This is a genomic window from Adonisia turfae CCMR0081 (assembly GCF_011009555.1).
In the GTDB taxonomy this organism is placed as follows: Bacteria; Cyanobacteriota; Cyanobacteriia; order Phormidesmidales; family Phormidesmidaceae; genus Leptothoe; species Leptothoe turfae.
Map to the genome: position 1 here is coordinate 4336508 of NZ_QXHD01000004.1, position 41894 is coordinate 4378401.

Genomic DNA, 41894 nt, shown 5'->3' on the forward strand with positions numbered 1-41894 from the left:
GTACAAAGAGGTATTAAGCATTATTTCAAATCGACTTTTTCTGTTTAGCTCAAAAAAGTGTTGGGCAATACTTAAAGCATCAGAATCATTATTCTAGCTAGGTTCTCTACCACCAGAATGTTAGAAAAACTCTTCACTGGGACCGCTGTAGGATTTATTGCACTGTTAGCACTGGTCAAATCAACCTATGCATCTCCTAGCGAGCCAGTGACTGTCGATGTCTACGGCTCATCCTACAGTGTTGAGTTAGATCATGAGGCTACAGACCAGGTACTTAGAAACCAACCATGGTGGGGCAACAAAGCCCTCGCCAGCGAACTATGTGAAGCTTTAGTGTATGAAGGCGAAGACATTGCCAGTGTCGGATTTAACACAATGGAAATCAGTGGTGAAGATTACATTGAAGCTTATCTGGTCATGCCCCTCACCACATGTAGTGGACCAGTTTTAATTTCCCAAGCCGATATTGGACAAATGACTGGCGGCACATTTTTTGTTGTCTCAGGTAATGTTTGCTTCACAAGCAATTCAGAAACTCTCAGTGCTCAAGTGCGTAAGAATCATCCCCTGAGTCAGAACCTATACATAACGCCTCAAAATGTAAGCGTGTTAAATTGTGGCTATTTCAATAACTCAATCTTGTATTACTAGAGTTATCGGCGGCCCATTTGGAAGCTATAGATTTAAGCAGTGCACAAAATAGGCATCAACGGGTTACCGTTGACGCTTGTGTTTTATCTCCCATAGTAAACTGCTGAATGTATTCAGCAGTTTACTGCACACATAGTCGCTGATATTCAGAGCTCTCAGCTATAACTGTTGTTGTGAACGATGTGCGCCAAGCTACAGTTATGATGCCTAACGACAGCATCATAAAGATCAGCAAGGCCGTACCGATTGCATATTGGTCAAATGCAAACAAACCTAAGCGTGAGAGTGCTCGTCGAATGAGTCAGAAGGCTGCTTGAAAGGTAATGAACCACTAATCGTCCAGCACAAAACCGGACAAAATACGATGCAATAGACTGTCAGTACGGTAATTAGCTCGGTAGCGGTTAAAGCGTTAGATGTCATGAGAATCGCCTCCTAAAAATACACATTGCAGAGGCGCGTTCCTTCAGGAGAATATCCCTACTTCCGTCCTTCAATATTCAAAGCTTTTTGAATCAAAGGATGAACGGTCTTTACATCTATATTCTATGTTACACATACCCTAAATGGTCAAGGAGTACAGTCAAAATGTCTACAATTCATAACAGAATCAACCTGAATTCATCTAGCCACTAGAATCATTTTTTTAGTATGAAAATCAGGTTACAAATCAAAACGATTGAGGTAAAGATTCTTGAATAGAGCTATTAGGGAATTGGAAGCTAATGACATTGACCAAATTATCCAATACTTTCTGAAAGCAGATTCTAAGTTCCTTAAAGGCATGGGAGTTGAACCTACCAAGTTACCCAGTGCTGATGAATGGAAAGCCCTTCTGAACAAAGACCTTAACCGCCCAATATCTGAAAGACACTTTTACTATATTCTCTGGGAATTGGATAACCATGCCATCGGTCATTCCAACATTAATAAGATTACATTTGGTCAAGAAGCCTACATGCATTTACATCTCTGGGAACCTCAAACGCGCCAGAGAAATCATGGAACTTATTTTATTGGGCAAAGCATTAGCAAATACTTTCAAACATTTGAACTTAAACGATTAGTTTGTGAGCCTTATGCTATGAATCCAGCCCCTAATAGAACCTTGGCTAAAGTGGGGTTTGAGCTCGTTAAAACCTATGAAACCACTCCAGGCTGGATTAACTTTCAGCAAACTGTTAACCGATGGATATTAAGTGAAGAAAAATGGTCACAGTCTGCGGCCATGTGAGACCTCACACATCTCACTGAGTATCTGGATTTAAGGGCACAATATATTGATTATTGGCTCGAACATAACAAGTATAAGCAACAGCAAAGTCATCCACCACCCTACGCTGCACATCCCTTAAGTCTGCGTTCACTTTGAGCCAAGGTTGACCGTTGACCAGGCTAATGGCATCATCGCCCTCAAAGACAGAGTCAACAACCGCACCATAGGCCAGTACAACGATGACATCTCCGTTGTCGCTGCGACAGTTAAGGCCCAGGTTATCCGTCTCTACAACAACCCATTGCCAGTGGGGATACATGCCTCGGTTGCCCTGCACACGCGCTGAGAAAAAATCTCCGTTAGTATCAAACCGGGGTACATCACTCATCTGAGCCTGTGCCGCAGTAGCTATGGAAACTATTCCGAGAAATGATGCTAGGAATCCACGAGTAATCATCAAACTATCCCTAATGTTAGCTAGGTCAGAATAGCACTTGCAAAAAACATCCCAATGACAAACCATGGGCCTACATAAGTAGGCCCATGGTTGCAGGCTATCTCCTATTGAGCATGACTTGCCTGGTTATGCAGCCATATCAAATAACAGAATCTCAGTATCATCTGTCTGACCTGCTATGGAGACTGCTTCAGAGGCCGAAATTGCGGCTCCATCACCGGCACTAAGGAGATTCTTATTCAAGTTAATCTGCCCGCGCACCACCTGAACCCAGGCAAGACGATTGCCTTGCAGCGTATAGTCAACTTGCTCGTTGAGCCCTAGTTGAGCTGCATAAAGATTCATATCCTGATGGATGGTGATGGATCCATCGCGACCGTCTTGGGAACCAACCAAGCGTAATCTGCCCTGTTTTTCTTCAGGGCTAAAGTACGTTTGTTCATAGCCAGGCTCAATGCCTTGCTTGTCAGGCAACACCCAAATTTGGAGAAAGTGTACAGGACTCTCTTTAGAAGCATTGTACTCACTGTGGCTAATACCACTACCTGCAGACATGCGCTGCACATCACCAGGGCGGATGATGGATCCATTGCCGATACTATCTTTATGCTCTAAAGCACCGTCCACAACGTAGGAAATAATCTCCATATCGCGATGGCTATGGGTAGGAAACCCGCGCCCTGGAGCCACCTTGTCTTCATTAATCACTCGCAGAGTACCAAACCCCATATGGGCTGGGTCATAATAGCTGCCAAAAGAGAAGGTATGACGGCTATCGAGCCAACCAAAATTAGCATTACCTCGTTCTGATGCAGGGCGAACAGTCATCATAGGTCTACCTCCCGTGTGGTGTATTGGGTGGAACTAATCCAATTATGAATTGCGTCTTTAAAAAAGACAATAATCAATTCAATTGACGCATTGTCCTTTTTTAGGCAACAATGAACCTACTTGAGATTCACGAAAAAAGCTATTCAAGATTGATTGAAAGGATAGGTCAGCATGGATAAGTTTGCGGCCATTCATGCCTTTGTACAGGTCGTGGAAGCTAAGGGTTTTGCCGCCGCGGCGCGGGACATGGGTATGTCGCGATCAGCAGTCAATAAATTAGTGATTAGCCTAGAAACAGAATTAGGGGCACAACTTTTGCAACGCAGTACCCGCAAGGTCACACCAACGGCGACGGGTACCGCCTTTTACGAACGCTGTTTGGGTATTCTGGCAAACCTAGAGGAAGCTGAACTGGCAGTTTCCCAAACCCAAGTTGAACCGGTCGGACCGCTGCGAATCAATGCTCCAATGACCTTTGGCACCATGCATTTAGGCCCCATTCTGGCAGATTTTATGGCGCAATATCCTGGAGTCCAAGTACAGCTGACGTTGGAAGATCGGTTTATAGATCCATTAGCAGAGGGATTCGACCTCACGGTACGCATTGCCCAACCCCAAACATCCCTGCAGTTGGTGGTGCATGAACTGGCTCAACTCAATTGTTTACTCTGCGCTGCCCCTGAATATTTATGGCATCGAGGAATTCCCCGATCAGCGCAGGATTTGGGTAACCATAATTGTTTGGCCTATGGTGAATTGTCAGGTCGCCATGAGTGGGTATTATCAAATGGCAATAAAGAAAATAGAGTCACTGTCACTGGGTCAATGTGCTCAAATAATGGTGAAGTGCTCAGGGACGCATCCATTCGCGGATTGGGGATTGTTTTATTGCCTCAGTTCATTGTTAAGCAAAGTTTAGCTTGCTGGGACCTGCAAGAAGTGGTGTTGGATTATCAACCTCAGGCATTATCGCTATGTGTGATTTACCCGATCAATCGACACTTATCCCCTAAAGTACAGCTGCTAACAGCATTTTTGCAGAAACGATTTGAACGATTGTTTACGCCATAGCTGAGCTAGCTTGTATGGGTCGTGTTACCTATCAACTAGCCCTTCGCTAATCGTTCACAAACAAACTCTTCCATCTCTTCATAGAGAAACTGTAGCTTGAGACCTGACTCGATATCAGCAGCTTGATCACTGAGTTCCATAAGCTCACCCACTCGATTGGCAATGATTTCGCTGGAATTGTAGAGAGTGTCAGGGGTTATGCCACCTCGACGTCCGGCTTCTAAAAAAGTGGCTTCCAGGTCTTCTCGCAAGTAAGCCGGGTCGATAATCCCGTTAGGAAAGCTCACCGCCAGATAAGCGCGGCACTCTAGCTCCATGCGATCAACGCTGTTATTCAGCATCACGGAGTAGCCATCCTGATTCACAGTACCTGCTACTTCAGGGGTATTTTCAGCAGGAATTACCTGGGCTATCGCCGGCGTTCCATAGAACGCTACGGAGCCAAGGACAGAAAGCAGAAACGATTTCATAGGGAAGCAGGGGTAGAGCATGCTGACATGTGGGCCTAACCAGATACTATATCTTTACACTGATGTAACCACGGGTTTTGCCCAGTTTTTAGAGTGTTTTTTAGCTTGTCTTAACGTATTACGCTGTTTATGCAAATCACTCAGCCCCAAAGTCCAGACACCCCTATTCACCCAATTTTTGACCGCCCCTGGTATCGCCGATTTGAAGCGTGGCTTGGCAACTCATCTCCCCTCGGCAATGCGTCTATTTTTCCACCGGAAACGTTCCCTTGGGCAACAACACTTGAGAACAACTGGACTGTCATTCGCCAAGAGCTGGATCAGGTGTTAACTGATGTGGATGCTCTGCCCAGTTTTCAGGATATTATGCCGCGCCAGAATCGGATTAGCCCAGATAATAAATGGAAAACCTATTATTTTTGTGCGTTTGGCTTTGTTGCTACTAAAAACTGTGAAAAATGCCCTCAAACCTGGGAGCTGCTCCAGGATATTCCTGGCTTAAAGGTGGCTTTCTTTTCTATTTTGGCCCCTGGGAAACACATCCCTGAACATCGCGGCAAACACAAAGGCCTACTTCGCTATCACCTGGGTCTCCGGGTGCCAGAACCGAAGGAAGCCTGTCGCATTCGGGTAGACACCACCATTACCCATTGGGAAGAGGGCAAAAGCTTGATCTTTGATGACACCTACTACCACCAGGTTTGGAACGACACCAATGGCTATCGTGTGGTGTTGTTTTTAGATATTGAGCGCCCCTTTAATTTTCCTCTGTCTTGGGTAAATGCGGCTGTATCCAAACTTTTAGCGCTATCACCTCAGGTGAAACAGGCTAAGGAAAATTACGAAAGCTTTAGCCGGTAGGAACGGTGTATAGAGGCGGATGTAGAGGCGTTCCCTGGAACGCCTCTACAGACCTACCACCATCTGACTGCCAGCATGGGTAGCTCTGGCAAATCGTCTTCCGTTGGCCACTCGACTGGCTTGTAAGTTCCAAAAATATGGTCCCACCAGTCAACGCCCAGGCCAAAGTTGTGGTTCCACATGCCGTACTTGTGGTGTATGTAGTGGACGGGCATCTTCATCCAGAAGCACTTGCGAGGGTTTTCATGCTGTAGCTGGTGGGCATAGGCAGAAAAGGCGGCATACACTAGCGCGCCGCTGGCCCAGCCTAAACCCACCAGCAGGGAAAAGATAAAGGGAATGGCCATTGCGATCGCACTTCCCACGACATAATCTCGAAACTCCCACACCACACCCTGGCCTTCATTGCGGCGATGGTGATCGCGATGACGCTGGCCAATTTGAGGGGAGGAATGCATTAGCCGATGCAGCCAATACTCAACAAAACTGGCAAACACAAAGGCCGCTACAAAGCTAATGACAAAAACTAGAGGCTGAGGCATTGATAACTCCATTAAGGACAAACACAGAGGCACGCCAATAAATCTACTGCTTCATCTTATTATTGTGAAGGATTTTTACGCAGACAAGACGGATTGTGAAGTTGCCCATGCCCCATGCCCCCATGCATTTATCCTTAACTGTGTTTGCGATGGCCGCCCAGTGGCAGCAACGAGCCTTTACCCGTCAGCTGCCCCAGGCCCAAGCCATCCAAGCTCGCTTTCTACAAAAATTACTGAAAGAACAGCAAGACACGGTCCTGGGAAAAGCATTAAAACTAGACCGCATCAGTAACCTTGAGGAATTTCGCCAGCGGGTGCCCTGTTGGCGCTATGACGGATATTCCCCTTATTTTGAACGGGCGGCAGCCGGCGAAACTAACGTGGTGTCGCCGTTTCCGGTGCAGGACTTTAACATGAGCAGCGGCTCCACCGGCAGCCGCAAGCTCATCCCCATCACTAAACGAGTCCAGCAAACTCGCTCCTATGCCAATCAGGTTGCCATGGGTTATGCCTTTGAGCAAGCTCAAGCCCAGGGTAGAGGTTTAGGGCAGCTATTGCTAACCACATTGATTACGCCCCTAGGGCAAACTGAGGGTGGCATTACCTATGGCCACGTCAGCGGCAATCAGATAAGAAGCACCCATCCTTGGGTCTTCAAACAGCTATTTCCCCAGCCCTACGATGCCATGCGGGTGAGCGACACAGCTGCCCGTAACTATGTCTGTCTGCTATTTGGACTCCGTCAGGAAAACCTCACTTCCATAGCTGCCAACTTTCCGCTCATTATGCTGCAGTTTTGCAGCTACTTAGAACGTTTTGGGCCAGCCTTGATCGATGATATTGGCCGCGGTGATATTTCCCAAGACATTCTTCTAGAGCCTGAACTGCGTCAGACTCTACAAAAACACCTATCGCCTCAGCCGCAACGGGCCAAACAGCTACAAACCTTACTCAAGCAACATGGGTGTTTATTACCCCGCTATGTCTGGCCAAATTTATCTTTTTTGGTCACCGCCCGTGGCGGCCCCTCAGATTTTTACTTCGAGCGTTTTGACAAATATTTTGGCAAAACACCGATTTTTGGGGGCACCTATGCCGCATCAGAAGCCACATTTGGTAGCTACTGTCGACTTGATGCAGATGGGGCTATTTTAGCTATCAAAACAAACTTCTTTGAATTTGTTCCTCCCGATCAATGGGAAAAGAGAAATCCCCAAACGTTACTGCCTCACCAGCTAGAAGTGGGTGAATATTATCGCGTGCTCGTCACCAACTACTCAGGTTTTTGTCGTTATGACATTGGCGATGTCCTACAGGTGGTGGATATGTACCAAGGTGTGCCAGTAATCGTCTTCCGTTATCGCCAGGGGGGAGTACTCTCAGCGATTTCAGAAAAAACCACTGAATATCATGTTACCCAGGCAATGGCAGCTTTGCAGGGCAATCTCCCCATCGAAGATTTTTGCGTCACTCTCTCAAAATCTCTCATTGATCCCTATTACGTTCTCAATATGGAATTGGCAGAAGCGACAAAACTCGCTGAGCCACAACAGTTTTTGCAGACATTTGACCGCCATATGCAACGGGCCAATGAGTCTTATGCATTGAAGCGTAAGAAGAATGATATTACCTCCCCTCAGCTCAATCTTTTAGCCGCCGGTAGCTTTAAACAACTACGACAGCAGCGTTTAAAGTCAGGGGTTTCTGATGATGCCCAGGTAAAACTATCGCACATTAGTAGCGATCGCACATTGCTGGATGGCATAACAATCATTCAGCAGATTCGTTAACCCAGAGGCCCTACCTTAGATTGGGAGCAACCTCAAAACGGCGTATATTGCACTGAGAAATAAATCCCACTGTCCTGTAGGCCTTCATCGTCCGTATCCAAATCAACTAAGGGAATGCCCCAGTCTATGCGGGCTGACACGTTGTTGCTCTGTTGCCAGAGTAGGCCAAAACCAATACCTGCTAGCGTATCGGGTCCCGGTGAACTCCCGTCATCATTCCAAACGGTGCCCACATCGACAAAGGGTGTCACTTGCAACAGGCCATCCAGCTCTGGCACCCTGGCGATGGGCCAGCGCAGCTCTGCCGTTAACAGCGCCCCGTTATCCCGTCGCAAAGCATCTTGCCGATAGCCCCGTACGCTTTGAGCACCGCCTAAACTGAACTCTTCCTGGGAGAGCAAATCGTCAGTGGTAACCTGAATGTCACCCCGTAGAAAAAAGAGCTGATCTGGTTTGCCCAACAGTTTCACCCATTGTCCCTGGCCTCGCCAGGAAAAGAAACGGCTGTCAGGTGCATCAGTATTGATGTTGGCACCGAGTAAATCAACACCGACATTGAACTGCGATCGCAATGCCAGTACATGACGCTGACTCCGCTGGGTCCATTCTTGAAAAAACCGCACAGTGCTAATGCGAGTGCGGCCATTCTCATCGGCCCCCGGAGACAGGGGAAATGGCCCAATATCATCAAGGCCTAAACGGGTCTGGCTGGTTTGGTGGGAGAGTGTGAGGCCCAAAGCCGCCGACTGGGTGGGGGTTTCAATCAAAGGACGACGATAGCCCAACTCATAATAGGCACTGTCAGAGGAAATATCGAGCACTGAGAAGGCAGAATTGATCACCTGGCTATCGGCATACCCAGCGGCCAGTCGCACCGTATCATCATTGGGGCTAACCGGCAGAGTATAGCTAAAGTCCACACCATCACTGCCATCAGTGTGCTTATAGCCCAGAGTAATGCGATCGCCAATACCCAATAGGTTACCTTCGTCTACACCGACACTTACCTGAGTCCCCCCAATATTGGGCGACCGGCTGTTGGCCAAGCCCGTATTCACCGCAAATGAATCAGCCTCAACAATATCGATAACCAGCAAACTAGTGCCCTGGCTCACACCTGCCTGCAAATCAGCAGAAACTGTCTCAATTAATGGATCTAGCTGTAACCGCTGCAAACCCGCTAAAAGGTTATCAACGTTAAGCGGTGGCTGGGCCACCAAACCCACACGGCTCCGCACATAGTCGGGCTGTAACCGCTGGGTGCCCCGAACAATAATTTCTTCTAACTCACCCTCAATCACTTGAACAATGACCGTATCATCGACCAGGGTTTGGGGTGGAATAAACGCCCCTGACGTTAAATATCCTGCATCTAAATATCGATCAGTAATGGCCGAACGCAGTTGTAACAGTTCATTAAAACTAACCTGGCGACCACGGTACTGGTCCAGCAGATCCGCAAAATCGTCTGCATCAAAAATCGTACTGCCAACAACTTCAATATCTGCCACATAGAAAGCAGCATCACCCTCACCTAAATCATCCTGCGGCGATAATGTATCTCCACCAGGCGATAGCAACTCATCGGGCGAAGGTAACGAAGGTGGCAAGGGTTCATCTGGCAACGGTATGTCGGGGGGGATATCAGGAGGGAGCGGTATTTCGGGGGGGGTATCAGGAGGGAGCGGCGATACCTGGGCTATGAGAGCGCCTTCAGGCCTTTGGCCAATAGCCGAATACAAGAGTAAACAGCCACATTGCCCTAACCCCAACAATACTTTAGCTAAGAATTTGTCTCTCAATGCCATAATCCGATTGATATGCCATCCGGCAAAGTTAGAAACTATAAGCTGCCTCCGGGTGTCCCGTTGGTGGCATAATTTTCAACGTTTCAGCAGTATGAGCGTTTGATAACGGGGTCTAGAATAACAGAGAAGCGATGTCAACGAACCTATTCCAATGGCATCAATATCGCCTACCAACAACGTTAATCTGCTTTCATTAGCTAAATTATTCCAGATTGGAGCGGCAACATCAGGGTAAAACACGTTCCCTGTCCTAAAGTAGATGTCACATCAATAGAGCCACCGTGCTTATCAACTACAATCTGCCACACGATAGCTAAGCCCAAACCTGTCCCCCGACCAACCTCTTTGGTTGTAAATAAATGATCAAAAATGCGTAGTTTGATCGCTTCATCCATACCTGCGCCGTTATCTTCAATTTTTATCACAATATTATTACTATTTACTGCCAAGCCAGTGCTGACAGTTATCAGATTTACTCGGGATTGACCCATGTCACAACTGGATGATTGATTAACATCATCCAACGTATCAATGGCATTGGCTAACAGATTCATAAACACCTGATTGAGTTGCCCCGCAAAACACTCAATTTCCGGAATATTCTGGTAATGTCTCTTAACTTCGATTTCTGGCCTAGTTTCATTGGCCTTGAGGCGATGCCTCAGAATTAGCAATGTGCTATCAAGACCTTCATGGACATTAAACAATACCTTATGTTCTTTGTCTGCCCGTGAAAAAGTTCGAAGACTATCGCTAATATTATGAATACGCTCCATGCCAGTGAACCATGAAGACAAAATCTTTTCTAAGTCCTGGCGTAAAAAGTCCCATTCAATTGTTTCAATCTGCTCTTGAATGGCCTGCCCTGGCTCTGGGAATGTCTTTTGGTACGCTTCAACTAAAGCTAACAGATCTTGAATATACTCTTGGAGGGGCCCTAAATTACCTTGCAAAAAACTAATGGGGTTATTGAGCTCATGGGCTATACCTGCCACCAAATTCCCCAATGCCGACATTTTTTCGCTTTGGACTAGCTGTAACTGAGCCTGCTGCAATTTGTCTAGGGAATCTGACAATTCAGCCGTACGTTGCTCAACCCTATGTTCAAGTTCTTGAGCTAATTGTTGCAGCCGAGATTCTGCCACAGTTTTTTCAGTAATCTCCTGGGTTAACAATTTATTTTTTTCTTCTAACTCTTGAGCCAGAAATTTCAAATGCAAATGAAGTTTGACGCGAGCGATGACTTCTTTTTGCTGAAAAGGTTTAGTGATATAATCTACAGCCCCCATCTCTAACCCGCGCACTTTATAGTCAGAATTCGAGAGGGCGGTCATAAAAATAATGGGTATTGCTTTCGTTTTAGCGTTAGTCTTTAGCCGCTGACAGGTCTCAAAACCATCAATACCTGGCATCATCACATCCAGTAAAATGAGACTAGGCTGAGCATATTGAGCCTGTTCAATGGCAGATACTCCATCAGTAGCAACCAGCATCGTCCAATCATTACCTTTTAGCGCATCGGACAGCATTTTTAAGTTTGTGGGTTTATCGTCCACAAGCAAGATCCGCACTGGTTTATCACAGGAGACACTCATAAAAATCTTCTCGATGACACGTGAACTTGCAATAGTTGTTTGATTTCTGAAATTTGAAAATTTTCAGCCAACTTTTGTAGGGTGTTAATTAACTGTTGTGATTGAGCGTCTGTCACCACTAGGGTCTTTAGCTTTTGTTCAATATCTTGAACATTCCCCATCATCGCCCAGTCATAGAGCTCATCTAAAACAGCATCGGGAATTAAAACAGGTATATGGACACCTATGTCAGCAGGCTGACGTGTGTCAAGGGTAAGATTATTACAATCGCTCTCATCATATATCCACTGTAGGTTGAGTAGTGTTTTTAGTGTTTCTGTTAAAGCATCTAAATCAATGGGTTTGGGTAAGAAAACATTAGCTCCAGCAGCTAAACTTCGTTGGCGGTCAGCTTCAAAAACACTAGCGCTGATGACAATAGTAGGTATGGTATTGAGTTCTTGTGTCTGGCGTAACTGCTGAAGAAATTCAATGCCATCTAAATTTGGCATGATCAAGTCAGTGATAATCAGATCAGGGGGTTGCTGTTTGACAAACTCTAAGCCTGAGAGACCATTATCAACACTATGGGCTTGGAATCCCATGTAATCAAGAAAATCTAACAACAGGTTAGAGTCTTCTGCACTGTCATCAACCACTAAAATACTGGGGACTTTCCCTTTAACACCAACAATGGTGTGATTTAAAGCTATAGGGTTATTACCATCGCCATAGTCCAATACAGGAATTTCCAAGTCCATCCAAAATAGACTGCCTTCTCCTGGAGTACTACGCACCTGAAGTTGGCTACCCATTAAATTGACAATTTGTTGACTAATCGCCAACCCTAAACCTGTGCCTTCTGACTTACGCTGGCTATTATCAACCTGTTCAAAGGGTCTAAAAATCTGTTCCAATTGATCCGCAATGATGCCAATTCCCGTATCTTCAACCGATATGCGTAACCGACAACTGTGAGGTAGCTCTGGTGAATGACCAGAATGGAGATTATCCAATTGTTCTACTCTGAAAGTAACGCTGCCTTGATCGGTGAATTTGATCGCATTGCCCATCAAATTGATTAAGACTTGGCGAAATCGTTTTTCATCAATCCGCACGATCTGAGGCAGGGGGTAATCAAAGTCAACGTTAAAAGCCAGCTGCTTGGCACTGGCCCGAATTTGACACATCTCAGCCACACCAGATAAAAGTGGTTCTAGATACACATCTTTGGGAAACAGTTCAAGCTTACGTGCCTCAATTTTTGCAAGGTCCAAAATATCGTTAATCAAAGTAAGCAAATGATTGCCACATTGATGAATAACTGAAATTTTATTGTGTTCTTCGTTCGTTAACGTCCGTGAGTTTTGCAAAATTTGGGCATATCCCAAAATGCCATTAAGGGGAGTACGCAACTCATGGCTCATGTTGGCTAGAAACTCACTTTTTGCTTGATTAGCACTATCAGCAGCCTGTTTAGCTTGAGCCAGTTCTTGGGTGCGCTCCTTTACTCTTGTTTCCAGGGTGAGCGAATAATCCAAAAGCTGTTGGTTAGAAAATTCTAATTGTTGATTTGTGAGCTGTAACCGATGCTTTTTAAAGCGACTAGTCGTTGCGATCGCGCTACCCACCAAAGCAGCCATCGGTGATACCACAGGGGCTACCCATCCCAGCAGAAAGCTGACATAACTTCCCCCCAGCAACAACATAGTACCCATTGCCGTGACAATGCTTGGCATTAAAAACCAGCGCTGCTGACGATTTTCTTGATGATTATAGGTTTCCAAAAACCAGTTGCCCACGGTTCCAAATAAGGACCATAGGATAATCCAGGCCCATTGATACTCCCATGTCCATCCCTTCAATAAAGGTCGCTGTCCCAGGGCAATGTTTAATAGATAACTGGTAATGTTGGCATGGACAAGCACACCAGCCATACGCTGATCCGTAGGCATGAAGCTATTACTGTAGGGAGTACCAAAAAAGTCCTTAGTACTGGCTGCCACTGAACCGATATAGACAATGCGATCGCGCATCAAATTCTCAGGAATCTTACCAGCCAGCACATCCATAATTGAAATTTGCTGATATCGCTGACTGGGACCATGCCAACCCATCAAAATTTGATAGCCCCCGAGTTCACTATGGGTATAGCCTGCCGTCCGTCGCACCATTGGCAAAAAATCAGCCTGCCCTAACCGAAAGTGCTGGCGCTCAGCATTTATAGCTTCAAGAAAAATATTATCCTTTTCTAAATAATTAAGGGCGACTTGAGTACCCAACCCAGTTTTAATAACAGACGTTCGTTTATCTTCAGCAACGATTAAAATACGTCGAATTGTTTGATCCTTGTCTACCACAAAATCGGCAACAGCCACCTGGCCAGAGTCTGCCAAGATCGGTGGAGGGGCTACCTGCGTACCAAACACCTTTTCAACACCGATGAGTTGAGGCGTTGTCTTAAAAACATCCAATAATTGTTGGTGCCCTGGTTCTTCTGGTAAATCTCGATAAAGATCTAACCCAATCACTCGAGGCTGTTGAGCTCGAATATTGTTCAACACCTGGGCCAAGGCTTCATCAGTAATCGGCCAGTGCCCCAACGCCTGGATATCTGGCTCATCTATGGTGACCACCACTACCCGCTCGTCAGTAGGCCCTAACCAACGACGACGATAGAACTCATCGCGTATAGTCCATTCCAGCAAATTTAATAGACCAAACCCATTAGCAAACATCACAATAGCTGCCACGCTGGGTGCCACAAGCCAAATGGGCTTAGCTTGTTGAATAAATTGTCTCAGGGCAATTAAAAACACGTACTGATTAATCTATCTGTCAAAATTACACTCCATGCAGACGTTATGAAGTATTCAAGATTTGCTGTCTAAATCAGTCAATGATGATCGACACACACCCTTCACCAGCAAAGTTTAGACTTCATTTTTAACAGATAATATACGCTGCGGGTTAATTAAAGAAAAGAATGCTCTAACAGTACATCTAAACCAACCGATCCAAGGAATTCAGTCCAATTAGTAGCCGTATCAGCCTGGGTTTGAGAGTTGATTTGTAGTGCAGCCAGTTGCTCAGCAGCATCGTACCAAATACCAGCCTGGGCTAATGCCTTAGCTTTAGCTAAACCATCTTGCGTAGGACAATCTGCCTGAGCCAGCACCAAGGCCATATCAACTCGCTTAATCCAAGCTGTCACGTAGGGACTACCTGGATTAATATATTTGCCCGTTTGCAACGTTACATACCATTGATAATATTCACCAATGGATAATTCTGGAGCCCCCTCTGGCAGAGTAATCCTTAAAATGCCATCAGCCTCATTCAGAGGAACAACCTGACGATAAATGACGGATTGCGTCTCATCTTTAAGACTAAAAATTGCAGTATGAGCCTCAGTTTCAGGCAAATAAGCCATGATTGTAGGTCGCGCTGAAACAGTAAGGCCATAAAGACTTGATGGGGTTACCGCCAACATAGCAGTCCCATTGTTGTTATGGGCGAATTCATCTACTGTCCCACCATTTGGCAAGAATAGTAGTGCAATATCTTCAGCATCCCCTACTCTAGACGCGCCACTCGCAGCTTGGTCAGGGGCAGAGTTTTCTGGCGGTGGAATAAAACCAATGCGCGTCGCACCGCCATCTGCACTTGCAGGCGCTGAATTATCTTGAGGCGGAATAAACCGAATACGACTACCGCGGGAAGCTCCCCCATCAGCTTGAGGGGGGGCGGTGTTATCACTTGGAGGAATAAAGGTCACGGCTAAGCCAGGCGCTAGGGTGACTAGCCAGACACCTAGAACCGTCCCAGCAAATCTGACCAAACGTATCGAAACGCCACACTTCATAGTCATCAGCCTCACTCAACCCCCAGTAAGATTTCTGAAGTAATGATCCATAGGAACACAAGCTTGCAGATACCCCTTATGAAAGCACCAAAAGCATGACTGACCTCTGGCACACCGCATCAAAATTGAAGGCTTAAGGTTCCTTTCAAAAAATATGCATTATATGCAAGCACCAAGACGTCAACTAGAGCTAGAGCAATTCTTTAATAAACAGATTTCTAATGGGAATTGTAACTATTTAGCAACAATATCGCTGTCATCCATGACAGGTCTTTGTCAATTTTAATAAAAAAGGAACCACTTACCCTTATTTATTTCAGCACCTTACGGCGCAAAGTAATAAAAAGATTATCAGAAAAACCTTTGCCATGGGCTTTCCCCGTAAATCCACGGAAAGACTGTTGTGAAAAAGCATGGGCAGTTTTTCCGTAAATCCACGGAAGTTTCTCGTCTTCTTTTAACAGACTCACCTCAGAGCCAATTACCAATGAGTACATAGGCTGACCAGAAAAAGGGATCAGCAAAGTCTTTTTTGTTTAAAAGGTTTAATTGTGCCTGGCGCAGGGCTTCTGCTTTAGTTAGTCCAGATTGTCCTAAATTTTTATACACATCGATCATCAGCTGCTTAGCCACTTCATCCTTAACAGACCAAAGTGTGGCCAACGTGGAACGGGCCCCCGAGCGCACCGCTAATCCAGCCAAACCTAGCAAGGCCCGATCATCCCCTGTAGCAGTTTCACAGGCACTCAAGGTTAACAACTCAATCGCCTGACTACGGTCTGTTTCTCTACGTTCCAGGAGTTCCGACAGTTCATTGATATTGATCGCCCCATCCCAGGTCAGGAAAAAAGTTTGGCTAAAATCAGAGCTAAACTGACCATGACTTGCCAAGTGAAGAATATTGACTTGGCGAGCGGCCAAGCTTTCGCGTAAGGCTTGACGCGTAAACTGTTGATCTAATAGCTGAGATGACGGAAATAGCTTACTGATATTGGCCACCTCTTCTTTAACTGCAGGCAATGCAGCAAAACGGCCACGAGCTTGACTAATACCAGCAACAATCCCCCTAGCATCTTGGCTATCTAATGCATTAGCAGGTAGAAGCTTTAAACCAGGGGATAGGGCAACAGCATATTTTTCAATTAGGTACTGCTGTCCATCGTGGAGAGCGGCCATGGGCAAATTGCGTAGCAGACCGTCTAAAACAAATACCAGTGTTTGATCCGACTTGAGGATACCAGCGTCTTCTGCCGGACGGATCAACCAGCTATACAGGGTTTGAGCATAGCTTAACTGTTCCTGGAAATCGGTAGATGGATGCAAGCTCGCCAAAAATGAACGCAGTGTTACCTCAAGAGTCGTGTATTCAATCTTGGTTTCGTAAACTTGCAGCGGCTGCTCGAACTGAGAGTAAATGACCGCCAATCGATCATCCAGAATGATGGCATAAACAACTGTAGCGTTGGGATCAATTTGCTCCACGTTACTACTCTCGATGTCGATACAAGCTTCCCGGAAGAAATTATCTAATGCAGCTATCTGCAGGTTTTCTAAAACGAGTCGTGCTTTTTCTAAAGAGTCCTGACTACCTTCTATTAGGAGTTGGGAAACAAGATCTCGATAAACGGGCTCGACCTGCTCTCGATAAGAAAATTGAATATCTTGATTGATCGCTAGCAGATCCCCTCTTAAAAGCTGAAGGGCTTCCACAGCCTTGGTATAAGCTTCGATTGATGATTGTAATTCTCCCTGCTGCTCAAATAGCTTTCCCAGTTGCCAGGCTGACTGAGCAATGATGTCTACTGACTGAATTGATTCGGCTATGGCAAGGGATTTTTGGGTCAGATTAAGGGCATCGGTAGATTGTTGGTTCTGACGATAAAGCTGTCCCAACTGAAAGAGAGAATACGCTTCTGCACGCTGATCTTTGAGTGCTTTTGCGGCCTGAGCACCATTGGTCAATAGCTGATGTATTTGAGATGCAGATAGGGGCTGAGCATCGCGGGGGAGGCGGGCCAGGTGGTGAGCCAGGTTCACCGTACTGTATATGGTTGTCCGGCTCAGGGGCAGGGTAACAAGCTGTGTTTGAATTTGCTCTGTGATTTTTGGAATCGCGATGGTGTCGTTGAGTTCAATATAGGTGGAGAGTTTATCTAAACGAGCCTGGAGCTGATCGAGGGGAGTGAGCGCCGCGTCCTCTGCAGCCTGGAAGTACTCTAGTGCCTTATGGGGTGACTCTATCCTGGCGACCAATTTACCAATACTTAAGAAAATAGAACTGAGTTCAGATTGAGATGCCTCTAAATCGCGGGCAATTTCAAGACTTTGGGCCAGAGCGTTATAACTCTGCTGGGGAGAACCGATCAGCTGTAACGCTTGCCCCAAACTGCGCAGAGCGGCAATTTTTAACTCACCATCAGGCATCGTATCCAACTGTTGCGTAATGGTTTGCAACTGTTGTTTGGCACGTCGGTAAAACCCTAACGTTTGTAATGCCTGGGCCTGATTAATGCGAGCCCCCAACACACCTGCTGTGTCACCGACTTGGAGATAGTACGTCTCCGCCTTTTGCCACAGATCTAGAGCCGCTTTAGCCTGCCCACTATGGTTAAGGAGAAGGCTGGCTTGCGTATTCAGAGTTTGAGCCCAAAGAATGGGTTCTGCAAGGGAGGCGCTCTCTAGCAACGTGCGACTATTTTCAATTGCTTGATGGGCCTGGTCCCAGTTATTGAGCGCTTGATGGGCAGAGGCAATCCCATTCCAGCCCATGACTTGACGGGCTAGATCTCCCTGTTGAGCAGCCTGCTGGACTGCCATTTGCCATTGTATAACAGCAGTGGCGAACTGTCCTGAGCGGTAGTAAGTGCGTCCGGCAGCCAGGGGGTCTGTCTCAGGGGAAATCTGCAACGCAGCGGGTACAACATCTTCGGTAACGGCTGGAACAGGTAAAACAAGGGGGCCAAGGGCGATCGCAACTGCCCCCAAAAAACCCAATACCCCAATCCCAAACCAACGGAGTCCTTTAAAGTAGAAAGACAAACGCGCCATAGCCTGACTTTTGCCCTAATGCAACCAGAATTTTCCTAAAGCAACAATAGCGTTAAGCAGATAAAAGCATCCTTTTTCTCCCATAATTTAACGAGGCGATAATGAACAGGTAGCCCTGAAATTGGGTGGAACAGTGGCATTAGCTGTAACTAGCTCAACTTGACCCAGCTCATTCTTGTACCAGACATTGGCCTCCGCTAATGTCGCATCAGTGGAAACATCCGGTACCTCAACCTGCACGTCACCCTGGGTGGGGTTGAGAAAAGCAGTGAGGTCGCGGGTATCAGTCCAGGTGAGAGCTTGACTCATATTCTCAGTCGGGACCACAGGAACGCCCCCTCGCCCCGTGGCAACAAACCGATTACTCCCCCCCGTACATCCTTGAGCAACCTGGTTACTCGTATCAGCCAAGCTTGCAGGCAATTCTACCAAACCGGCATCTGGTTGGACATCAAAGTTACTAATGGCAACCGTACCACTAAGACCAAACTCAGAACTTGCGGTAATGTCGTTATTTGGGGTGAGTTGCCCACGGAACACTAACCCAAACAGCCCCTTGGTCGTAATATCAATGTTGCCACCACTTCCAAATACTGCATTGGCAACAATGTCACTGTTCTCTAAACCAACTATCACAGGAGCCGTTAGGGTAATGTTTCCCCCTGTTGCCATGCCCGTGGCACTGGTAATAATTTGACTATTCTGACGCAGCAAGATAACGTCAGTTGCCATGATGTTGAGATCCCCTTCATTACCTCCAGTTACCTTAGCCTGAAGGGTGCCATTGTTCAGAGAGAGTCTCTCAGTAGAAATCGTTAAGTTACCCGCAGCACCGCCATCAAGGCTATTGACTGAGACACTGCCCCCATCACGAACCGTAATCTGGTTACCGATGAGATTAACTGAACCCGCATCGGCACTGGTTCTCGAACCAGACATAATACCGCTACCCAGGAAATCATTTGTCGATTGTCCTATGACCTCAATGTCATCGGCACGAATCGTTACGCTTCCTGCATTACCAGTTCCATCCGTAGACGCTGTAATTTGCCCACCGTTATACACAGTTAAGCGATTTGCTTCAATATCTAACGACCCACCATTGCCCGTCGAACCAGTCACTGCATTGGCCACTAAACCACTGACTGCCCCAGTAAAATCTATAATCGGATCAGCAACGTCTATTTCATCCGCTCGAATAGTAATATTGCCCCCATCCCCATCTCCAACTGTGTTGACAGCGACTTTACCCCCCTGCACAACACTTAATCGCGGAGTGGTGATACTCAAGTTGCCAGCATTACCAGTGGAGCCAGGTTCAGCCGTAGAAAATAGACCACTTGACAAAGGTCCCGCTACAGATGTGTTAAATCCAGTGATTTCCACGAAGTCTGTTGCCACCACGACTAACTCACCAGCATCACCACCTGCCCCCTGAAGCGGCCCTGTGCCTATCTGGGCTCCATCACGTAGGACTAAAGAGCCAACATTCAGTTTTAAATCACCCCCATTTCCAGCATCAGAGCCTACTCCAAACACATCATTAGTCAACCGTGAAATACCCTGAGCAATTAATTGATCAGCAGTAATTTCAATATCTCCTCCTCGTCCAGTGCCAAACGTGCCTGAACTAAGAACAGTTGCAGCTTCATTTCCGTCAGGATTACCCAAAAGAAAAATCTCGTTTGCGTTGATGGTCATACCACCACTAACACCTGAAGCCTCAGTATCGGTGATGATCCAAGCGGCTTGACTCAGTAATAACTGACTGACATCAAGCACCAAATGGTTACCTCGTCCCTCATCAAAAACATTCACGAAGATAGCACTGGTAATATCGCTGCTATTTGTACCCGTCACCTCTAACTGTTCAGACGCTCGAATGGTCACCGTTCCACCATCGATTGGTCCCAGATTAGAGGCTTCCAAAGTAGCATTATCAAGTAACCTCACATTACGCCCCTGTATTTGGAATCTACCACCGCCATCACCACTGACATCAGCATCGGTGCCTTGGTCGAGGGTAATATCCTGAAAAGAGTTTGCTTTGGTGTAGGCCAGCAAAAAAGTATCTAAATCCAGACCAACTTGACTACCGGAGGCTACGCTACCTAGAGATAACATTCCTTCAGGGGCGTTCAAGAGACTTTCTGTAAACTGAAGATCTCCCCCTAAAAATCCTAGGGATTCTCCTGGATTAACCACTAGACTTCCTTGCTCCACAGTAATTGGCCTGGCAACATTGCCAAACTGTAGGCCTACTGGCACACTCATTGACAACAAAGGAGCATCTCCAGGCTCACGGCTGCTAAAACTCAGACCACCATTGAATAAAACACTTTCTGCTGTACTGGCAAAAAATGAGCCTGGCAACAACAAATCGACATTAGCGCCAAAGGTAATGCCGTTGGGATTAATCAGAAAGAAATCTGGATTGTTACCACCAGTTAGCTGTAATCGTCCATCTATTAAAGAGAGATTTGTACCGGTTACGCGACTAATAACAACATCTACAGTGCTCTGAGTGCCATCTAACTGAAATAGAACATCAGCTGTATTCGGTGAAAATTCTTGAAAACTATGGAACAGTGTGGTCAGTTGCTGACTACCTCCAGTGACTATAAAAGAAGCATTGCCTGAAACGGTCGTACCCACCGTTCCATCGGAAACTACGTTTTGGCCATAGCTAGGGCTAACATATACCAAAAACCCGAGCATACCCAGCAAACCCACACGCCAGGCAAATAGTCCATTGCTCATATCTACAGGTCAGTACCCATATAGCAGCTTAATTCTAGGCCCATAATACCCGCTGTCTCAATGATTAATCAGGGGCTAGGGTTCAAGTTTGCACCCATTCCCTCTGTAGAGTAGCAAAAATAGCGATGCGATCGCACCAAAGCCGTTACCCTAGAATTCGACGATTCACGACAACCCCTATGCCGGCCTCCCTGCTCTCCCTTAAGGATATCGATAAAGTGTATCAAAACGGTACAGTCGCTTTGCAGGGGCTCCATCTAGATGTCAAACCGGGGGAATTCATTAGCCTGGTGGGGCCATCGGGCTGTGGAAAAAGCACCGTGCTGCGTTTAGTGGCCGGGTTGGGTGCCCCCACAGGCGGCATTATAGACTGGCAAGACCCTAGCCAGCAGCGGCATCTAGCCTTTGTATTTCAAGATCCCGCCCTCATGCCCTGGGCCAGCGTTGTGGACAATATTCATCTCCCTCTCAAGCTAAAGGGGCAGTCATTACGTTCTGTGCGGGCAAGCATTCAAGAAACCATCAACACCGTTGACCTCTCCGGCTGCGAACACAGATATCCTCGCCAGCTATCAGGGGGGATGAAAATGCGCGTATCCATTGCCCGAGCACTGGTCACTAAACCTCAAATACTGCTAATGGATGAACCCTTTGGTGCCCTGGATGAAATGACCCGTAGCCGTTTGAACAGTGACCTGCTGCATCTATGGGAAGCCAAACATTGGACCGTCTTATTTGTCACCCACAATATTTATGAAGCAGTCTATCTCTCCACACGGGTTATCGTTATGGCCGCTTGCCCTGGCCGAATTGTGGCAGATATTCCCATTGAAGCAGCCTATCCCAGAACAGATTCGTTTCGCACATCGTCACAGTTTAATCATTATTGTCGCGAGATTATGGCCGCTCTATCGCAAGAAGAAGGTGTGAGTGTAGGATAGCGTACATCAGAGAGGGAATCAAAAACAGGTGTTTAAGCAGAGAAAACCAGCAGCTGTGTGGAATTGGCTAGCTCCAGCATTGGCAGGCATTACAGCCGTCATTGGTTGGGATATTTTTGTCCGCGCCACCCATACTCCACCCTATCTCTTACCAGGACCAGGGCTAGTGATTAAAACTCTCATAGAAGAATGGGGAGATTTGTTCCCATCACTGTTGATCACAGTTCAAATCACCGTGATGGCTTTTTTAGCTGCTGTGATTTCAGGCTTGTTGATTTCTGTTTTATTTGCCCAAAGCAAGTGGGTGGAGCGCAGTTTTTTTCCCTATGCGGTGATCTTGCAGACAACGCCAATTGTTGCGATCGCACCCCTAATTATCATTTGGCTACAAAACAACACCTTTATGGCCCTGGTGGTATGCGCCTGGATTGTGGCCTTTTTTCCCATTGTGTCCAACACCACCCTGGGTCTCAACAGCGCTGACCACAACCTCCAGAATCTGTTTGAAATCTATGGAGCATCTCGCTGGCAAACCCTAATTCATCTGCGTTTACCCAGTGCTTTACCCTATTTTCTAGGGGGTTTGCGCATCAGCGGCGGTCTCGCCCTAATTGGGGCAGTCGTCGCTGAATTTGTGGCGGGCACTGGCGGTAGCCGTTCTGGCATTGCCTATCAAATCCTAATTTCTAGCTTTAACCTGCAAATTCCTCGCATGTTTGCCGCTCTGTTAATGACGACAGTGCTAGGGGTGGCTATTTTTGTTGGGTTAACGGTTCTGTCTGATCGCCTGCTCCGGCATTGGCATGAGAGCGCGGTTCGGCGCGAAAATTAACGTAAACGACATTAGCTACTGAAAATGGGGAGTAGGGAGTGGGGAACGGAATGATGTCAAAAACTGGATTTGTTGCTATTCCTGATGAAGACCATTATTGGTTAGCCAATGGTCGAATACCGGTTTGTTTTTTAGAGAATGATACGGATCTCAAGCCGATACCCTCGTTACAGGCATTTCCGCATCAAGAAGACCTAGTGGCGGTGGATGTCGAGGTGCGGGGGGGAGCGATCTCAAGTATCAGGCCAACGGGCGCAACAGATTTCCCCCCCCAACCGACCATAGAACGACAAGTAGATCTACAACAAGGTTTAATTTGGCCTGGCTTTGTTGATATGCACACCCATTTGGACAAGGGGCATATCTGGCCACGCTGCCCTAACCCCAACGGCACATTTATGGGAGCCTTAGAAACTGTACGACAGGACCATGGCAACTGGCACCCTGACGAACTGTATCAGCGCATGGAATTTGGTTTGAAATGCAGCTATGCCCACGGCACCCAGGCTATTCGCACCCATTTAGACAGCTTTGGCCCCCTAGGCAAAACCAATTTCACCGTATTTGACCAGCTGCGACGTCAGTGGAGCGATCGGCTCACCTTACAAGCTGTCTGCCTCGTATCCCTCGATTATTTCCTGACCCCCGACGGTGAGCCTTTAGCTCAGCTAGTGGCCAATTTTGGCGGCATCCTCGGCGGCGTAGCCTACATGAATAAAGACATCATCGCCCAATTAGATCAGGTCTTTACCCTGGCCCAACGCTATGGTCTGAATCTCGATTTCCATACAGATGAAAGCCTCGACCCAGAGGATATAACCCTGCGCTATGTGGCAGAAGCCGCATTACGCCATGACTTTCAAGGCTCAATTACCTGCGGTCACTGCTGTAGCCTATCGGTTCAGTCCCCTGAAGTCGTCGAAAAAACCCTCTCACTGGTCAAAGCTGCCAATATCGGCATTGTTAGCCTGCCCATGTGTAATCTGTATCTGCAAGATCGCCGGCCTGCTTACACGCCTCGCTACCGTGGGGTGACCATCCTGCATGAACTGCATCACTACGGCATACCCATAGCACTTGCTAGCGATAACTGCCGAGATCCGTTCTATGCCTATGGCGATCATGATGGGTTAGAGGTGTTTAAACAATCAGCTCGCATTGGTCACCTCGATCGTCCATTTACCCACTGGCCCAAAAGTCTAGCCAGTCGCCCTGCCCAACTCATGGGTCTAGCCAATATGGGAACGTTAGCCCCCGGCAATTGGGCCAGTCTAATTTGCTTTAAGGCCCGGACGTTGAATGAATTAGTAGCCAGGGCCCAGTGGGATCGAGTAGTGCTCCACCAAGGGAAACAAATTGATACAACGTTACCCGACTACAGCGAGCTAGATACCTTGTTCACATGAGCATGACTAACGTGAGCATAACTAGGCTCAACGTCGAATCTAGATGCGGCCTTCCAAGCCCACAATACGTCCAGCTAGACGATCTAATGAAATTTCTGCTGCTTCAGCCACTTGCGGATGGCTATCCTTGGCCAAATATCGTAAGGCTGATGTCCCCTTCTCGCTAGGCATATTGCCTAAGGCTTCGGCTAATCGCTGGCGTACGAGCCAATCGTCAGATTGAGCAAACGCCAAAATTTCATCCAGGGCTTCTAGGTCACCGATTTCCCCAAAAGCAGCAATGGCCGCTTGTTGCAGAATCACCTCTGGGCTATGGAGAGCCTGAATCAGAGCATCATGGGCACGGGGATCTTTGAGATTGCCCAAGGATACCGCTGCACTAAAACGTACCAGCCAATCGGTGTCTTCATAGAACGAATGAATCAGGGGTTCAAATGCGCGGGGATCTTCCAAATAGCCCAAGGCACCTGCCGCATCTGCACGGATTCCATAGTCTGGATCAGACTCTAAGATTTTGACTAAAAGGGGAAAACTTTCGTCAGTCTGCTTCACACCCAACGCAAAAATTGCCATTGAGCGAACCTGCTGATTATCATCATCCAGAACCAACTTAATCAGCTCTAATGCATCCGGCCCCGGTACGTCTCGCAAAGCTGCCAGCGATAGCTTTTTATCTTTGAGATCGCCAGTTTTAAGTTTCTCAGCAAGAACGACGAGATCGAGCATGACATCGTTAGTAGGGTCTTATACGAAATTAATTATAGATAGGATTTTAAGTGTGTGGAACCATTAATGCTAGGCACTGGGTTTGATCCCATCACATTTTATAGGGCTGCGGTGAGCCCAATGCACACCTACATATCCTAAAAAAATATTAGGGTGAAGCAGCGAGTTCACTGTTTAAGGTTAAGGGGAATTTGATTAGAAAAGTGCGGAATTCCGAACAGGGTCTCTGAAGAAACCAATACAGAGAAATCACAACCAGCGTTTTATACCCACGTTGGCCATTGGCTTTCTGACAGCACCTGTAATATTAGTTAAAGGACTCTGCACCATGGCTTATTTGGCTCACAACAAACGTAACAAACGTCGTAACCGCCATCGCTTTGCTCCTGCGCCCAATGGCAAGCCCAGACGTACACGTTCTGGCGGTGCTCGGTAAAATTTCTGTTTTTGTTAACATTAGCTGCGGGGCAGAGTTGTTATAGCTAGTGATGTGAATAGACCTTTTGGAGTATTAACTCGTGAGGGACTTTTCACTAGATCAATTGAACAACCTACCCTAATGCTAACCATGACTACCCATAATGTTCTGCAGTTTATGCAGAAAACCGCTGGCAATACCGCACTCCAGAAGCAGCTTGAGCAATTGCTTGGCTGCGGGGACGGCGACATTAGTTCCAGCGTCAACCTTGATCCCGAAGAATCGTTAGCCCTTAGCCAGCGGGCTCCTAAAGTGATTGAATTAGCCGCATCCATGGGCTACCAGTTTTCTAACGATGAACTACTGTCAGTTATTGATGCATTTAGACAGCATCAAAATGGCACCCTGTCTGATGAAGATTTTGCCAATTTTCTAGGGATCAGATCAGGAGAAAGTGTACGCCCAGCCGTGCAGAATAACGTGAAGCGTCTTGCCAACTATCTATCTAAAACTTACTTGGGTGTACATCTGTCTTAACGATGCATCCCATCAGCACTGTCCAAATCGCCTGGGTTTTCAAAAGCAACGGTTGAAAGCTCAGGTTTCTTTATTGGTTTAAATAAGGAATGGAACCGTCATGTAGCCTCAATAATGCCTAAACAATTCTCACTCTCATGAAAAAAGTGTTATGTCGTCACAACAAAATGAACAACAGAAAAAATTAGGCATAGAGAATATTTTTTTACGTAACACTGCCTTGAGAAACGTAACGACGCTGGATCAGAAATCCTACCTTCGTTAGAGTGTCATTGGACTATACATGGTCCTGATATCGTAGCAGGCGATTACTCTAGCTAGTGTATGTAGGCTGAGTTTTCAAGGCTAATCACTCTGGATATGGTGAATCCCAGGGAAAGTCTATCGCCAGTCTCTTTTTAGAAGATTTTTGTCTATAGTGCAGTGTCACATAACATGGTTAATTTCCATTCTGTGACGACATCATTCTCTGATAATCAAGGGTTGATGCCGTCGTCTGAGGTACTTTCATCTGAGGTGCCCTCGTCTGAAGTATATGTATGTGTTCATGGGCACTTTTATCAGCCGCCTCGAGAGAATCCCTCACTAGAAGTAGTTGAGCGACAGTCAGGTGCAGCCCCTTTCCATGATTGGAATGAACGGATTTTGCGTGAGTCCTATCGCCCTAATGCATTTGCCCGCATCATGGATCACCAGGGCCAGATACTGCAAATTATCAACAACTATGAGTTTATTAGTTTTAATATTGGCCCTACGCTGATGAGCTGGCTAGCTCGCCACGATATTGAAACATACCGACAAATTTTGGCCGCTGATAAACGTAGTTGCGATCGCAATAACGGCCACGGTAATGCCATTGCCCAAGTCTATAACCACATCATTCTGCCCCTGGCCAACGAACGTGACAAGCTCACCCAGGTGCGATGGGGCATTGCAGATTTTCGTAAGCGATTTAATCGTGATCCCGAAGGCATGTGGCTGGCGGAGACAGCGATTGATCAAGATACACTGCGGGTCTTAATCCAAGAGGGCATTAAGTTCACCATTGTGGCTCCGTCCCAGGTACAGCGTTGTCGTCAGATGGCAACTGGGGATCAGGCCGCCGGAGAATGGCATCAGGTGGGTGGCGGCCAGATTGATCCCACCCGTCCCTATCGCTGTTTTGTGCCAGGTTTACCGGCAGGGCAAAACTACATTGATATTTTTGTCTACGACGGGCCGATTTCTGGGGACATGGGCTTTAGTGATATTTTGCAATCGTCCCAGTCCTTTGCTGACCGCATCGGCCAGGCCATTCGTGGCGAGCGCAAAGGGGCTCAGTTAATTTCCGTCGCCACCGATGGAGAAACCTTTGGTCACCACCGTGGTGGGGCAGAACGTGCCTTAGCCTATGCTCTGCAACATGAGTTTATGGATCGGGGTTGGAATGTCATTAGCTATGCCCGGTATCTCAGCCTATTTCCCCCCACCTGGGAGTTGGAACTGAAACCGGTCACGGCTTGGAGCTGTGCCCACGGTGTGGAGCGCTGGCAAAGTGACTGTGGCTGCGGTGGCGGTGGTGAGTGGCACCAACAATGGCGTGCCCCATTGCGTCAGGCCCTAGATTGGCTGAGGGATGAGCTGATCGAGATTTACGAAATTACTGGGGAAGATCTGTTTAAGGATGCTTGGGCGGCACGGGATAGCTATATCAATATTATTTGCGATCGCACCCCCCTCACCATCGAACAATTTTTCGCCAAACATCAGCACCATGAGCTGACACAGGTTGAACGCACAGATGCTTTGTCTCTCTTAGAGATGCAGCGCCATGCCATGCTGATGTATACCAGCTGTGGTTGGTTCTTTGAAGAAATTTCCCGTCCAGAAGGCACCCAGGTGCTCCGTTACGCAGCCCGTGCCATTGAACTAGCGGAAGAAATCTGCGGTGAGTCGCTAGAAGAAGACTTTATTGCCAAGCTAGCCCTGGCCCCCAGCAATATCCCCCTATTTAGGGATGGTGCTGGGGTTTATCGAGCCCAGGTACGCCCTGCCCGCATCAGTGTCGAGCAGGTGGTGGCCCACTACGCAATGTCCTCCTTGTTTCACACCTATCACCGCGAACAGCGTCTGTACTGCCATACGCTAACGCACCAGGACTATCAAAAACAGACCATGGGAGCCCTCACCCTAGCCCTGGGTCAGGTGACCATTGTGTCAGAAATCACCCAGGCAAAGGGCTGTTATACCTTTGCCGTATGTCATCTAGGGGGCCAAGAATTCCTGTGTGGCATTCGCCCCTTCAAAAATCGAATTGCCTATGCCCGGGCTAAAGAAGCCGTACTCAGAATTTTTGCCCAGGGCAGCATTGTCCAGACAATTGATGCCATCCAGACTCAGTTTGGAGAGTACACCTTTAACTTACAACAGCTGTTTAGTGAAGAACGACAGCACATTATGCAGCTGCTGAGCCAAAATACCTTGGATCAGCTTAACCAGCTGTATACCCAAATTTATCGGGAAAACTATGGCGTGCTCATGGCTTTTCATCGGGAAAGCATGGATGTTCCCCGAGAACTACAGGTAGCTGCCGAAATCACCCTTAGCCACCGTGTTATCGACGTTTTACGACGTTTAGAACAAGACCTTAGTGATATTGACGAACACATTTTAGCCATCAGCACAGGCTATCTAGGGGAGCTAGAGGGTATCGCTATTGAAGCCAATCATTTGCGATGTCACCTCACCCTACCCCAAGCGACACCGATTTTAGAGGGCTTAATCTTACAAGCTCTACGTCAAACATTGCAGATTGAAACTGATGCGACGCATCAAGCCTGTACCCTCGCCGTCAATCCAATTGCTATTCAAGGCATTAAACGATTAATTGTCTTGGGAACTAACTTGGGACTCAATCTCAATTTAGAGCGATCCCAGGAGGTGTATTACAACTACGTACAACAATGCCCGCCCATACCCAGCCTAGGACAGGCACTGGGCATCGTAGAATCAGCGTAGAATCAAGCCCGGAGGGAGCTTACCCAGCCTTTATCGCAGCCTTTATCGCTGATAAAGGCTTTATCGCTGATAAAGCACGCGAGCTTCAAATCCTAATCGGCGAGCTTCCCGCACTCGGGCAACCGCATCAGCATGACTGCCATAACGCCCAATGTTAATAAACTCACCCTGACGTACATAGTCTATGGTGGCATTGCCAAAGGATTGTTGAACTTGTCCTAACTTTCTACGTGACTCGATAACGGCAGCCACATAGGGCGTATCATCTCCCTGCTCATTGCCACCATTGCGACCATCTTCTACGACCACATCAACTGTATTGGGGTTGAGCCCCAGGATATCGAGGGTTTGTGGGCCAGCCACACCGGTCACCGGCAAATCGTACAGCTGCTGAAACTCTGCCACAGCAGCCTGGGTCATGGGGCCATAGGCACCATCGACCGGACCTGTTTCAATCCCGTTACGATTCAAAGCTTGTTGCAATGCAGCGACGGCCTCGCCCGAATCACCCGGCCCAAGGGAAGGTGTCGTCACGGACCGAGGCACCCCACTAGGACTAGGCAGTGGCGGTGGTCCTGGTGGGGGTGGTAAGCGCTGCTGAGCATTACCAGGCGACCCTAGAAGTAGAAAAATACTGCTAACGACGACAGCTGTCAGTAACTTAGGCATCACAATAATCCCTGACTATAATGCGACAGATGCTAACTCAGCGTACAAACAGCTGCTCAGCCATATACGCTCATGCCAGCTCAGTGGATATCAGTCCCGCTCAGCTGGATGGCGTATATATTAGCGGATGATCACCGAAATTGTACTGATTAGCGTGGCAATCACTCCCATTTAATCCCGCAGCACCCGTGCGTCATAACCAAGGTCACTGGCGAAATCAGCCCAAGTACCAGCATCGGACTGGTCGAAAAAGCGTCCAATGCTGATATATTCGCCTAGATTATTCCGCTCCACCGTGGCATTGGGAAAATCTTCTTGAACCTTACTTAGCTGAGATGGGCCGGCAATAATCGCGGCAACATAACGTCCCCGAGGAGACCGACTACTGTCAGCATCACGAATAGAGCTGTCCCCAGTAGTACCGGCGCTAAATCCCATATCGATCAAGGTGGTTCGATCGGCAATGCCATCAACCGGTAGATCTGCTGTTCGCTCGTAGGTTCTGATCGCTTGCTCAGTCTGAGCGCCATAAACACCATCTGCCTCCAGATTGAAGCCAAAGGTTCTGAGTACTCGCTGTAGAATTCGCACATCGTCTCGACTGGAAGCAGGCGTAATGCGATCAGAACTAATTGCCCCGTGCACAGGATGGGATAGGCCGACAGGTAAACGCGACAGGTCAACCCCGAGCAAATCTAAGGTTTCCGCATCAGCAATGCCGGTCACATCGAGACGGCGAATACGTTGGAACTGTCGTACTGCTTGGGTAGTGGCTGGACCATATACGCCATTGATGGCAACAGGAAACAACCCGATACTGTCTAGCTGTCGCTGTAGCTCTAGCACAGCAGGGCCCCGATCGCCTTCCCGAAGACGGAGCCGACTTTGGGCAATTAAAACAGACCCATCAAATCGGGTTGGAATCTGCGCCATAGAAGGCACACAGCTTAACAACCAGACACCCACAAGCAGCTTGACACTGAGGCGAGCAGTATGACGAATGGTGGGCAAAAAAACCGAAACGCTCATGGCTTGTTGTCCTAATGTCATCATTTCTAACAAATACAACATCCGGCTAAGTGAAATTACGCCCAGATTTTCTCCGATATGCGCGATATGTCTATTAAATCACCTGCCTAAGGAATATAAGCCTTCGTCAATATCAGCACGCATAATTACGTAAAAATATCAGCTATTTAAAGCTGGTATGGGGGCAATTTTGCCTTGGTGTGATCCTTGGACACCCACCTATGGTTTCAGGTGTTTTGTCCTAAGATTAGAACCAATCGATAAACGAATACTGGGAAAGCAATCGGTTTTAGCTACAATAAGCGGAAACAAAGCGTGAAAATTTGTAACACATTCCGGATTGAGCTATTTTAATTGGCTTAAGCGCTTGCCATCAATGCTCATATTTTCCAGCTGTTACCTCTAATAAAACCTGGTTCCAGCCTGGCATTCTTACAGCAAATAGGGCTAACCCATATTGTTCAACCTGCGACATGTGGCTGTAGTTGTCCCATGCCCTATGTTTGTCGTATCTGGCTGTAACAAATCCTGATGTCCTCCTAGTCCTATCTCGCTAAGACCGTATGCTAAAACCTCGACTTCGTCGTGCCTCAAGACGGCTACTGCTGTACCGAGAACAACGTTACCCCAATATTGAGCGGATTGGGGTAACCCATTCCCATTGGGGAGACCTCTATCACATCTTACTGACCATTTCCTGGCCGGCTTTTATCATGCTGGTCAGCGGTTGCTATCTACTGGTGAATAGTCTGTTTGCCATGGCCTATGGTCTGGATGCGAATGCGATCGCAAACATTCGAGATGGTCACTTTCAGGACTTATTTTTCTTCAGCGTTCAGACCATGGCCTCCATCGGCTACGGTGCCATGTACCCCACCAGTACATACACCCACTGGCTAGTGGTGATCGAGGCAATTTTTGGTGTGTTTTTCATCGCGGTCACTACGGGGCTGGTATTTGCCCGCTTCTCCCTGCCCACCGCTCGAATTCTATATAGTCGTGTCGCAGTGGTAGCCCCCTTTAATGGCGTCCCCACATTGATGTTTCGCACTGCCAATGAGCGCCGTAACTACATACTAGAGGCGCAGCTGTGGGTTACCCTCGTTCGGGATGAAACCACTGAAGAAGGTGAGTACATTCGCCGCTTCCACGATCTCCCCCTGGTCCGTTCCCATACACCCGTATTTAGCCTCTCCTGGACCGCCATGCACCGCCTGACCAGCGATAGCCCATTCTATGGTGAAACCCCAGAAACATTACGCCAAAACCGAGCTGAGATTATTGTTACCCTCACCGGTTTAGATGAAACTTTATCCCAGACAATCCACGCACGCCACTCTTTCAGTGCATACGACATCTACTGGAATCATAAGTTCGTAGATATTATTTCAACCAATGATAAAGGTCGCTCTGTCGTGGACTACAATCATTTTCACTCGATTGAGCCCGTGGAACAACATAGTACAGCCCATCGAAATCCTCAAGAGCAACTCACCAGCTGGACATCCCATTAAACCAATAGGTGCCCCTGATACCTGAAGATTTGCCCCCTCACAGTAAAGGGCCAGAGGACATCATTGTTGTTGATGCCCTCTGGCCTTAATACTCTGATTTTTAACCTGGGACCCCCTTATGGTTCCATTACAACGCTTTTGCCTAAACCAGCAGGGTGAAAAGCTTCACCATCAGCTTTGTACGATTGATAGGCTTACTGATATAAAAGGAAGCACCACACAGTTTGGCGCGAATACGGCCAATAAGGTTGGCTTTCCTAGCCATCAGAATAATCGGTACATCCTTATACTGGGGATGCCGACGCAGGTGAGAGCATAGGTCAAATCCGTCCAAACCTTCCATCGCGGTGGTCAGCATAATCAAATCAGGCTGACACTTTGCCAGGTCTGCTACGGCTGTAGCCACGTCATCCACTGATGTAATGGAAAAGACCGTGTCTTCTAGAAACTCTCTCAGCTCCCGCAAGGATTGGCTATCAGAATCAATACAAACGAGCTGATACGAAGGAGATCCACCCCCTGCAACCATTTGAGCAGGATTAAACGTATCAGGGCTCAGTACCTGTAAAGAGGACCCAAATGTGCTGGAAGACGACGCCTGATTGAGCAGGGTATCAATATCACTCTTTGGCTGAACCAGTTGATCAATAACGTTTCCTGGCTCAGGCATAACGACCTCCTGTTGTTTAACAGGAGGTGGCGTATTCCGCTTGGATGAAAAGGTTTCTGCCTCTTGATGACATTGCTCAACCAATGTACGAATATCTAGCGTACAAAAAGCTGGGTAATCAACAATATTGCTAAAGTTATTAACCTCATAGCTGCCTCGGCTAACCCTTAGTAGCGATGTGACTGTAGTCACTGCCAAAGCACGAATAAACTGCCCTGCTTGGTCAAAAGTGATGTGCTCTTGCTCTACGAGCCAACGAATAGCTCGATAGTCAGCAGTCAAATCATTGCCCTGGTGCGTATATTGCCGATGGTAGAGCTGCAGCTGGGCTAGAACCAAATCGGAAATTGCGTCAGGAAACAGCTGGCGTCCTTCAAATCTCAGTGCATCGAATCCATTCTGAGAACTCGTTGCAAACAGGAGCTTACCCCGCTGTAGCCATAGAGACCAACGAACATCATTGGAAACCACCAAGAGTTCGCCACTCACTTGACGCCCGACAAGCTGAGCTAGCAACGTGAGCGGATGTAATGTTTTTTGTGTAATAGTGCCTGCTAAAACCATGGGAAGAGTTCCGGTCAAAGAACGGTATTCGAAGGGGTAAAAATCAGATAGAGCAGCGATGGATGATGACTTAAGGACTAGTGGAAACAGATTCGATACAGTCGTGACAATATCGAAATTGCAGTCTCTTCCTGGTGTCGTTATCCAAGCAATTAAAAAGAAATTAATTGCCTTGCACTCTCTTGATATAAATAAAGATGAGAAGTAATTAACAACTAAGTAGATACACCTATATTGAAATTAAGCTCAAGCTGATCCAGGCACAGAATCTGTATTTTCCTAGAGTTTCTTTCAAATTGAACTTAACGACAATCGAAGAACACAAGCTTGAACGATTCATTTCACGGTTATATTGACTAATTTCAATCAACTGTTTTAGAAATGCAAGTATTTTCGTAGGAACTGGTCGAAAGTTTATATGTTTTGCCTTAGCAGTTTATATAAATCAAATTTTAAAATTTGATGTTTCAATTGATGCACCTTCCGGATATGTACGTAAATCGTATTTTTAATGATGCCATGCTTAGATCACATCCAATGTAAGACTTAGTTTTTAGAAGGCTCAGGCATTTGAACGGTTCCTTAAAATTACAGTAAACCTCATATACAGACTTCCAAACATACGTAGGTAGATGGCTCTTTTCTAACAGAATACCCAGCCACCAACCAGGTCTTTTCAGTCCATATTTATACGCACTTTTGCTGATAAAAGTGCATTTCTAGCAAGGTGTCATGGACATATTCCTTCAACAGCCATGAAAGTGTCCGCCGAACTGTCTCACAAACATCGGTATATTTGACCAAGGAGAACAACTCCGCAGAGAATCTTAGTAGACCTTGACACCTCTAGCCTGCTCCATCAAACATTGATGGGTACTCTTTTCTACCTCCTTGGGTTGCGGCTGACGCTGCACATAGGTCCCGTCTGACTGCATCTCCCAAGCCTGACGATTGTCGGCAAGACAAATATCCAAAATATTGCTCAGCTCTCGGCGTAAATGCGGGGCTAGAATCGGTGTCACAGCTTCAACTCGGCGATCTAAGTTGCGGGGCATCCAATCGGCACTACCAATGTAAAACTGCTCATTGCCATCATTCTGAAAGTAAAAAATACGAGAGTGCTCTAAAAATCGTCCAATAATACTAATGACTCGAATATTTTCGCTCACAGCTTTGACACCAGGCGTTAAACAACAGACACCCCGCACAATCAGGTCGATACTTACCCCCGTTTGAGATGCCTGGTAGAGAGCCTGGATAATACCGGGGTCTACAAGAGAATTCATCTTGGCAATGATGCGCCCCTTATCACCATGGGCAGTTTCCTGATGAATTAATGCCAGCATGCGCTCTCGCAAAGTAATGGGTGCAATCAGCAGCTGACGATACGCTTTTTGTCGCGAGTATCCCGTCAGGTAGTTAAAGAGATCGGTTAAGTCTGCACCCAGATCTTCACTACAGCTCAGCAGGCCCAGATCTGTGTACATCCGGGCGGTCTTAGGGTTGTAATTGCCAGTGCCGATATGAACATAACGACGGATGCCATCGTGTTCTTTACGCACAACAAGGGCAACTTTAGTGTGGGTTTTCAGACCTAAGAGCCCATAAACCACATGTACTCCCGCTTTTTCTAGGGTACGAGCCCAGTTAATGTTGTTTTCTTCATCAAAACGAGCTTTTAGCTCTACTAAGGCAACAACTTGTTTCCCATTTTCAGCTGCTGAAATCAGCGCATTGATTATGGGAGAATCTCCGGATGTGCGATAAAGCGTCATTTTAATCGTTAGCACATCCGGATCAGTTGCCGCCTGAGTAATAAATTGCTGAACGGTGGCCGCAAATGAAGTATAGGGATGATGAACTAGACGATCGCGACGGCGAATAATTGAAAATACATCATCGCCTTCACCGTCGGTCTCATCATGGTTGATGCGGTGCCATGGCAAAGGAATCACAGCATTCCAGTCAGGATCTTTCAACTCTGGCAGAGGTAATCCAATTAATTTCATCAAATCACCTAGACCAATAAGACCTTCGACGTCATAAATATCGTCCTCGGTCAAATCCATCTCTGAAAGCAAGGTGGCACGTACCTCAGGAGACGTATTTACCTGGAGTTCTATACGTACTAGGGAACCTCCCAGACGACGCTTACGCAGTTCTTGCTCCAGCGCCAACATTAAATCATCAGCATCATCCTCTTCCACGAACAAATCGGCATTACGGGTAATGCGAAACGTGTAATAGTCTTCGATTACCATGCCAGGGAAAAGGAACGCGAGGTTTTGGCCAATCACTTGTTCTAGGGGTATAGCAGCCCAGAGTGCGCCCTTCGGTTGTTGTGACTTAGGCAGTTGGATAAATCTTGGTAAAACCCTAGGTACTTTGATCCGGGCAAAGTGAGTTTCTTCAGAATCTGCCTCCCGCACCACAACCGCTAGATTGAGACTCAGATTAGAAATATAGGGAAAGGGATGGCCCGGATCTACGGCCAGTGGTGTCAATACCGGAAATATCTGATCTTCGAAATAGGCTTGTAGGTAAGCCACTTGCTTGCTGCTGAGATCGTCATAGTCCAGCAGATAGATGCCGTGTTCATGGAGCTGAGTTCTGACTTGCAAAAAGCAATCTTGTTGCCGAGCAAATGTTGGCCTGAGCTTACTGCCAATGGCTTGCAGATGTTCCATAGGGGTACGACCATCAGCAGTACGACGACTGACCTGGGCTTCAATTTGTTTTTTGATCCCCGCCACGCGCACCATAAAAAATTCGTCTAGATTATTGCTAAAAATCGCTAAGAACTTTAGCCGCTCTAGCATGGGTGTACGTGGATCTAGCGCTTCGTGGAGCACTCGTTCATTGAACGAGAGCCAGCTTAATTCTCGACTGATGTAATAGTTAGGCGAGGTTAAGTCAATATCAGAGGATACTGCTTTAGCTTGGCCATTAACATCATCATCTTTCGACCTCTTAGGTGCCGTTTTCTCAGCGCTTTTATCCAACATTTTTGTAGATATCCCTAGTCTATTTCTGACTTGTTCTAGAAAACATCACGCTCACGACCGACCCACCACTCGCCCAATTTCATGAGGTCGTCATGGATATCTGCCACCTGCTTAGCATAGTCATCCGCCGATAGCTCATGACGACGTTCTTGAAGCTTTTTGAGCCGTAATTGTATAAGCAGCCAAGGTTTACTCATACCGTCAGTTGCTTCAATATATTTTGCTAACTCATGGCTGTTCATAGGATTGTTGCCCTCGCAAATAGTAAGGTAAGGTCACTGACAGAGGTATATTTTTTTCACACCATCTTTACCTTACTGAAAAATCCAGACTCGTTATGGTGAACCGTCCTAATGAGTAAACCCGCAGAAGGGGAAGCACTTTAGCTTCTCTCTGCGGGTTTTTAATTAAGTTAGCATCCTATCAAGTATTTTGGATGCTTGTATCCCTGAGCAGATTAACGCTTCAGGGTATTTACCCAATCACGCAGGTTTTCAGCAGCCACATCACGTCCACCCAAACCAAAGGCGATCGCAATTGCCACAGCCACAGCCCCCAACAATAAACCAAAGGCCAGATTAACGATGCTAGTGGCCAAACCAATGTGCTGTAGAGCCATCGAGCCAACTAAAGCAATAATGGCAATCCGAGCAGTCTGGGCCAGGGTATTCGACGAAGACATGCCCATACCGCTAACCAAACGGAAGGCTAAGTTCGCCGCATATAGGCCAACGGCAAAGATAAGAACACCGGTTAGCACTCGGGCTGAGACGGCCAGAATATTGCTAACAATTTCAGTTAGAACGGGAAAACCAAGAATTTCAGTAGCAGTCACTGCACCGAGTAGAACAATGCCCACTAGAGCAATTATCCCAACAATCTCAGAAGGGGTTTTTTGAGGTGGCTCTACGGCAGGCATGGGCTCACCTTCAGCCAAGGTAGACACTTCAGGTTCAGGCTCAGTGAGTTCAGGGAAACCAAGCAGGCTAGTAACATTGTCAAAGCCGATACCCGATAGTAAACCCACCACTAAATCGGACACAAATTGACCAATGAAGTAGAAGACCACCAATACTACACCAGCAGCAAGTACCTGAGGAATGATAAAGAGCACTCGCTCCAACATCTCCACGGCAGGCCCAGAAATTGCCTCAATGTTAAGCTCATTTAGGGCTGCGATCGCAGCTGGAATCAAGATCAAGGTGTAAACCAAAACACCCGCCAGGCTAGAAATAGACGTGCCATCATCAGGGCGAGAGGCCAGACCAAAACGAGCGCCAAAGTTATCGGCCCCCGTTGCCATCAGCAGATTGGTGACGATTCCTTTAACAATATTGGCAACCAACCAACCAATGCCAAAGACAATACCGGCGGTAATGATCTGAGGAATGGCCGATAGAAAATTGCTGAGCAGCTCTTCAACAGGACCTAATAAACCGGGCAGCTGTAGAGCACTCAGTACCAGCGGCAAAGATAGGAGGAAAATAAACCAGTAAACGACATTCCCTAGGGTGTCGTTTACCTGGAAAGAATTGCCTTCAGAATCAACGCCCGTCTGTTCAGACAACCGCTCATCCAGGTTAAAGCGACCAAGACCGTTAACAACAGCGGACTTAACTACCTTAGCAATCACCCAAGTAACAAATAGGATGACAGCTGCACCTGCAAGACGAGGCACATACTCAAAGACAGTTTGCAATAAACCGCTAATGGGCTGTGAAACCGAATCCAATTTGAGCGCATTCAAAATGGCGATCAAGAAGAAAAGCATCACCACCCAGAACACGACGCTACCGACCGTGCTCTCGACAGAGACATCATTCCCTAACCCAGCCTTACTAGCTAGCTGATTGTCGAGATTTGTTTTACTGAGCAAAAACTTAACAAATGCTTTCGCAATTGTGGCAACCACCAGGCCCACAATTAAAAGCAAGAATGCACCGAACAAACCAGGCAAAAACGTACCCAGCTGATTACTAATGCTACTCGTAAATTCAGTAATCGAATTTGTCTGAGCAAGATTGAATGTAGGGTTCAAACTTAACCAGTCAAACCCAACCACCCCGTGGAGTTGAGTCATTGTTCTCTATTGCCTACTGAACATCTACATGTGCCGAACATGGCGCTAACCTATGGGCAAAAAAAATCATGTTTGCCCATAGGTTAGCGCCTAATATCAATTTTTTTTCCCGGAAGCTACATTAATAGCAGACTTTGTAATAAATCCCCTGTATTTCTAGGTACAACCGCCCATAATTCATGATTTCCTGGGGTTGTCAAGCAACAATTAGCCGATTTTAGGCATTTTTTGCTACTTCACGTATGCGGAAGACTACTCAGTCCATGGGCTATTCCGGGCATTGCTGATCCCCAGACACTGACTCCTCAGACTATTCATCACCAGATGCGTCATCACCAGATGCGTCATCACCAGATGCGTCATCGCCATTAGCATCTTCTAATTCATCGTTAACAGCCGCATCAGCTACAGACTCATCTCCAGGCTCAGGGGACTCATCAGTTTGAGCCTCCGCTGTGATCACAGCCTCTGGGACGTCATCTTCTGCGATCACAGCCTCTGTGACATCATCCGCAATCTCCAGCTCAGGCACAACAGCTACCGCCGCGATCGCATCATCGCCATCCAAACGCTGCAGTTGCACGCCCGTTGCCATTCTTGACTGGATTGAAATGGCATCAATTGCCTGACGAATGATGATGCCGCGTTGGGTAACTAACATGAGCTCATCCTTGGAGTTTACAATTCGAAGGGCGACTAGCTCATCATTTTCCTTGCGGAATTTCATACCCACCAAGCCCATACCAGCCCGATTTTGCAGGCGGAAATTATCCACAGGCACCCGTTTACCCAAGCCACCAGCCGCAATAATCAATACCCAGGGACCACAATCTCCTTCGGCCACAGTCGCCGCATCATTCTCCTCCTCATCCACATCAGACGCTGCCACCTGAGCCGTAACCGCCGCAGGCAAGATATCCATGCTAATCAGCCGATCACCATTCCGCAGAGACATTGACTTCACACCACGGGTGGGGCGTCCCAAGGGTCTAAGCTGATCGTTGTCAGCCCTAAAGTGAATTGTCATCCCCTGCTGAGAACCAATAATAATGCTGTCTTCAGCGCGGGCTAAGCGGACCCATCGCAGCTGGTCGCCCTCTTCTAGAGAAATAGCAATCAGACCATTGGCCCGAATATTGCCAAAGGCAGATAGGGCCGTCTTTTTGATAAAGCCCCCCTGGGTGAGCATAACCAGGTACACATCTTCGACAAACTCTTGCACACCCAGCACTGACGTCACTTTCTCTTCCCGAGGAATGGGCAACATTTGCACAATTGGGTTACCCCGTGCTACTCGAGACCCCTCCGGAATCTGATAAGCCCGCAGCGTATAGGCCACACCCCGATCGGTAAAGAACAGCATATGGTCGTGGGTGCAACAGGTAATGAAGTGCTCAATGGCATCATTGTCCTTCATCCGCGTACCCGACTTACCACGAGTCGCTCGATTCTGCGCCTCAAATGTAGACACAGGCATACGCTTGATGTAGCCTTGCTCGGTCACCAGAATGACGACCTGCTCATTGGCAATTAAAGAAATATCCGTCAGCTCGTCTTCAGCTGCTTCAATTACAGTGCGCCGTTCATTGGCATGGTTATTACGCAGCTGCTGTAATTCTTCCTCAATAATGGCCAGAATGCGTTCACGACGAGCCAAAATATCACGCAAATCGGCGATTTTCTCCTGGAGAGCTTCATGCTCCTGCTGAATTTTGTCAGCTTCCAATGCGGTTAGACGACGCAGCTGCATCTGCAAGATGGCATCGGCCTGGGCAGACGACAGCTCATAGGATTCCATCAGTTCCTGTTTCGCAGTGCCCACATCGGCGGCATGGCGAATCAGCGCAATCACCGCATCCAGATTATCCAGGGCAATCAGATATCCCTGTAAAATATGGTCTCTCTCTTCAGCCTTACGCAGCTCATACCGAGTCCGTCGGGTAATTGTCTCTACTCGAAACTCTAAAAAGACCTCTAAAAACTGTCGCAGTGTTAACAACTGAGGCTCACCGTTGACCAAGGCCAACATGTTGACGCCAAAGTTGTTCTGTAATGGCGTTTGCTTATAGAGATTGTTGAGCACCACCTTAGGATAGGCGTCTCGCTTGAGTTCGATGACGATACGCATGCCGTCGCGATCGCTCTCATCACGGATATCGGAAATGCCGTCTAAGCGACGATCGTTAACGAGTTCAGCAATCTTCTCAATCAGACCAGCCTTGTTAGTTTGATAGGGCAGTTCCGTAACAATAATGGCTTCCCGATCAGGACGACCTGGGTATTCAATGGTCTCAATGGTGGCCACAGCACGCATGGTGACAGAACCACGACCTGTCAAATAAGCATCGCGAATGCCATTGCTGCCAATAATCTGAGCCCCTGTGGGGAAATCGGGTCCAGGAATATGATTCAGCATCAGTTCCTGACTAGTGATTTCAGGATTTTGAATCAGGGCAATCACGCCATCGACCAGCTCACCAAGATTATGGGGAGGAATATTAGTCGCCATCCCCACGGCAATTCCAGAAGACCCGTTTAGCAATAACTGAGGTATCCGTGCAGGCATGACGGTGGGTTCTTGCTGAGAACCGTCAAAATTATCTGCAAAGTCAACAGTCTCGGATTCGATATCTTGTAGCAGTGCATTACTGGTTAGCGCATGCAACCTTGACTCGGTATATCGCATGGCCGCTGGCGGATCATTGTCGATGGAACCAAAATTTCCATGGCCATCAATCAACGGGGCCCGCATGGAAAAGTCTTGAGCCATCCGCACCAGGGCATCGTACACAGCGGTGTCACCGTGGGGATGGTATTTACCTAAAACTTCACCAACAACACGAGCACATTTTCGGAAAGGTCTATCCGCAGTTAAGCCCAATTCGTGCATAGCGTAGAGAATGCGACGATGTACGGGCTTTAGACCATCCCTAGCGTCCGGCAAGGCCCGCCCTACAATGACGCTCATGGCGTATTCTAAGTAGGACCGGGACATCTCGTTGCGCAGATCAGTGGATACAATCCGCTCTTGGGGATTACTCATACGGAAAAGAGACTCCAAAAATGCCGGAAAAACAATACCTAACTTGATAAATTCTTAGCAGGTTTTTTAAGGTCCCAAATTTAGGGATATTTAGGAAAGTTTTCCTGGGAAATTTTCACTAAGAATGCATAAAATTTTAGCACATTACTGGCATTCTTGATGGTCACCGTAACCCAATAAAAAAGGGGGTTTGAGGTGGATCCTATGTCACTGTCTAGCCCCACGAATTATCCATGGGGATGTTCCGATAAAAGGAGTTCTCGAAAAAAGTAATTTGCAATGGCCTTTAAAGACTCTGGAGAGAAAATTAGTGATACCCACCACTGCCCCCTTTCGCATCATCTATTCCGACCGTTTTTTGGACCACGATACAGGACCGGGCCATCCTGAAAATGCCGGCCGATTAACGGCGGTGGTCACAGCCTTGAAAGCCCATGCCATGGGCAACCAGTTGGAGTGGGTAGAACCCTGCGATCGCAACCCCCTAGACTGGATTAATGCTGTCCATGATCCGGCCTA

30 protein-coding genes, 1 pseudogene and 1 riboswitch are annotated in these 41894 nt (G+C 47.3%); of the genes and pseudogenes, 12 read left to right on the forward strand and 19 right to left on the reverse strand.

The window, feature by feature from the left end:
* Positions 1-117 precede the first annotated feature (117 nt).
* Together DXZ20_RS22710 and DXZ20_RS22715 are read left to right on the forward strand one after the other, a co-directional pair.
* Complete coding sequence (locus DXZ20_RS22710; protein WP_163667351.1) at positions 118-651, forward strand: hypothetical protein; 534 nt, start codon at positions 118-120, stop codon at positions 649-651.
* A 455-nt stretch (positions 652-1106) separates the two neighbouring features.
* A riboswitch (Glutamine riboswitch) is annotated at positions 1107-1182 on the reverse strand.
* Between the two features lie 163 nt (positions 1183-1345).
* Positions 1346-1885, forward strand: a complete 540-nt coding sequence (locus DXZ20_RS22715) for a GNAT family N-acetyltransferase (RefSeq protein ID WP_163700938.1) — start codon at positions 1346-1348, stop codon at positions 1883-1885.
* Between the two features lie 13 nt (positions 1886-1898).
* Here DXZ20_RS22715 and DXZ20_RS22720 read toward each other — a convergent pair whose 3' ends face one another.
* On the reverse strand, positions 1899-2324 hold the full coding sequence (locus tag DXZ20_RS22720) for a hypothetical protein (protein ID WP_163667345.1): 426 nt from the start codon (positions 2322-2324) through the stop codon (positions 1899-1901).
* A 126-nt stretch (positions 2325-2450) separates the two neighbouring features.
* Complete coding sequence (locus DXZ20_RS22725; RefSeq protein ID WP_163667342.1) at positions 2451-3155, reverse strand: pirin family protein; 705 nt, start codon at positions 3153-3155, stop codon at positions 2451-2453.
* Positions 3156-3326: 171 nt separating this feature from the next.
* Here DXZ20_RS22725 and DXZ20_RS22730 point away from each other — a divergent pair, with 171 nt between their 5' ends.
* Positions 3327-4226 carry a LysR family transcriptional regulator gene (locus DXZ20_RS22730; protein ID WP_163700941.1) on the forward strand — a complete coding sequence of 300 codons (900 nt, stop codon included), beginning with the start codon at positions 3327-3329 and terminating at the stop codon, positions 4224-4226.
* Between the two features lie 35 nt (positions 4227-4261).
* Here DXZ20_RS22730 and DXZ20_RS22735 read toward each other — a convergent pair whose 3' ends face one another.
* Positions 4262-4696, reverse strand: a complete 435-nt coding sequence (locus tag DXZ20_RS22735) for a hypothetical protein (RefSeq protein ID WP_163700943.1) — start codon at positions 4694-4696, stop codon at positions 4262-4264.
* A 129-nt stretch (positions 4697-4825) separates the two neighbouring features.
* Between DXZ20_RS22735 and DXZ20_RS22740 the strand changes: the two genes are divergently transcribed.
* The gene (locus DXZ20_RS22740; protein WP_163700946.1) at positions 4826-5557 is read left to right on the forward strand and encodes an aspartyl/asparaginyl beta-hydroxylase domain-containing protein; all 732 of its coding nucleotides are present in this window, start codon (positions 4826-4828) and stop codon (positions 5555-5557) included.
* Between the two features lie 53 nt (positions 5558-5610).
* Here the strand turns inward: DXZ20_RS22740 and DXZ20_RS22745 are convergent, their stop codons facing one another.
* Positions 5611-6099, reverse strand: a complete 489-nt coding sequence (locus tag DXZ20_RS22745; protein WP_163667329.1) for a sterol desaturase family protein — start codon at positions 6097-6099, stop codon at positions 5611-5613.
* 107 nt (positions 6100-6206) lie between these two features.
* On the opposite strand from DXZ20_RS22745, the gene DXZ20_RS22750 reads away from it, so the two are divergent.
* Positions 6207-7889 carry a GH3 auxin-responsive promoter family protein gene (locus DXZ20_RS22750; protein WP_250565884.1) on the forward strand — a complete coding sequence of 561 codons (1683 nt, stop codon included), beginning with the start codon at positions 6207-6209 and terminating at the stop codon, positions 7887-7889.
* A 32-nt stretch (positions 7890-7921) separates the two neighbouring features.
* Here the strand turns inward: DXZ20_RS22750 and DXZ20_RS22755 are convergent, their stop codons facing one another.
* The 7 genes from DXZ20_RS22755 to DXZ20_RS22785 form a co-directional block, all read right to left on the reverse strand.
* Positions 7922-9697: a ShlB/FhaC/HecB family hemolysin secretion/activation protein gene (locus DXZ20_RS22755; protein ID WP_163700952.1), complete on the reverse strand. Its 1776-nt coding sequence runs from the start codon at positions 9695-9697 to the stop codon at positions 7922-7924.
* A 197-nt stretch (positions 9698-9894) separates the two neighbouring features.
* Positions 9895-11292, reverse strand: a complete 1398-nt coding sequence (locus tag DXZ20_RS22760; RefSeq protein WP_163700955.1) for a sensor histidine kinase — start codon at positions 11290-11292, stop codon at positions 9895-9897.
* The gene (locus DXZ20_RS22765; RefSeq protein ID WP_348918717.1) at positions 11289-14024 is read right to left on the reverse strand and encodes a CHASE2 domain-containing protein; all 2736 of its coding nucleotides are present in this window, start codon (positions 14022-14024) and stop codon (positions 11289-11291) included. The genes DXZ20_RS22760 and DXZ20_RS22765 overlap by 4 nt, the downstream gene beginning before the upstream one ends.
* A 221-nt stretch (positions 14025-14245) precedes the next feature.
* Positions 14246-15142: a DUF928 domain-containing protein gene (locus DXZ20_RS22770; RefSeq protein ID WP_250565885.1), complete on the reverse strand. Its 897-nt coding sequence runs from the start codon at positions 15140-15142 to the stop codon at positions 14246-14248.
* 305 nt (positions 15143-15447) lie between these two features.
* Positions 15448-15633: a hypothetical protein gene (locus tag DXZ20_RS22775; RefSeq protein WP_163700962.1), complete on the reverse strand. Its 186-nt coding sequence runs from the start codon at positions 15631-15633 to the stop codon at positions 15448-15450.
* A complete protein-coding gene (locus DXZ20_RS22780; RefSeq protein WP_163700966.1) occupies positions 15608-18184 on the reverse strand; it encodes a CHAT domain-containing protein in 2577 nt (858 codons plus the stop codon). Before DXZ20_RS22780 ends, DXZ20_RS22775 begins: the two co-directional genes overlap by 26 nt.
* Positions 18185-18271: 87 nt before the next feature.
* Complete coding sequence (locus tag DXZ20_RS22785; RefSeq protein WP_163700969.1) at positions 18272-20944, reverse strand: two-partner secretion domain-containing protein; 2673 nt, start codon at positions 20942-20944, stop codon at positions 18272-18274.
* A 179-nt stretch (positions 20945-21123) separates the two neighbouring features.
* Here DXZ20_RS22785 and DXZ20_RS22790 point away from each other — a divergent pair, with 179 nt between their 5' ends.
* The 3 genes from DXZ20_RS22790 to DXZ20_RS22800 are packed head-to-tail and all read left to right on the forward strand — an operon-like array spanning position 21124 to position 24123.
* The gene (locus DXZ20_RS22790; RefSeq protein ID WP_163700972.1) at positions 21124-21885 is read left to right on the forward strand and encodes an ABC transporter ATP-binding protein; all 762 of its coding nucleotides are present in this window, start codon (positions 21124-21126) and stop codon (positions 21883-21885) included.
* Positions 21886-21913: 28 nt separating this feature from the next.
* Positions 21914-22717 (forward strand): ABC transporter permease subunit, encoded by an 804-nt coding sequence (locus DXZ20_RS22795; RefSeq protein ID WP_163700975.1) that lies wholly within the window; start codon positions 21914-21916, stop codon positions 22715-22717.
* Positions 22718-22767: 50 nt separating this feature from the next.
* Entirely contained in the window at positions 22768-24123 is a 1356-nt protein-coding gene (locus tag DXZ20_RS22800; RefSeq protein ID WP_163700977.1) for a cytosine deaminase, read from the forward strand.
* A gap of 39 nt (positions 24124-24162) precedes the next feature.
* Here the strand turns inward: DXZ20_RS22800 and DXZ20_RS22805 are convergent, their stop codons facing one another.
* Positions 24163-24849 (reverse strand): HEAT repeat domain-containing protein, encoded by a 687-nt coding sequence (locus DXZ20_RS22805; protein WP_163667294.1) that lies wholly within the window; start codon positions 24847-24849, stop codon positions 24163-24165.
* A 568-nt stretch (positions 24850-25417) separates the two neighbouring features.
* Here DXZ20_RS22805 and DXZ20_RS22810 point away from each other — a divergent pair.
* Together DXZ20_RS22810 and DXZ20_RS22815 are read left to right on the forward strand one after the other, a co-directional pair.
* Positions 25418-25804, forward strand: coding sequence for a Nif11-like leader peptide family natural product precursor (locus DXZ20_RS22810; RefSeq protein WP_163667291.1), 387 nt, complete (start codon positions 25418-25420; stop codon positions 25802-25804).
* A gap of 435 nt (positions 25805-26239) precedes the next feature.
* A complete protein-coding gene (locus DXZ20_RS22815; protein ID WP_163700980.1) occupies positions 26240-28801 on the forward strand; it encodes a DUF3536 domain-containing protein in 2562 nt (853 codons plus the stop codon).
* Between the two features lie 60 nt (positions 28802-28861).
* Here DXZ20_RS22815 and DXZ20_RS22820 read toward each other — a convergent pair whose 3' ends face one another.
* Positions 28862-29470 carry a peptidoglycan-binding domain-containing protein gene (locus DXZ20_RS22820; RefSeq protein WP_163667285.1) on the reverse strand — a complete coding sequence of 203 codons (609 nt, stop codon included), beginning with the start codon at positions 29468-29470 and terminating at the stop codon, positions 28862-28864.
* Positions 29471-29641: 171 nt separating this feature from the next.
* Complete coding sequence (locus tag DXZ20_RS22825) at positions 29642-30499, reverse strand: peptidoglycan-binding domain-containing protein (protein WP_163700983.1); 858 nt, start codon at positions 30497-30499, stop codon at positions 29642-29644.
* 563 nt (positions 30500-31062) lie between these two features.
* On the opposite strand from DXZ20_RS22825, the gene DXZ20_RS22830 reads away from it, so the two are divergent.
* On the forward strand, positions 31063-32013 hold the full coding sequence (locus DXZ20_RS22830; RefSeq protein ID WP_250565074.1) for an ion channel: 951 nt from the start codon (positions 31063-31065) through the stop codon (positions 32011-32013).
* A 142-nt stretch (positions 32014-32155) separates the two neighbouring features.
* Here the strand turns inward: DXZ20_RS22830 and DXZ20_RS22835 are convergent, their stop codons facing one another.
* From DXZ20_RS22835 to gyrA, 5 genes are all read right to left on the reverse strand, one after another.
* Entirely contained in the window at positions 32156-33247 is a 1092-nt protein-coding gene (locus DXZ20_RS22835) for a response regulator (protein WP_163667279.1), read from the reverse strand.
* Positions 33248-34074: 827 nt separating this feature from the next.
* Positions 34075-36252 carry a polyphosphate kinase 1 gene (gene ppk1 / locus DXZ20_RS22840; protein WP_163700989.1) on the reverse strand — a complete coding sequence of 726 codons (2178 nt, stop codon included), beginning with the start codon at positions 36250-36252 and terminating at the stop codon, positions 34075-34077.
* Positions 36253-36287: 35 nt separating this feature from the next.
* Positions 36288-36494: a hypothetical protein gene (locus DXZ20_RS22845; protein ID WP_163667274.1), complete on the reverse strand. Its 207-nt coding sequence runs from the start codon at positions 36492-36494 to the stop codon at positions 36288-36290.
* A gap of 215 nt (positions 36495-36709) precedes the next feature.
* Positions 36710-38332: a mechanosensitive ion channel gene (locus tag DXZ20_RS22850; RefSeq protein WP_163667271.1), complete on the reverse strand. Its 1623-nt coding sequence runs from the start codon at positions 38330-38332 to the stop codon at positions 36710-36712.
* 310 nt (positions 38333-38642) lie between these two features.
* Positions 38643-41375, reverse strand: a complete 2733-nt coding sequence (gene gyrA / locus DXZ20_RS22855; protein ID WP_163700991.1) for a DNA topoisomerase (ATP-hydrolyzing) subunit A — start codon at positions 41373-41375, stop codon at positions 38643-38645.
* 310 nt (positions 41376-41685) lie between these two features.
* Here gyrA and DXZ20_RS22860 point away from each other — a divergent pair.
* Positions 41686-41894 (forward strand): annotated as a pseudogene (locus DXZ20_RS22860) (histone deacetylase); the annotation flags it as partial.

Excerpts from the sequence above, each read along its gene's own strand:
- DXZ20_RS22800 (WP_163700977.1), top strand. The coding sequence starts at position 22,768 with ATGATGTCAAAAACTGGATTTGTTGCTATTCCTGATGAAGACCATTAT.
- DXZ20_RS22775 (WP_163700962.1), bottom strand. The coding sequence starts at position 15,633 with ATGTACTCATTGGTAATTGGCTCTGAGGTGAGTCTGTTAAAAGAAGAC.
- DXZ20_RS22830 (WP_250565074.1), top strand. The coding sequence starts at position 31,063 with ATGCTAAAACCTCGACTTCGTCGTGCCTCAAGACGGCTACTGCTGTAC.
- DXZ20_RS22710 (WP_163667351.1), top strand. The coding sequence starts at position 118 with ATGTTAGAAAAACTCTTCACTGGGACCGCTGTAGGATTTATTGCACTG.
- DXZ20_RS22770 (WP_250565885.1), bottom strand. The coding sequence starts at position 15,142 with ATGACTATGAAGTGTGGCGTTTCGATACGTTTGGTCAGATTTGCTGGG.
- DXZ20_RS22820 (WP_163667285.1), bottom strand. The coding sequence starts at position 29,470 with ATGCCTAAGTTACTGACAGCTGTCGTCGTTAGCAGTATTTTTCTACTT.
- DXZ20_RS22720 (WP_163667345.1), bottom strand. The coding sequence starts at position 2,324 with ATGATTACTCGTGGATTCCTAGCATCATTTCTCGGAATAGTTTCCATA.
- DXZ20_RS22745 (WP_163667329.1), bottom strand. The coding sequence starts at position 6,099 with ATGCCTCAGCCTCTAGTTTTTGTCATTAGCTTTGTAGCGGCCTTTGTG.
- DXZ20_RS22760 (WP_163700955.1), bottom strand. The coding sequence starts at position 11,292 with ATGAGTGTCTCCTGTGATAAACCAGTGCGGATCTTGCTTGTGGACGAT.
- DXZ20_RS22750 (WP_250565884.1), top strand. The coding sequence starts at position 6,207 with ATGCCCCATGCCCCCATGCATTTATCCTTAACTGTGTTTGCGATGGCC.
- DXZ20_RS22735 (WP_163700943.1), bottom strand. The coding sequence starts at position 4,696 with ATGAAATCGTTTCTGCTTTCTGTCCTTGGCTCCGTAGCGTTCTATGGA.
- DXZ20_RS22740 (WP_163700946.1), top strand. The coding sequence starts at position 4,826 with ATGCAAATCACTCAGCCCCAAAGTCCAGACACCCCTATTCACCCAATT.
- DXZ20_RS22810 (WP_163667291.1), top strand. The coding sequence starts at position 25,418 with ATGACTACCCATAATGTTCTGCAGTTTATGCAGAAAACCGCTGGCAAT.
- DXZ20_RS22805 (WP_163667294.1), bottom strand. The coding sequence starts at position 24,849 with ATGCTCGATCTCGTCGTTCTTGCTGAGAAACTTAAAACTGGCGATCTC.
- DXZ20_RS22850 (WP_163667271.1), bottom strand. The coding sequence starts at position 38,332 with ATGACTCAACTCCACGGGGTGGTTGGGTTTGACTGGTTAAGTTTGAAC.
- DXZ20_RS22785 (WP_163700969.1), bottom strand. The coding sequence starts at position 20,944 with ATGAGCAATGGACTATTTGCCTGGCGTGTGGGTTTGCTGGGTATGCTC.
- DXZ20_RS22780 (WP_163700966.1), bottom strand. The coding sequence starts at position 18,184 with ATGGCGCGTTTGTCTTTCTACTTTAAAGGACTCCGTTGGTTTGGGATT.
- ppk1 (WP_163700989.1), bottom strand. The coding sequence starts at position 36,252 with ATGTTGGATAAAAGCGCTGAGAAAACGGCACCTAAGAGGTCGAAAGAT.
- DXZ20_RS22725 (WP_163667342.1), bottom strand. The coding sequence starts at position 3,155 with ATGATGACTGTTCGCCCTGCATCAGAACGAGGTAATGCTAATTTTGGT.
- DXZ20_RS22730 (WP_163700941.1), top strand. The coding sequence starts at position 3,327 with ATGGATAAGTTTGCGGCCATTCATGCCTTTGTACAGGTCGTGGAAGCT.
- DXZ20_RS22755 (WP_163700952.1), bottom strand. The coding sequence starts at position 9,697 with ATGGCATTGAGAGACAAATTCTTAGCTAAAGTATTGTTGGGGTTAGGG.
- DXZ20_RS22815 (WP_163700980.1), top strand. The coding sequence starts at position 26,240 with ATGGTTAATTTCCATTCTGTGACGACATCATTCTCTGATAATCAAGGG.
- DXZ20_RS22825 (WP_163700983.1), bottom strand. The coding sequence starts at position 30,499 with ATGAGCGTTTCGGTTTTTTTGCCCACCATTCGTCATACTGCTCGCCTC.
- gyrA (WP_163700991.1), bottom strand. The coding sequence starts at position 41,375 with ATGAGTAATCCCCAAGAGCGGATTGTATCCACTGATCTGCGCAACGAG.
- DXZ20_RS22835 (WP_163667279.1), bottom strand. The coding sequence starts at position 33,247 with ATGGTTTTAGCAGGCACTATTACACAAAAAACATTACATCCGCTCACG.
- DXZ20_RS22790 (WP_163700972.1), top strand. The coding sequence starts at position 21,124 with ATGCCGGCCTCCCTGCTCTCCCTTAAGGATATCGATAAAGTGTATCAA.
- DXZ20_RS22845 (WP_163667274.1), bottom strand. The coding sequence starts at position 36,494 with ATGAACAGCCATGAGTTAGCAAAATATATTGAAGCAACTGACGGTATG.